Origin of the sequence: Shouchella lonarensis (genome assembly GCF_900096965.1) — a bacterium.
GTDB lineage: Bacteria > Bacillota > Bacilli > Bacillales > Bacillaceae_D > Shouchella > Shouchella lonarensis.
In genome coordinates, this window is sequence record NZ_FMYM01000005.1 from 112,375 (window position 1) to 170,045 (window position 57,671).

Genomic DNA, 57,671 nt, shown 5'->3' on the forward strand with positions numbered 1-57,671 from the left:
CGTTTGATTATTTTTCACATGTTTCACGTTACACACTCACAATCTCATACTTTGCATGTTCCTGTTCATATGCTAAGTATGCATCAGAAAGTTTGATGATCGATTCAATGTTATACCCTTTCGGACCGAGTGCTTGTCTTACAGCAGTTTCACTTCCTGCTTCTATGTATAACGCACGTGTCTTCTCCCGAACGGGTGCTTGAATGGTATCCGGTTGATAATGAACTTTAAAGATCATGCACATTCTCTCCTTTTTAAATCATTCTTTCCTACATTATAGCGGAAAGCATATATTTTTGATACATTGTTTACTGAAAAATTAGCGGAGGACTGATACCTGAACGGTGTCAGCCCTGCGTTTTTACAAGCGTGTTGCCATTATACGCGTAAGTATAACGATTTTGGTAACAATTGCTCAAATCCTTTTAAGAGACGTCGGCGCCATTTTCTTAGCATGAATGTGACCCTCCTTTTTCATCGTTCGTTATCACGTAGTGTGTGTAGTAAACGATGAAAAAAACGAGGATAATACTGGGTAAAACATTAAAGCGCATGACCCGGAAGAGGTTTTTTATGAGGGTCCGTTAAGTCCTCAATTCGATCGTAAAACATAATGCCGTCTAAATGATCCAGCTCATGTTGAAAGACAATCGAAATAAACCCACGCAGGCGTAGCGTGATTTCTTCTCCTTCATGAGTCGTGCCTTTTACTGTGATACGGGCATATCGGGGGACACGTCCTTCAATTTCACGGTCAACGGATAAACAACCTTCTCCTGTTTCAAGTTCTGTTGTTTCAACCGAATGCCGTATCACTTTTGGATTGGCGAGGCCAAAACTGTGTAATTTCCCATTCTCATCCGTCGCATGAACGGCAAATAATCGTTTTGAAATCCCGATTTGTGGTGCAGCTAAGCCGACACCTGGACGCAAGTGATATTGTTTTGCTATGTCTGGATCTTGACTGTTTTTTAGAAACGTTAACATGGATAGAAGGGTTTGTGTATCTTCTGCATTGAGCGGTAGCTCGACTGGACTGGCAACTTTTCTTAAAACAGGGTCTCCTTCACGGACGATGTGTTCCATTGTCAGCATATGTAATCACCTCTTATCTTCTCTTCCATTAGTTTAAGCATATTCATTCTTTTCTGCAAGGGAAAAGGGAGGCTAAAAAAATGCCTCCCTTTATACGAGCTTATTGGCATTTGCAGTCAGAGGATGCCGCAGGGCTGGCTGCGCCTTTTTTATCTCCGAACTGTGAAGCACCGACAATGATAAGCAGGATGAAGAGCACGACGATTAAAGCAAATCCTTTGCCACCGCCGCTGCCGTATCCAGACCCGGCACAAGGATCACAGTACTGATCATATCCATATCCGTACATAACAATTCCTCCTTCTTTTTCTGACCGCTAAAAAATATGCGATTCAATACATACCATATGCAAGTGCCCGGATGGTGTGTGGTCTTTCGCCTATTTTTAAAATAAAAATCCTTTGGGACAAGAGAAATGATTTAAAATGGGTTGCTTGCGAAATGTTCCGTTGTTCGATATCGTAGAAGGGGAATGAATAAGTACTTAAAGGAGATGTCGCATGGCAAAGAGTCGATGGTTTATGTTGGGATTTTGTTTTCTTATACTCTTTCTTAGCGGATGTGGAACGACAAAGGAGAAAGTCCAACGGTATTTAGATGATGCTGCCCGTGAAGAACAAGTTTTTCAAGAACAGCAACAATTGTTAAAAGAAGCGGAGGAGGCAGAGACGAAACTGTATGAACAATTGTTGGCGTTAGAACAACAACAATACGATCAATCGGTTTTTTTGGCGGATCAAGCCGTTCAATCTGTCCAAAAACGCCGTGAGCTAGTTGAAAAAGAAAAAGAAAGTGTAGAAAAAGGTTATGAGGTATTTGAACAAGCAGTGCCGCTGTTTAAGGAATTAAATGAGGAACAACTTGTTGTACAGGCAAAAAAAGTACGTGAAGCAATGGAAAAACGATATGACTTATATATGTCATTGCATGAGACATATGGATCATTTTTAGATTTAACGGAGAAATTATATCATTTGCTTCAAGAAGAAGAGGTATCTCTGGAAATGTTTCAGGTGCAGGTTGAGAAGGTAGCAGGGGCATACGAAGAATTGAGTCAGTTGACTGACCGTTTTAATGAGCAGACGGATACATACAATGAAGAGAAGAAAAATTTGTACAAAATCATGCAGTAGCAGAAAGGTCTTCTGTATTAGTCTGGGATTTTGTTATTGTATAACAGTGATTGGTTAATACATTTGTTTTATTACAGAAAAATTAATTGAAACAAAAGGATTGACGCTAACCTTCCTCATCATGTAGACTTACAAGGAAAGGTGGGTTGTATCATTTTTCGGATGAAGCAAATGGAACAGCAGAGAGGAACGAAAGTAAGCTGTTTTATGTTTTATATTTTGTGTATTCCGGAATGCTAAAATACGGCACGCTTGGACATGCTAAGGAAGATGACAACAAATATCGGCCTGTGTCACTTATTATTGAGGGAAGTGTTTTACGAACTTTGTTGTATTTTTAGAAAGGATTGGTGGATAAATTGAGTATGAAAACAATCGAGCAAGTCGAAGAGCATTTTGAAACCTTCCAGATTTTAAACGAGGAAGGTACTGTCGTGAATGAATCAGCAATGCCTGATTTAAGCGATGAGCAACTACAAGAAATCATGCGCCGGATGGTATACACGCGTATTTGGGATCAACGGGCGATTTCTTTAAATCGTCAAGGACGGCTCGGTTTTTATGCGCCAACTGCAGGTCAAGAAGCCTCTATGCTCGGTTCACAGTTTGCATTAGATAAAGAAGATTGGATTTTGCCTGGTTATCGCGATATTCCACAAGTTGTTTTCCACGGACTCCCGTTGTATCAAGCGTTTCTTTGGTCACGTGGTCATTTCGCTGGAAGTCAGTTCCCAGAAGGCTTAAATATTGCTGTACCTCAAATCATTATTGGGGCGCAAATTGTTCAAGCAGCAGGTGTAGCACTTGGACTGAAGCGAAAAAAGAAAGATAATATTGCGATCACTTATACAGGAGACGGTGGTGCGTCACAAGGTGATTTCTATGAAGGGATGAACTTTGCTGGTGCGTACAATGCGCCTGCCATTTTTGTTGTGCAAAATAACCGGTTTGCCATTTCCGTGCCTGTTGAAAAGCAATCAGCGGCAAAAACGATTGCCCAAAAAGCAGTCGCAGCAGGAATTGAAGGCATTCAAGTGGACGGCATGGATGTGCTTGCTGTTTATAAAGCGACATCAGATGCGCGTGCGCGTGCGTTAGCTGGTGAGGGTCCAACGTTAATCGAGATGCTCACATACCGTTACGGGGCGCATACGATGGCCGGTGATGATCCGACACGTTATCGTACACAACAAGAAGATGATGAATGGGCGAAAAAAGATCCATTGATTCGTTTCCGTAAGTTCCTTGAAGGAAAAGGACTGTGGAGTGAAGAGCGTGAGAATGAGGTCGTTGAAACGGCAAAAGAAGAAATTAAGCAAGCGATTAAAGAGGCGGATAAGACGCCAAAACAAAAGGTGACCGATTTGCTTGGCTTTATGTTTGAAAAGCCGCCGGTAAACATTCGCGAGCAATTAGAAGAGTATACGGCAAAGGAGTCGAAGTAACCGATGGGTAATTGGACAATGGCACAAGCGATTACAGATGCAATGCGTAATGAGCTTAAAAATAATGAAGACGTGCTTGTTTTCGGGGAAGACGTCGGGCAAAACGGCGGGGTATTCCGGGTAACGGAAAACTTGCAAAAAGAATTTGGGGAAGATCGCGTGTTTGATACGCCACTTGCAGAGTCAGGTATCGGTGGTTTAGCGATTGGTCTTGCATTGACGCAGCACCGTCCAGTGATGGAGATCCAGTTTTTTGGTTTTGTGTTTGAAGTGTTTGATTCAATTGCAGGACAAATGTCGCGTTGGCGCTTTCGTTCAGGAAATAAACAAACAATGCCCGTGACGATCCGTTCGCCTTTTGGTGGGGGTGTAAAAACACCAGAAATGCATGCTGATTCATTAGAGGGACTCATGGCACAAACACCAGGTTTGAAAGTCGTCATTCCGTCTAATCCATATGACGCAAAAGGACTACTCATTTCCGCAATCCGTGACAATGATCCAGTTGTTTTCCTTGAGCATATGAAATTATATCGTTCTTTCCGCCAAGAAGTACCAGAGGAAGAATACACGATTGAACTTGGAAAAGCGGATATTAAGCGCGAAGGAAAAGATGTAACAATCGTTGCCTATGGGGCGATGGTACAAGCATCGTTAAAAGCTGCTGAGCAACTAGCAGAAGAGGGAATCGACGCAGAGGTCATTGATTTAATGACGATTAGCCCATTTGATGTGGAAACTGTTGTGAAATCGGTGGAGAAAACGAACCGAGCGATTGTTGTCCAAGAAGCTCAAAAACAAGCAGGTATTGCTGCCAATGTTGTGGCTGAAATTACGGAGCGAGCAATTTTGTCGCTAGAAGCACCGGTATTACGTATTGCTTCTCCAGATACAGTGTATCCATTTGCAGCGGTTGAAGACGACTGGTTGCCAAACCCGGGTATTATCGTTGACAAAGTGAAAGAGGTTGTAAATTTCTAAGTGAGATTCTTTTAGGAGAATCGCTCAGCTTACCCATCCCGATCTTTATTGGGGTGGGTGCAGTATCTAGTCTGGAAAGGTAAGTGAGTTAGCGTTATAATAAAGGAGGCGTCTTAGCTTTGGCATATGAATATAAATTGCCTGAAGTGGGTGAGGGTATCCACGAAGGTGAAATTGTAAAGTGGTTTGTAAAAGCAGGCGATGAAGTAAAAGAGGACGACATTTTACTTGAAGTACAAAATGATAAATCGGTTGTCGAGTTGCCATCCCCTGTTGATGGAAAAGTGCTTGAAGTAAAAGTTCCTGAGGGGACAGTGAGTTATGTTGGTGACGTCATTTTAACGATTGATGATGGCACAGGTGAAGCGGTAGCAGAAGAGACTACGCCTGCGGCAGAGTCAGCGCCGGTAGAAACAAAAGAAACACCTGCGTCTGCACCAACAGAAGCACCTGCTAGTGAGGACGGTGGACGGGCGATTGCGATGCCGTCTGTGCGTAAATATGCCCGTGAAAAAGGTGTGGCATTGTCGGCAGTGACAGGGTCTGGTAAAAACGGTCGCGTGCTAAAAGCAGACGTTGATGCGTACTTGTCTGGCGACCAAGAAAGTACACCAGTTGCATCAGAACAACCGGTCGAAACACAAACCGAACAGCCAGAATCAGGCACCAAAGCTACGATTCCTGCGGGTGAAGGTGCATTACAAGAGGAACGCGTACCGCTGAAAGGGATTCGTAAAGCGATTGCGAAAGCGATGGTCAAATCGAAGCAAACGGCACCTCATGTGACGCACCTAGATGAAGTCGATGTGACGGCGCTTGTTGCTCATCGTAAGCAATATAAACAAATTGGAGCGGACCAAGGGACAAAGCTTACTTACTTACCTTATGTAGTAAAAGCTTTAACATCGGCCATTCGTAAATACCCAGCTTTAAATGCGTCAATTGATGATGAAGCAGGGGAAATTGTTTATAAAAAGTACTTTAACATCGGGATTGCTGCGGATACAGACCAAGGACTTGTTGTGCCGGTCGTCAAAGAAGCAGACCGGAAGTCGATCTTTACACTAGCCGATGACATCAATGCTTTAGCAACAAAAGCACGCGATGGAAAGCTCACTAGTGCAGATATGAGTGGCGGGTCAGCAACGATTTCCAATCTTGGTTCTGCCAGCGGACAATGGTTTACACCAGTCATCAACCATCCAGAAGTGATGATTCTTGGGATTGGCCGGATTGAGGAGAAGCCAGTTGTGCGCGATGGCGAGATTGTTGTTGGCACAATGATGGCCCTTTCACTCAGCTATGATCACCGTCTAATTGATGGTGTGACTGCACAAAATGCGCTCAATCATATTAAGCGTTTGCTAAATGACCCACAATTACTGTTGATGGAGGGGTAAGAAAATGGTTGTTGGAGATTTCGCTCAAGAAGTAGACACGCTCGTCATTGGTGCGGGCCCAGGTGGTTATGTCGCTGCCATTCGTGCAGCACAACTTGGACAAAAAGTAACACTTGTAGAAAAAGGAAATGTCGGTGGCGTATGTTTAAATGTCGGGTGTATCCCGTCAAAAGCATTGATTCAAGCTGGTCACCGTGCTCACCTTGCTAAATCATCAGCGGATATGGGGATTGAGACGTCTGATGTAAAGATTAACTTTGAAAAAGTACAAACTTGGAAAGATTCGATTGTACAGAAGCTTACTGGCGGCGTTAGCGCATTGCTTAAAGGAAACAAAGTTGAAGTTATCCAAGGAGAAGCGTATTTCTCGGGAGAAGACTCCGTAAAAATTATGGATGAGAAAAACTCAAGCACATACAAATTTAAACATTGTATCATTGCGACGGGTTCAACACCGATTGAAATCCCGACGTTTAAGTACAAAGGACGCGTCATTGATTCTACAGGCGCACTTGCACTAAAGGAAATCCCGAAGAAAATGATCGTCATTGGTGGCGGTTATATCGGGATTGAACTGACAGGTGTTTATGCAAATTTAGGTACAGAAGTCGTTGTGTTAGAAGGCTCAAAACAAATTTTGCCAGGTTTTGAGAAACAAATGGCGAAACTTGTCGAGAAGAAACTTAAGAAAAATGGTGTTTCTTTCCATACTGAAGCGATGGCGAAAGGTGTGGAACAGACCGACGAGGGTGTGAAAGTGACCGTCGATGTGAAAGGTGAAACGAAAGAAATTGAGGCTGATTATGTGCTTGTCACGGTCGGTCGTAAACCTAACACAGAAGAGATTGGTCTTGAAGGCATTGGGGTTGAGATGGACGAGCGTGGACTCGTTAAAGTTGATAAGCAATGCCGAACGAGCGTCAAAAATATCTTTGCGATCGGTGACATCGTGGCAGGTCCTGCACTGGCCCATAAAGCTTCTTATGAAGCAAAAGTTGCGGCAGAAGCAATTAGTGGTGAGCCATCTGAAGTCGACTATTTAGCAATCCCAGCTGTCTGCTTCTCGGAGCCAGAAATTGCGACAGTTGGTTACACTGAGAAAGAAGCGAAAGAAGCTGGCTATGATGTGAAAGCAGCGAAGTTTCCATTCGCCGCCAACGGCCGTGCCCTCTCTTTAAATGATGCAGAAGGCTTTATGAAGCTTGTGACACGCAAGTCAGATGGACTCATTGTTGGTGCGCAAATCGTTGGCCCAAGTGCATCTGACATGATTGCTGAATTAGGTCTTGCCATTGAAGCAGGGATGACAGCAGAAGATGTTGCGCTAACCATTCATGCGCATCCATCACTTGGAGAAATTACGATGGAAGCGGCCGAAGTAGCAATGGGTACGCCGATTCATACGATGTAAAAATATCAAGGATCCTCTTTTGCCTGTTGGCAGAAGAGGTTTTTTGCGTTTTCTTGTTTTAAAAGAAGGGAGGAATGCGACCTATCTTGACGAATGTATACATCAGTGTTCACAGTCTGCATAAAAAGTAGGAAGAGCAACCATGTTAAAACAGGGAGAGCGACGGCTATGCGCGATGTGAATACATAGATGTATGTTTATATGTGTCAAATGATATATAAATGTCGAAAAAAATCGAAAGAAACATCTTGTAAATAGCGAAAAATTCTTGACAAGTTTACAACTGTGCATGATATAATAAGAAAAATCGTTTTTAATCCAATATGGAAAAGGAGGGTGAAATGTGACAGCACCATTGCTGAAATTGCAAGATGTAAAAACGTATTTCCATTCAAAAGATCGTATCGCAAAAGCTGTTGACGGGGTTAGTTTTGAAGTAAATGAAGGTGAAGTTGTCGCACTTGTTGGAGAATCAGGAAGCGGGAAAAGTATGACTTCTCTGTCGATTATGGGTTTAGTTGACGCGAAATCAAAAGAGCTTACGGGTTCAATACAACTGAGTGGTGTCGAATTAACAGACCTTTCGGAAAGACAATTATCCAGGATTCGCGGACAGCAGATGGCAATGATATTTCAAGAGCCAATGACTTCTCTGAACCCTGTTTATACCATTGGGAATCAAATTATTGAGACATTGCGCAAACATAAAAAAATATCAAAGATGGAGGCGCGGTCTCGTGCAATGGAGCTCCTCCAATTGGTGGGATTTAGCCGACCGGAAGAGAGTTTAAAATCTTATCCGCATGAATTGTCAGGCGGTATGAGGCAACGTGTGATGATTGCTATTTCCATGTCATGTAATCCGCAATTATTGATTGCTGATGAACCTACAACAGCACTGGATGTGACAATTCAGCAACAAATTTTAGATTTAATGCTTAAAGTGAAAGACGAACTTAATACAGCTATTCTACTTATTACTCATGATTTAGGTGTTGTTGCTGAAACAGCTGAACGGGTGTTGGTTATGTATGGTGGTCAAATTGTCGAAGAAGCACCAGTATACGACTTATTTATAAATCCGCTACATCCGTATACTCAAGGGTTATTAAAAAGCATGCCAAAAATGGAAGAAGATAAAGAACGGCTTGAGGCAATCAAAGGAATGGTGCCAGCTGCCCATAAATTTCCTGCTGGTTGCCGATTTGCCCCACGTTGCCAAATGGCAACAGAAACATGTCATCACACAACGCCCGAGCTTGTACAAGCGTCACCTACACGAGCCGTTCGATGTTTGCTATATAAAAACGCAAGCTTGGAAGCGGATCCTGGTCGATTAAAAGGAGGAGTGGAAGTGTGACGAACAAAGTGTTAGTTGAAGCTAATCAATTAAAGATGTACTTCCCGATAAAAAGTGGGATTATTAAACGAACAGTTGGTCATGTAAAAGCAGTTGATGACGTATCATTAAAAGTATATGAAGGTGAATCTCTGGGTATTGTAGGTGAGTCTGGTTCTGGAAAATCTACACTAGGTCGAATGCTATTAAGATTATTAGAGCCAACCTCGGGTGAAGTGTTTTTTGATGGAGATAATTTATCAGCGCTTCCAAAACGTCAAGTGCGTCCATATCGTCGTGATATGCAAATGGTTTTCCAAGACCCATATGCTTCATTGAATCCAAGAATGAGTATAGGTGATCTTTTAGAAGAGCCGATGCTCGTACATCAAACAGTCCGAGATCGTGGAGAGCGTCGTAGAAAGGCGGAAGAGTTACTGGAAATTGTTGGCTTGCCGATGCAATCATATAATAAGTATCCACATGAATTTTCTGGTGGTCAAAGGCAGCGTGTTGGAATTGCGCGAGCATTAAGCACGAATCCTCGTTTTATTATTGGGGATGAACCTGTTTCGGCGCTAGATGTGTCGATTCAGTCACAAGTGTTGAATTTGATGAAAGACTTACAGAAACAATTCCATCTCACATATGTCTTTATTGCTCATGATTTAAGTGTGGTAAAACATATTAGTGACCGGGTAGCAGTGATGTATCTTGGTCGTGTTGTTGAAATCGCCCGGAAAAAGGACATGTATCATAAACCGCTCCATCCATATTCAGAAGCATTAATTGGTGCAGTGCCGTCCACTGATGTAACGAAAAAAAGGAAAAGAGTTGTTTTAGAAGGAGAGTTGCCAAGTCCGGCAAGTCCACCAAAAGGGTGTGCATTTCGTACACGCTGTCCACATGCACATGCACGTTGTAAAGAAGAGCGCCCAGAGATGGTAGAAGTAAATCCGGAACACTTTGCAGCGTGTCATTTGTATACGAATGAAGATGGTTCGTTAAAAAGGGGAGTTGGTGTTGTCTGACTGGGCATAGACATAAAGGGGGTGGTTCCGGAGGAGTCTATTTGTGTAGGATGATGATATTTTCCAAAATATAGGGGGGTTTTAAGTTGAACAAAAAGCCATTGTATTCATTTTTATTGTCAACAGCCTTTTTGAGCGCAATGTTGGTTGGGTGTTCTTCAGATGATGCAGGTACAAAGCCTAATGAGGGTGATGGAAGTGGTTCTGGTGAACCGGAAGCAGTTGAAGGGGGAAAAGTGACATTAGGGATGCACTCAACGCCCGAGAATCAGTTCAATCCCATTTTTTATACTTCCAGTTATGATGCCAACATCTTGAACTTTACGCATGAATCGCTCATGACTCAAGATGAGGATTTTCAGTACCAGCCCGAGCTAGCAAAAGATTGGGAGTTTAGTGAAGATAAGCGGGAAATTACTTTTTCTCTGCGTGATGATGTGAAATGGCATGATGGTGAACCATTTACAGCCGATGATGTTGTGTTTACGTATGAAATGCTTGCTGATCCAGGATATGTTGGGGCAGGCGGTGTTCGGACAACATTTGTAAACAAGTTACAAGGATATGAGGAGTACGCTGGTGGTGAGGCAGATACTTTTGCTGGAGTAGAGAAGGTAGATGATTTGACAGTGAAATTTGTTTTTGGTGAGCCAAGTGTGAAGGCGTTATCAGAAGTGAATTTCTCAATTATCCCAAAACATGTGTTTGAAGATGTTGCGATTGGGGACATGCCAGAGCACGAGGGCTCAATACGTGCAGGCGAAGTAATCGGAACAGGGCCATTTAAGTTAACAGACATGATTGAAAACGAGCAGTATGTGTTAGAAGCAAACAAGGATTACTGGAAGGGTGCACCAAAGCTGGATTCTGTTGTATGGCGTGTAGTTGACCAATCTGTTGCGGCGGGTATGTTAGAGCAAGGGGAACTAGACTTCTTCCCAGAAATGTTTCCACCAGATGATGCGGAAGACATGGAAGGAAAAGAAGGATTTGAAGTGTTTTCACAGCCTAAATTTGGATATCAGTATTTAGGAATGAAAGTGAATTATGGTCCAGATGAAGATTTGAATGATTTGGCAAATACCGACTTATGGAAACCGAATCCAAAGCTGGAAAATAAAGAATTTCGTCAGGCCATTATGCATGCGATTGACCGCCAGTCTCTAATTGATGGATTTTTGCGAGGCTACGGTTCAATTATTGATGCACCATTTCCGCCGGCTTCGTGGGCATATAATCCTGATGAGATCAATGGATTAGAATATAACCTGGAGAAAGCAAAGTCTTTGTTAGAGAAAAATGGATATGTTGACACCAATGGTGATGGATATGTTGAAGATCCTGATGGTAATGAGCTTACGTTGAATTTGCATTATCCATTAGGAAACAAAGTTCGCGAGCGTTCAGCGCCAGTGATTGTTGAACAGCTAAAAGAAGCTGGTATTCGGATTGAACTAAAAACACCGATGGAGACGGCACCATATTTTACTTGGATATCAGAAAAGAACTCTGATGAAGAGTTGGATTTATTTTTAGCTGGCTGGTCTTTAGGATCAGGTGACCCAGATCCATCAACGATTCATCAAGGAAAAGGAACGATGAATTATTCTCGCTTTTATGATGAGGCGCAAGATAAATTGTTAGAGGAAGCGCTTGATCCTGAAAAGGCTTGGGATAATCTAGAATACCGGACTGAGAAATATACAGCATGGGCGCAAATGTTTAGTGATAATGCATATGCAACTCCTTTGTACATTGACGATGAGATTCATGTGTATACATCACGTTTAAAGGGCATTGTGTTTAAACCATTCTCGTATTCAGCGGATTCACATGAGTGGTATCTAACAAAGCAGTAGGTGTGGAGAAAGGGCGCAAGCGTCTTAAGCGCCCTTTCTTACCAATTTGAACGAAGGATATGATTAAAAAGAGGTGTTGATTTGTGTTTAAGTACATCATACGACGCTTGTTACAATTCATACCATTAGTGCTTATTGTAACAATGATTGTATTTCTATTTGCTTATTTAGCACCAGGTGATGCACTCAGTGGAGAAATGCTAGATCCCAATATAGATCCAGAGGTCTATGAAGAGCAGCGAGCGGCACTAGGACTAAATGACCCTGTGTATGTGCAGTATTGGAATTGGTTAAAACGAGCGGCGGTGGGCGATTTTGGGATGTCTCTTAATTTTAAGGGACGCTCTGTAAGTGACTTAATTATGCAACGGTTTGACAATACACTTTATCTTGCGATGTTTTCTTTGGTCGTGACATTAGTTGTATCTATTCCAATTGGGATGTACTCTGCTAGACATAAAAACTCGTTACTAGATTATAGTGGAACAACATTCGCTTTTCTTGGTTTAGCAACACCGAACTTCTTTGCTGCATTGTTGGGGATCTATGTATTTTCATTTGGATTGGGGTGGCTGCCGACACAAGGTTCTGTTAGTTCTACAGGATTATCGGGTCTGGATGAATTCCTAAGTCGAATTCATCATTTGGTTTTACCGGGGATAACATTAGGTCTTGCAGGAACAGCTTCGTATATGCGTTATATGCGTTCGGAGATGCTAGATGTGCTTGGTAGTGATTATATTCGTACTGCTAGAGCCAAAGGTCTTGGAGAAAAAACAGTGTTGTACAAGCATACGCTACGAAACGCAATTATTCCGATTGTGACATTGCTTGGAATTGAATTTGGTACCTTGTTAGGTGGAGCTGTCATTACAGAGGCAGTTTTTAATTATCCTGGTTTAGGAACCTTATTTCTTTCTTCTGTTCAGAATCGTGATTATCCGGTCTTGATGGCAATTAATTTAATTGCAGCAGTCTCGATTCTAATTGGGAATTTATTGGCAGACATATCTTATGCGGCGATTGATCCGCGCATACGCTTGAATTGAGGTGAATATATAGATGCAACCACAACGTACGGAACAACCTGCTGTACCATTATCTTTTGAAGCCGAAGAAAAAAGTTTAAGTCCAACCCATCTTGCATGGCAACGGTTCCGAAAAAATAAGTTAGCACTTATTGGTGTTTGTTTCCTCGTCTTTATAACAATTGTGGCAGTATTTGCAGATGTAATTGCTACTCATGACCCAACCGCTTCTCAGTTGGCTAAAATAGAGGCAAAGCCTGATAGTGAAAATTTGCTTGGAACAGATAGTTCCGGGCGTGACAATTTTTCAAGGCTCGTGCATGGATCGCGTGTATCTTTGACGATTGGTTTTTTTGCAATGCTATGTACGGTGATTATTGGTGGGGCACTTGGTTCACTTGCTGGATTTTATGGAGGGAAAATTGACGGACTTATTATGAGGTTTGTTGATGTGGTACTTATTTTTCCGTTTTTATTACTGTTTCTGACAATTGTTGCGATCTTACAAGATATTACAATCCCCATTTTCATTATGGTTATTGCATTAACTTCATGGCCAGTTATGTGTCGTGTGTTGCGTGGGAAATTTATGGGTATTCGTGAACAAGAATACATTTTAAGTGCACGTAGCATAGGGTGTTCCGATTGGCGTATTATTCGTAAACACTTTTTACCGAATGCGGTTGGCCCTATTATTGTCGCAGCGACATTATTAATGGCTAGCTTAATTGTGGCAGAATCTGCCTTAAGTTTTATCGGCTTTGGTATTCCTCAACCTACACCAACTTGGGGGAATATGTTGACAGAGGCGCAGAGCATCCGTATTTTAAGAAACAACCCAGAAGCGTGGATGCCGCCAGGATTGTGTATTTTACTAACGGTCTTGTCGATCAACTTTATTGGTGATGGCTTACGTGATGCTTTTGACTCGAAGTCATAATATATGTGACGATTGTCTAAAAAAGTCCTACCTTGTAAGGACTTTTTTGCTGTTTTCCAATGTCTTATTCCCCTCCCTCTCTCAAGCTGGTATAATAGAGATGGATCAGGGTCTGGACTAGCTTCTGACAACTTTTTTTCATCCCCAGCATGAGGTGGCTCATATGAAGACATTTTTTGATGTCCAGCAATTATTAAAACAGTATGGTATTGTCATTTACACAAGAGATAAGCAAACAGATATTGCGCTCATACAAATGGAATTAAGAACTTTATATGAATATGGATTAGTGAACGCTACAGACTATAAGCAAGCGCTTTTCCTTGTAAAGAGGGAGGAAGCAACACATGAGTGAGCAAGGTTTTGTCGGAATTGACATCGGTGGGACGACAGTGAAGCTAGCTTTAATGACGACGACAGGTGAAATGAAAAAAAAGTGGGAAATCCCGACAAATCTCATAGATCATGGTCGTTACATTGTTTCTGAGATCGTGGAAAGTGTACAAGCCGAGCTAAAGAGTTTGGTGTTACGAGGTGCCGGGGTTGGTGCACCAGCGTTTATTGAACTGGAGACCGGTGTGGTGACACAGGCGGTGAATCTTGGTTGGCGTGATTATCCGTTAAAGGAAGTGTTCACAGAAGCATTAAATGTACCTGTATTTGTGGACAATGATGCAAATTTGGCAGCACTTGGAGAGATGTGGCGTGGTGCAGGGGATGGTTCAAATGAGGTATTATTTGTTACACTAGGGACAGGTGTTGGTGGCGGGATTATTACTCGTGGACAAATTTTACATGGTGTGCATGGCTTAGGTGGAGAAATTGGTCACATTACGGTCATTCCAGATAACGGTGCGCCGTGTAATTGTGGTAAGCGTGGCTGCTTAGAGACGGTATCGTCAGCGAAAGGGATGGTACGGTTAGCGACAGAGCAGCTCGAAGCAGGTGTGGACAGTATGTTAGAAAAAGAAGCGATGACGACAAGACATATTTTTGAGGCGGCTGAAGCGGGAGACGCATTGTCGCTAAATGTAGTGAAGCAGAGTACGTATTACCTTGGACTTGCGCTGGCGAATTTGGCGAACAGCTTAAACCCAGAAAAAATCGTTATTGGTGGCGGTGTTTCAAAAGCAAGAGAGCAGTTGCTCGTACCGTTGCGAAAAGTTTTTTCTCAATATGCCATCCCACAAGTTGCCACACATACAGAAATAAAATTAGCCACACTTGGAAATGATGCAGGGATTTATGGCGCTGTTTGGTTGGCGCAGGCCAGTCAGACAAAGCTGGAAGTGGAACGATAAAAGGAGCTTAAAACGTACATGAGTGAATATCGGATTGAACGAGATTTACTAGGTGAAAAACAAGTGCCAAAAGAGGCGTATTATGGCATCCAGTCACTACGGGCGCAAGATAATTTTCCGATTACGGGTTATCCGCCTCACCCAGCGTTGATTCATGCGTTTGGTTATGTGAAGAAAGCGGCGGCCTTAGCAAATCGTGATGTCGGGGTATTGCGTCCGAATATTGCAGATGCAATTGCTCGGGCAAGCGAGGAAGTGATTGCTGGGAAGTTAGATAATCATTTTATCGTCGATGCGATTCAAGGTGGAGCGGGTACATCTTTTAACATGAATGCTAACGAAGTCATTGCGAATCGTGCGATTGAATTACTTGGTGGCGTAAAAGGCGACTATATGCAAGTGAGTCCGAATACGCATGTCAATATGGCGCAATCTACAAATGATGCTTTTCCGACAGCGATTCATATTGCGGCGTTAACCTTAACTGGGATGCTTACAAAAGAGTTAAAGGCACTTATTGAAGCCATTAAGAAAAAAGAAATCGAATTTGATGGCGTGCTGAAGATGGGACGAACCCATTTACAAGATGCGGTACCAATTCGGCTTGGTCAAGAATTTGGTGCGTATCGCCGTGTGCTGTCGCGTGATTTAAACCGAATTGAGCGGGCGTGTGCACATTTGTATGAGATCAATATGGGTGCAACGGCAGTAGGTACAGGCTTAAATGCAGCACCTGCGTATATTGAAAAGGTTGCCACGTATTTAGCAGAACTGACTAGTTTCCCATTAAAAACAGCAGAAGACCTTGTCGATGGGACACAAAATACAGATGCATATACAGAGCTTTCAAGCGCGCTAAAGATTTTAGCAATTAATTTGTCAAAGATCGCCAATGATTTACGTTTAATGAGCTCAGGTCCTTTAACCGGATTGAATGAAATTAATTTACCTCCGCGCCAGCCGGGCTCATCTATTATGCCGGGGAAAGTGAACCCTGTCATGTGTGAAGTGGTCAATCAGCTGGCGTTCCAAGTCATTGGCAATGACCATACGATTAGTTTAGCGTCAGAAGCAGGGCAACTGGAGTTAAATGTGATGGAGCCAGTGCTCGTATTTAACTTATTGCAATCACTATCGGTGCTACAAAACGGGATGCGTGTGTTTAAAGAATATGCGATTTTTGGGATGACTGCAAATGTCGAACGATGCCGTGAACTTGTGGAGCGCAGCATTGGTATCGTGACCGCGATTAATCCGCATGTTGGTTATGAAGTGGCAACGCGGATTGCGATTGAAGCAATGGAAACCGGGCGTTCTGTGCGCGATGTTTGTATTGAGCGTGGGGTGCTGACAGAAGAAGAGTTAAACGTCATTCTCGACCCACAAGAAATGACGGAGCCTGGCATTGCTGGGGCAGATTTTTTATCTTCATAAAGAAAGACTAGGGGAGCCAAGAGAAGCTTGGCTGAGAATAAGAACGTGTTTCTTTTACCCTTATACCTGATCTGGTTCATGCCAGCGTAGGGAAGTCACGTAATACGTTTTTTGACGTGGCTATTTGTGTAGCCACGTCTTTTCTACTTTGAGAGGAGCGTGTAAATATGAGAGATTTTTCATTGTATGCGATTACTGGGGAAGCATTTCATCCAGGCCGTGACATTGCCGAGGTCATGGAAGAAGCGATTTGTGGTGGGGTTGACATGGTTCAATTGCGTGACAAAACGAGTAGTAAGCAGCAAGTGTTGGAAAAGGCATATGCTTTGAAAAAAGTGACAGACGCATATGGTGTGCCGCTCATTATTAATGACCATATTGATGTAGCACTCGCTGTTGATGCGGATGGGGTGCATGTGGGGCAAAATGATTTGCCGCTAGCGGACGTGCGCCGGATTGTTGGTTCAGAAAAGATTATTGGTGTGTCTACACATGCGCTGTCTGAAGCAATTGCGGCAGAAAAAGGAGGCGCAAATTACATTGGTGTCGGACCAATTTTTCCGACGAATAGCAAAGTAGATGTCGTTGCACCGGTGACGACGGCGTACATTCGTGAAGTGGTGCAACATGTGAACATTCCATTTGTTGCGATTGGCGGAATCAACGTTGAAAATGTCGCAGAAGTCATTTCTGCTGGTGCGAAGAGGATTAGTGTCATTAGTGCGATTGCGGGAGCCAAAGATGTGAAAGCAGCAACTAGCGCATTAAAAGCGGCATTAAAAGGAGCGCGTACACCATGAAGCAGATCACTGTAAACGGAAAAGGGTATACACTAGACGTGCCGAGTGTTGCCGCACTTGTGGCTTATTTTTCACTTGTTGCTGAGCATGTCGTTGCGGAAGTAGATGGTGCAATTGTTGCGCGGGAGTCATGGGATGATACAACAATTGAAGACGGCATGCGTATTGAACTTGTTCATTTTGTTGGAGGGGGATAAATATGAAACAGAAGCAGTTGGTCATTGGTGGGGTAGCGTTATCTTCACGGTTTTTTATTGGGACAGGTCGTTATCCGAATCCATTTGTACAGCGTGAGGCAATAAAAGCAGCTGGATCAGATGTGCTGACCTTTGCAATCCGACGTATTCAATTAGATGAGCCGGATGATGATGCGATTTTACAGCATTTAGAAGGAGGATCATTCCAATATCTGCCCAACACGTCAGGCGCAACGAACGCTGAGGAGGCGATTCGGATTGCGCGGTTAGCGAGAGCAGCAGGTCTCAGTGATTGGATCAAAGTAGAAATTAGTGCGTCAACCCGAACATTACTTCCAGATCCAATCGAGACATTAAAAGCAACGGAAGCGCTTGTGAAAGAAGGTTTTACCGTTCTTCCGTATACCTCGGATGATCCGGTGACATGTAAAAGACTTGCAGAAATAGGTGCGGCCGCGGTAATGCCGGGTGCTTCTCCAATTGGAACGGGGCTTGGGATTTTAAATCCATACCATTTAGGAATCATCGTCGAGGAAGCAACCGTTCCAATCATTGTTGATGCGGGGATTGGATCAGCCAGTGATGTTGTGTATGCGATGGAGCTTGGGGTTGATGGTATCCTTGCGAATACAGCTGTGGCAAAAGCGAAAGACCCAGTGAAAATGGCACGTGCGTTTGCGGCGGCAGTAGAGGTCGGGCGTCTGTCTTATGAAGCAGGGAGAATCGCGAAAAAGCGTTATGCAACTGCAAGCAGCCCTATCGGAGAGGCGGAACGATTGTGAACGTGATCGTCTTAGGGGGAGGTGTCATTGGTTTAGCAAGTGCTTTAGCACTTGCAGAGGCGGGGATGAAAGTGACATTGCTTGAAAAAGCGCAATGTGGGGGACAAGCATCCGGCGCGGCAGCAGGCATGTTGGCGCCTTATTCAGAGATTGGTGAAGATCCAGATGACTTTTTTCATCTCTGTCAGGCGAGCTTACGTTTATTTCCGCAATGGCAAGCGTATGTGAAGGAATGCACCGGACGTGATTTTGCTTATACGCGCTCGGGCAGTTTATACTTGGTGTATCATGAAGCTGATTTGTTGGCATTATCAACGCGTCAAGCATGGCAATCAATGTTCGGTGTCAAAAGCACGGTGCTTACACAAGCAGAAGTGTGCGAGCGCGTGCCATCAATTGCTCCTGATGTAGTTGGCGCGCTGTATTATCCAGAGGAAGCACATATATATGCGCCAGATTATGTGTTGGCACTGGAGGGAGCTTGTCGAAAAAAAGGGGTTATTATTCGAGAAGAACTCGGTTTCATCGCTTTACACGATGTGCGTGAAAGTGGTGTGTCTGTTAAAATAGGTGCTCGGGAAGTATTACACGCCGATCGGATCGTTGTCGCAACGGGTGCTTGGACGGAATGTTTCGCTGAAAAGCTCAATCTATCGTTGCCGATTTACCCGATCCGAGGACAAATTTGTGCTTATCATGCAAACCCTTTACCAACTGAACATATGTTATACACAAGTCAAGGTTACCTCGTACCTAAAATGAATGGGACGATGGTGAGTGGCGCATCAGAAGATATTGCTGGATTCAACACGGAGATAACAGAAAAAGGTATTACTCGTTTAAAAAGATGGAATAAGAAAATTCTCCCGTATTTAGCCGCAGAAGAGCCGTTTCATACGTGGGCAGGATTGCGACCAGCGACACAAGATGGCTATCCGTTTATCGGACCGCTTGAAAATTATCCATCGATTTATATGGCGTGTGGTCATTATCGCAATGGGATTCTACTTAGTGCAATTACAGCGAAAGTGATAACGGAACAGATGCAGCAAAAAAAGCCTACTATTAAGTTGGATGCTTTTTGTCTGGAGCGCTTTTCATACGTTTAGAGAGTGAGGATGAGGTGTATGCAGAAGGTTTTAACGATTGCAGGATCAGATTCAGGTGGGGGAGCCGGCATCCAAGCGGATATAAAAACATGTCAAGCATTAGGGGTGTACAGTGCCTCAGTGATTACAGCTTTGACAGCACAAAATACGCGTGAGATTACTGCCGTGGCACCGGTCGAACGTGCGATGATACGGGCGCAATTAGACGCGGTTTTTAATGATATTCATATTGATGTCGTAAAAACGGGTATGCTTGCTAATAAGGGAACGATCCAGCTTGTAGTGAATCGGTTACGTGCGTATGAAGTAGAGAATCTAGTCGTTGATCCAGTGATTACTTCTACAAGTGGCACCGTCTTGTTGACGGAAGAAGGGCTAGATTGTTTGCGGACAGAATTACTGCCACTAGCCTCTGTGTTAACACCAAACATAGACGAGGCTGCGCTTTTACTAGGAGAAAGTCCAACGTTTGATATAAAATGGATGAAACAAGCAGCGAAACGGCTCCAGCGATTTGGTCCTCAAATTGTTGTTGTGAAAGGGGGTCATTTAGAAGGCTCTGAGGCAGTGGATGTTGTTTATGATGGAACAACATTTACAATGTTACAATCATCACGTATTCACACATCTTCGACACATGGAACAGGATGTACGTTTGCGGCTGCGGTTGCAGCATCACTTGCAAAAGGTATGGTCTACAAAGAAGCATTGCAAACAGCAAAAACATTCACGCATACAGCGATAGCACATGCTTTCCCAATTGGCACTGGCAAGGGGCCACTCAATCATTATGCGCATATGCAAACAGACAACAAGGGAGTTCGTTAAGGTGAGAAAACATTTTATTGTATTGATTTTGCCAGTGATCTTAATGCTTATCATTGCCGTTAGTGGCTTGTATTACTTGAAACAAGAAAAGGTTTTTTCTAATGAATTGTTACAAAGAGAAATTGAGATTACAGCTGAAGTGAGAGGGGATGAGCTTACTTTGTCATGGCGCTGGCCACAGATGCCGAGCGATGGGATGTATGGGACAGATTATATAGGCATTGCTTTTGACAAAGCTGCTGAGGTATTAGTAGGAGAAGTGATACTCCCACTGGAAGACGAACAAGTCTTCACTGGCACACGAATCGAGAATGGCGTCGTTTTTAGTTATCCTACAGAGATGATCGAGCATGAAAGTGTTGGGGCCAGAGGACAACTACGGCAAGTGTTACCAGCCAATGTAGACTTAGATGAAGTGCATGTGACAATGTTACATACGTGGACCAATCATGAAGACTTACGTATAGAGGACGCATTATTTGAAGAGCCTCGTTTTGGTGAGGCGAAGGCGGTGCAACATTGGGTAAAGACAATGACTTTAAGTGAGTTAATTGCTGAGAAAAAGTCTTGATGAAAAGCAGGCGGCAGGGTGATTTAATCTCCCTGCCGCCTGTAGTTTGTCATCCTTCTAGTAAGAATGTTTCATATACGGTCCACGAACCGTTCTCTAATTGATATAGCAACTGCATGCGATCAATCTCTTCACGATGTGAGACCTCTGTCATTGTGAGTTGTCCAATGATGTCTGCATGTTCCGCTTTTGAAAGTCCCTGTGCAATGGTGACATGGGGGACAAAGACAGAGTGCTCTTTTTCAGTAGGAAAAGGTTCTGTGTACAATGCGTCGTTCAAAGACTGTAGTGTTTCATTTTCTTTGATCTTGTAAAATATGGTTGTTGACTGAGGATAAAATGTGTCAACTTTATATATATCAATGACCACAGGTGGGTGCTTTTTCGCAATCGTTCGCAGTGCCCGTGTGATGAGAGGTAAGTTTTCTTCATCAAAGTTAAAGCTTTCTTTCAGCGTAACATGTGGTGGAATGTTTGCATAGTGCGCATCATAGCGACGACGATACGCATTGGCTGTGTCTTGAAATTTCTTTGATGGAAATAATACAATACCATAGTTCATAAACATTGACCTCCTTGAGTAGTCAGGTGGATAAAACGTTTTTTAAAGCATGAGGTAAATCCTTTTGCCAATGTGTCCATGTATGGTCACCTGAAAATTCTTTGTACGTATAAGAAAAGGGAGTGCGTGTTAGCAGTTGGTGAAGTACACGGTTTGGGGTAAGGAAATCTGCTTTTTCTCCAGTTGTTAATGTTACATTTGTTTCTTCTGTGCCTATCGCATGATAAATGGTTAGCGGGACAGTCTTGTTATATGCCTCTACAGCATTCAACAGTGGTTGATTCACATAAGGCGAATGCAGGATGACACGTCCGAATAAGGATGGGTAGGCTAATGCACATTGCAATGAGGCGGTTGCTGCAAGTGAGTCACCAGCAAGTGTTCGCGCATGAGCCATGATCTCTGTTGAAAATGTTTGTTCAATAAATGGTAACAATTCGCATGCAAGGAATCGGCTATAATGAGTGGAAATGGGACTTTCTGGATGATACCATGCTCTGCGTGTCGCAATATCTGGATAGGGCACGCCGACAATAATCGTCTCTTCTATCTCCATATCCTCCATTAATTCTTCTGCTTGCCTTGCAATCCGCCCTAAGCGAAAGTAGTCATGACCATCTTGACAAATGAGCAATCCATAGCTCTTCAAAGGTGTATAGTTTGCTGGTCTGTACACAGGGAGGGACAGGACATGATTTAAATATATACTCTCTATTGTAAGTTGTAGAAGGGTACCTTGTAAACTACTCATTGATGATTTCCTCTCTTTTTAACAAATAATCAGTTGGAGCGTCATGAAAATGGATATGAATACCATAAATTGGGCATGAAATACTTATGTAAATAGTGTAACATGGTTTGTGAACAAGATGTAAGGGGAAGAGGTCGATTTTTATGTAAATCATAAAAATCGACAGGACAACCTTTGTTTTTTTAACGTTTTGATCATATAATATGACAATGATGGGCAAGATACAAGGAGAGATTTCTTTATGAAATCTTTATCTGCGAACAGGAGGAGAAGGTGAATGGGACGCCGGAAACCGCGCTGGGTATATTATAAAGGCGTGTTTCGATCACAGTTTCAAGCTGGCTGTATGAAGGCAAGGCTAGAAGATAATTGGCAGCAAGGATATGAACCCGGTCCATTTATTGAAGTACGAAAACTTCGTACGGATAAGTATGTTATTCGTTATACGTATGATGAAATGATGTGATTGCTTGTTTTAACGGTACTTCCGGTAAAGATTCAATGCATCTTGAAGAAATTGTTGTTCTTTTTCCGATAGTGTCGTTGGAGGAAAAAGCATTTCAGTCTGTTCGTCTGTACGTCCGAGGAGAAAATCGCAACTAACATTGTAAAAATCAGCTAAGCGGTGTAAGTTGTCAAGGTCAGGTTTTCGAGAACCATTTTCATATCCAGAAATGGTTGATTGCGCCATATTTAATGTTTGTCCTACTTCCTTCATTGTCAGACGTGCTTTTAAACGGCATTCTTTTAGTCGTTGTGGAAACATAGTTGTCTTCGTCCTTTCTCTGTTCTAAAGATGTTTGTCGTGTCTATGGTGAATCTCTTGCCTTTCCTTATTATACTTTCCAAAGTGTAAATTTGGAAGGGGTATGCAAAATGAATTGAATTGAACGCTATATGCGTTGTAAAATGGTAAGAGCACGATGAGATTTCAATATTTAAGGAGGAAATGTTGATGTTAGGGAAACTTCGCTTGTTGCGATTAGAGCATGGAATGAGTTTAGGGGAAGTAGCAGAAAAGATTGGTATTTCGGCTGGATACATGTCGCAAATAGAATCAGGAAAGCGTCATATGAGTGCAGAAGTAGCAAATCAAATTGCTGAGTTATACAATACGGATCGTGATGAATTGTTTGAAGCAACGCGCTACAAAACCATTGATGTAAGTAGATAGGTGAAATGAGGGGCCAGATCATCCTTCTATACAATATAAACATATAAACTTAAACATAATTATTGTTGATCGCTTTTTGTCGGCAAGGACTGTACAGCGTTGGAGAGCACAAACAGTCCTTTGTCAAAGCGATGACTATGTATGTACATAGAAGAAACAGCACGAAGGCGAAGCCTTTTGTGCTGTTTTATGCTATTACATTGTGACTTCAGTTAGTGTGGCTTCAATACGCGGAATATAGATGCTTGTTTTTCCAGTAAAGCTAGAGTCAGTACCAACAAATAACCAAAGTTCTCCGTTGTCATTTGTTTCGGCAACAAATGAATGTGGTGCTGTATGAAAATGCTTTTTTTCGTATTCTGCAACAGAAGTGTTTTTAGCCAAGTTCCCAACAGTCAATGCATCTTGTCCACTGAGTGCTCCGTGACCTTTATCGGCACTCATGCGCCAGTAATTGCCATGTTCCCCGATGTAAGCCATAGGCTCATACGGGCTTGCTCCTGCTTTCACATATACATCTTCTCCTGCAGAGAGATCAGGTTGACCTGTTGTGAGATCCGAAACAATATCAAAATCAAATTGAATATCGTACGCTGTGTTTGGTTTTAAATGGAGGTTTTGACTCAGTTTCTTTTTGACAAACATAAACAAATCTCCATGGTCATTTTGACCGCTCAAAAAAAGCGCTTTCTTTTCATCGTCCAGCTGTTTCGGAAGTGTGCGATGATCGAATAATAACTCAGAAAGATGTTCCTCTCCTACAAAATATTCCGCAAAGCCGCCAGCCCAGTCATCTGTTCCATCCGAGAAGTTTGACGTGATCACAATATTCTCCTGCTTTAAAACCTGTGCATTTGTTTGGGATTGTGAAAAGTTTTGTGTTGCTGCAGTTGCTGGGTCTTCACCGAAAGTAGTCAATGAGACAGCTCCGACGATAACAGCTGCAAATGTGGACACCATTGTTTTGTTCACTTTACATGCCTCCTAGTAGATTAATAGAGTAAATATATATAAATAATAAACCATATAAATGTTTAAATCAACCCAATTATGAGTAGGACTGACCAATTTCTTCTCGCTCGTAAAAAAACACTCAAAAACATTTGTAACAATATTTTTGAGTGTGGGGTTCTTTTATTTAGATGCAATCATATTTTTTGGGACAACGTATTGATCAAATTGTTCTTCAGTCAATAGCCCGCTAGCAATTGCTGCTGCTTTTAATGTTGTTTTTTCGGCATGTGCTTTTTTAGCAATGTGTGCGGCATTCTCATAACCGATATGTGGGTTGAGTGCAGTAACGAGCATGAGTGAGTCGCCTAAATATTGATTCATCTTCTCTTCATCCGCTTCAAGACCGATTAAGCATTTGTCATGGAAATTATTTAGGCCATCTGCGAGTAAGCGCATCGATTGTAAGACGTTATAGATAATGACCGGTTTAAACACGTTCAGTTGGAAATGTCCTTGGCTTGCGGCAAATCCAATCGTTGCATCGTTACCGAGTACTTGAGCTGCGACCATCGTGAGCGCTTCGCTTTGCGTTGGATTCACTTTTCCTGGCATGATCGAGCTTCCAGGCTCGTTTGCAGGAATTGTGACTTCTCCAATCCCGCAGCGTGGGCCACTTGCAAGGAGGCGAATGTCATTTGCGATCTTAAAGACGTCAGCAGCAAGGGCTTTTAGGGCACCATGGAAATGAGTGAGTTCATCGTGGCTCGTTAAACCATGAAAATAGTTTTCCGACGGCTGAAAAGTGACCCCTGTTTGTTTGCTTAATTGTTCACATACCGCCGCGCCAAATCCGATTGGTGCATTGAGACCAGTGCCAACAGCTGTGCCGCCAATCGTAAGCGCACGTACGTAGTGCAGTGATTCACGTACCATTTTTGTGCATGTTGCCAGCATATGGCGGAAGCCACTAAGTTCTTGGCCAAACGTCAGTGGGGTTGCGTCTTGCAAGTGTGTACGTCCAATTTTCACGACGTCCTTGAAGTCAGCTTCTTTCTTGGCAAGTGTCGCCTCAAATTGCTGTAGTGCCGGGAGCAAGTCATGTTCGGCGTAGACAACGGTTGCGATGTGCATCGCTGTTGGGAATGTATCATTGGAGCTTTGTGAAGCATTAACGTCGTCATTCGGGTGTACACGCACGTCTTCATGTCCTTGTTCATCCAAGTAGTCATTAGCGATGTATGCAAGCACTTCATTCATATTCATATTTGATTGCGTGCCACTACCTGTTTGCCAGACAACAAGTGGGAAGTGATCATCGAGTTTGCCAGCAATCACTTGATCAGCAGCATAGGTAATTGCAGTAACTTTGCGTGCATCCATGTCCTTTAATTGTCCGTTGGCAATGGCGGTGGCCTTTTTTAACTCTGCAAAAGCACGAACGACAGCAATCGGCATCTTCTCAGTACCAATTTTAAAATTCTCTAGGCTACGTTGTGTTTGCGCGCCCCAAAAGCGGTCAGCTGGGACTTCGATTGGACCGATTGTATCTGTTTCTGTACGCGTTTTCATTTTTTCATCATCCTTTATAAACATAATCATTCAAGCTATATCATACCAGAAGTCGTGCGGTGTTTTAAAGAGAAAAATACAAGTTTATCTTTGGTCCTCGCTATTTGTAAACAACTGTTGATATGCTGCATAGCCTTCTTTTTCTAAGTCTGTTTTAGGAATAAAACGTAAAGCAGCCGAGTTAATGCAGTAGCGTGTTCCTGCTTCACCTGGACCGTCCGGAAAAACGTGGCCGAGGTGGGCATCACTATCTTTGCTTCTCACTTCTGTCCGAATGCGCGCAAGGCTACGATCTTCGTGTTCGGTAAGATCATGAGCATCAATAGGTTTTGTAAAGCTTGGCCAGCCGCAACCGGCATCGTATTTATCACGTGAAGAAAAGAGCGCTTTACCAGTAATGATGTCAACATAAATGCCATCTGCTTCTAAATCAAAATACTCATTTTGAAAAGGCGGCTCTGTGCCATTCTCTTGTGTAACGTGATACTGCATAGGTGAAAGTTGCTTCTTCAATGATTCTTTGTTATGCTTCATCGTTTTTCCCTCCCCAATGTTGATCAATAAATGCTTTCCGCCCCGAACCTCGATAATATGCCGTGTAATGTTCAGGATTTGTTTTGTAATAATCTTGGTGTTCCTCTTCAGCTGGATAAAACGTCGTTGCTTTCTCAATAGGAGTGACGATGGGTTTTTGAAACTTGCCACTTTCCTCAAGTGCTCGTTTTGAAGCGATCGCAGCTTCACGTTGGTGTTCGTCATGGTAAAAAATTGCTGTTCGATAAGACAGGCCGCGGTCATAAAATTGTCCACCAGCATCAGTCGGATCAATCTGTTGCCAAAAAATATCTAACAGTTGTGTGTACGGGAATTTTTCGGCATCGTACGTAATTTGGACAGCTTCGACATGCCCAGTTGTGTCGCTGCATACCTCTTTATATGTGGGGTTCTTCGTATGTCCACCTGTATAACCAGCTTTAATATCAATGATTCCGTCATAAGAGGTGAAGGGTTTGACCATACACCAAAAGCAGCCACCAGCAAATGTCGCTTTTTTTACAGCCATGAGTAGATACACACTCCTTTCGAATCTTTTTTTGCAGTTTTATTATAACACGATTTATTTATGGGGAAGATAATATTGCTTATACAATTGAATCTTTCCATTTCCAACCGATCATGTTAGTATTATTTTGGTGTGATGACACTGGGTGGGTGAGGGAAGAAATAAAGAGAGTGGAGAATGTTGAAACAATGGTTGACGAAATTTGAATTAAAGCAGCATGGTACAAGTGTAAAGCAAGAATTTGCAGCTGGAATGGTCGGCTTTTTAACGTGCGCATATATTGTTGCCATTAATAGTACCATCTTAGCGGATGCAGGCATTCCGCTTGCTGGAGCAGCCCTTGCGACAATCTTGACTTCCGCGATCGGCTGTATTGTGATGGGATTATGGAGCAATATGCCTATCATGCTCATCCCAGGAATGGGTATTAATGCAATGTTCACATTTACATTTGTTCAAAGTGCCGGCTTGTCTTGGCAAGAGGCACTGGCAGTTGTATTTGTTTCAGGTCTTTTATTCATGGTTGTGGCGTTTACACAGCTTGCCGATTTGCTTAATGAAACGATTCCAGATGCCTTAAAGCATGCAATCACTGCCGGCATTGGGTTATTTCTCGCATTTATTGGCTTACAAAAAGGTGGCTTACTCGTTGCGCATCCGGAGACATTTTTACAACTTGCTCCGTTAAGTGAAGCGATGCCACTCGCAACGTTATGTACGCTCGGCGTGGCAATGGCCTTGTATGCGCGTCAGATCCCAGGTCATTTTTTATGGACAATTGTCATTGGCATTGGGATTGGATTATTGGTAGGTGTCGAAACGAGTGGATCTGTCATTAATTTATCACAAACAAATTACAGTGAGGTTTTTGGCCAATTTTCGTTTCAAATGGTTGGCACGGTGACGTTTTGGACATCGGTTTTCGCATTGACGATGGTGTTGACGTTTGAAAACATTGGCCTGATCTCCGGCTATACATCTGTATTGAAGCGACCTGATAAGTCGAAGCGGGCATTGCAAGCCAATGCGGTTTCTGCAATGAGTGCCGGTGTATTTGGCACAAGTCCGACCGTCTCAACAGCTGAGACAGCAGCGGCACTATCTGCAGGTGGAAAAACAGGACTAACAGCAGTTGTCACGGGAGGTTTATTTGCGTTAACGGTATTAATTTTACCGTTTTTAGCCTATATTCCAGATAGTGCCATTGCTCCGGTACTCATTATTGTAGGCGGATTAATGATGACACAGTTGCGTTTCGTTTCTTTTGACGATTTTCTGTCATGGTTTCCTGCTTATATGGTAGTGGTGCTCATTCCATTAACGCATTCTATTGCGGATGGAATTGCGTTTGGCTTTGTATTGTATCCTTTGATCCATATATTGGCCGGAAAGATGAGAGGTGTTTCTGTAACAATGTATATCATTGGATTGTTATTTTTTATTCATTTATTATTTTCGGCGCTGTCGCTGTGAATGCTAAAATAATAATAAGAAAAGAGGCAGGATCATTTTGTCCTGCTTCTTTTCTGTTCGTCATCGTTCTGTGACAAATGGTGAAGTTTTTAAATTCGTATTGTTATACATAAGAGCGGTGTCGAGCGGCATTTATTTCTGTCGTAATTTCAAGAACGAAAATAATCGCGGAGAAGGAGGATTCATTTTCAGGTTTGCCGAATAGGTTAACAATGTAAGGGAATTTGTCATTCGGAAGTGTGCATGTTCGCTATGTACGATTAATAAGTAACAATTCATCAGGAAAAGTTCCTTTTCGTGGTTAAAAATGTTTCATTTTGACATTAACAAAGGGGGGGTATGCCAATAGCCAGTGAGTAGGCTGGCGCGTGTGGCTGTAAAAATGAAATCGATCATTGCAGACTTACTCAATCGTAGCACGAAAGCACAAATTATTGTGCTTGCAGACAAAACCATTGTGTACCGAAATACGTTGTTTAATGACATCATGCATGTTCCAGGACACTGTCATCCAGAGGAAGAGATTGCTCAGTATGTGCTTGATGATTTAGGTGATAAATGGAAGATGAAGAAGGTGAGCGGAGAGGTTTGTATTTGTGTTGTAGAAAAAGTCACGTATGAAGATGGCTACACCCTTGTGACGCTTGAAGAGGAGACCGCCGATGTAGGAGAGTGTTTAGCTGATGACGCTCATGAACATCCTGTGTGGATTGCAGATAAAGAAGGAAAGATCAATTCCTGTAATCAAGCGGCAAAGCAATTCCATAATGCCACATCCTTGTTTGAAATTGTGCCTTGGGCGCTTGTTGACTGCAATAAAAAGGAACAGTCTATATATTGTCAGAACGACACGCATCGTTATGAACTGCAATTAGTTAGTGGGAAAGCATGTTATGTTGTCGAGTTAGTCTCATGTCACAAGGTATTTCCAAGTGAAAACGATATTCAACGTATGTTGCAGTTGTCTGAGGAGTGTTATGCGATTCATGATATGGAACATGTGTATTTTGCCAATCAAGCAATGCATGATCTGTTGCAGCTGCCAGCAGGGCAATTAAATGGTGAGCAATTGCACGAGTATGTGACAGAGGCAGATTTGATGATTTTAAAGCAAGCACAGGAAGAAGAAAGCCGCACATGGTATCGAGCTGTTCGCATTAAAACAGCTGAAGGCTTATCTCAAGACGTGACATGTGCCATTTTGCCGATCCGACTGGCGGGGAAAGCTGTATTTGTGTCGATGTTAAAAAAACCTATTACGCCCTATAGACGAGAAGAAGCAATGGATGTCGTTTCTCGCTTGGCAGCAAGTATGGCGCATGAAATTCGTAATCCACTCACGTCTATTAAAGGGTTTATGCAATTTTTCTCAGAAAAAGATTTGTTGCCACAATCGTTTTTTCATGTGACAAAACAAGAATTGGAGCGGATAGAACAAATTGTAAGTGAATATGCTTTTTTGGCACGCACCCAAGATCGTGAAGAAGTAACGGAAATTTGTATAAAGGCTTTTTTTCAGTCGTTACTAAAAACAGAGCGCATGAAGGCTGTTGCGGTGACACACCCCATTGAATGGGTGAGTAAAGCGCCTGTTTTTATTACAGGTTGTAAGAAGGATCTACTATTTATGTTTGAACATTTAATTCAAAACGCCGCAGATGCAAGTGAGCCAGGGACACCAATTGTATTAGAAACGGATATAGGCGAGCATGATATTCGTGTGTGCGTCGTTGACAAAGGTGTAGGCATACCGGAAGAAAGACTTCATGTGATTGGTCAGCCATTTTATTCCACAAAAGAAAAAGGGACCGGTCTTGGTTTGATGATTTGCTACACAATTGCTGAGATGCACGGAGGTGCTGTAGATGTACAAAGTGAGATTGGCATAGGCACAAGGGTATCGGTTTTTTTGCCAAGAACGGTGTATCATAAACCATCCTCCTCGCACTTTACTGTGAAAGAACCAGTTGCAGCAATAGGTGAATAAAGTGTGCCGCAAAATAAAAGAGCATAAGACCTGCAAGAATGTTGACGATGGAAAGTAATTGCCCGCGTAACCACATTGAACCGAAGTGGGCTAAGACAGCAAGATTTACATTCCATAAAAGAATCCCGACAAACAAAAAGAAAATATGAATGTAAAATTCAGTTGATGTTGTGCGATGAATCATTTCTGAAAACAATGATCCGTAAATACCAAACCAAAAAAGGAAGTTAATCGGGTTGAATAAGGCGATGCCGAAGCCAACCCGATATGACTGCCATAAATATGCAGGAGCATATGATGCTCTTTTTTGATGAGAAGAAAGGGAATGGCGATTAGCAATGGATTGACTTCCTAAATAGAGCAGAAATAACGCGCCAATGAAATACAAACCCAATTGCACATGCATTTGCGAAATAAAATGGGAAAGTCCTAAAGAAATTAGTAACATGAAGAGCGCGTCTGCAGTCATACCACCGAGAGCAACAACGATAGCAGCAGCAAAGCCATAAGAGAGACCGCGCTTTAACACTTCTAAACAGATTGGACCTACAGGGGCAGCGAGAGACACACCTAGAATCATTGCAGATGCTGCTTCATACATAAGATATCTCCTTCCCGTTTGCTATGGAGGAATAAATGACAACCCCTTCCTTACTATTTCATGCGCTTGTCCTCAAAAGTAGAAGCACAAGATTGGTTTAGTCTAACACGACCCTTTCGTTCATAACATACTAAGAAAACAGTTTCTCAGCATGAAACAGTAAGATGTGTCTGAGGGGAATGAAAGGGAGAGGACAGCTTTGAATCAGTCTCAGTTGTATACAAAAGAACAAATGAGTTTAATGAATATGCCAAACTGGGTAAAAAAAACATATGCACAGTATAAAAGGGTTGTAGAGGAACCAGGGTTTCCTTGTTTTTTTGGACAAAAGGAAGAAAGAAGAGGCAATGTGCATTATTCGTACTTATGTCATAATGATTGGGTACATTTGCCGACAACATTGCAGGAATTCATTTCGTTTACAAAGACAACTGGGAATGAGCGAAGTGTTTTTTTGTTGTTTGTGGAGCCAGAGTCAAAAGTGCAACCGTTTGCATATTATCGTCGTTATTTTTGGGATGTGTTAACATATTTGAATCGTAAAGACAAAGAAGAATGGCCCGTAGACATTCCAACTGATCCAGACCATCACTTATGGTCTTTTTGCTTTGCGTCATGCCCGATGTTTGTGTTTGGAAATGCGCCTGCTTATCAGAAGAGACGTGCGCGTAATTTAGGGAAAAGTTTGGTATTAGGTTTCCAGCCGCGTAATATTTTTAAAGGGTTAGAGGGGACGTTACAACAAGGACGAGAAGCGCGAGACAAAATACGTAAGAAAGCAGAGAAGTGGGATGGGATTGCTACCCACCCAGATGTAGGCTATTATGGTGACCCGACCCACCATGAGTGGAAACAGTTTTTTATTAGTGATGATTGCGAGCCGATTCAAGGGAAGTGTCCTTTCCAGGTGTCAGAGATGAGGGACGGGAAGTAAGAGCGCAAAGAAAATGGATAAAAGGGATGAGGGGAGTAAAAGATAAAATATAATTTAAAAAAGGGGCGACGGTTTAGTGAAAGGAATGAGCTTGTTTTTTACACTGCTTTTATTAGGAACGCAACCGTCTACTTTCATTGAATGGGAAATGCCTCAAGCAAGTGTTATAGTCAATGTACACACGCACACACTCGCGCTCATTGAGTCACGTCATGTGGAAGAAATTCATTCAGTCGCCACGGGTAAAAAGGGGGATGAAACCCCTCTTGGAAAGTTTACGGTTCGGGTAAAAGCGAAAAACCCTTATTATAGAAAGAAAAACATTGCTGGTGGTGCGCCGAATAACCCACTTGGTAGTAGATGGATTGGGTTTGATGCCCTTGGCACAGAAGGACGTACGTATGGTCTGCACGGAACCAATCGTCCAGGCTCGATTGGTTACCGTGTATCCGCTGGCTGTATAAGACTCGCCAATGAGAGTGTGGAGCGTTTATATGAGCGCTTGGAAGTAGGTAGTACCATTGTCATTGTAGATGAAAAAGCATCATTTGAGGCAATCGGTAAGAAATATGGTCTACTTTAGACGATTAAATAAAAAAAGCAGGTAGACCATTTCTCCCCGCTGTGATTGATGCTTCTTAAAAAATACCTAGTCCGGCAGCACCAGTGAAAATGCCGCCTAGAATGAGGGTTCCAATCATAATGTAAACAATGACCCGCTGGAATTTGCGTGGCATACGAACGCCTCCTTACATAATAACGATTCATACAGTAGTGTATCTAAAAAAACGAAAACAAGCAAGAGGTGAATAAGGTGCAGTGTACAAATTAGATCATGTGGCATACGCAGTTCCAGCGTTGGCATCGTACATACCATGGTTTGAAGAGATTTTTAGGGTACGAGCGTCGAAGATAGAAGTATTAAGAGAGCATAATGTAAACATTGTGTTTTTGGAAGCAGGTTTATTTAAAATTGAACTTATCGAGCCATTACCAGGAAACCAATCCTTAAATTTATTCTTAAAAGAAAAGGGTCCTGGATTTCATCATGTTGCGTTTTCTGTCCGAAAGTTACACGAAGTTTATTTGTCTTTGCGGCAAGCGGGCTGTCGTTTTACATCGGACACTTTGTTAAAGGGGAGTTGTAATCGGAACGTGATTTTTATACACCCACATGTCGCCCAAGGGCTGCTTATTGAACTTTGCGAGGAATCGTGATATGAATAGAGAGTGGTAAAAATGAATGAGCGTTATTGGAATGGGGAGATGTGTATGGATACAAATCGATTGGTTCAAGAATTTGTAACACTTGTACAAACGAGCTCTGAAACAGGTTATGAGGGAGAAATGAGTGAGCTATTGAAGGCGAAGTTTAAGGCGTTAGGTTTGAGGGTGGAGGAAGATCATGCAAAAGAAGTGACTGGTCACGGCGCTGGAAATTTAATTTGCACACTTGAGGCAACGCAAGAAGGCATTGACGCAATCTATTTTACGTCACATATGGATACTGTAGTGCCAGGGAAAGAAATTAAGCCGGTCATAGAGGGTGATATGATTAAAACGGATGGGACGACGATTCTTGGTGCGGATGACAAGGCAGGAATTGCTGCAATGTTAGAAGCCATCCGGATGATTCAAGAACAAGATATTCCGCATGGACAAGTCCAATTTATTATTACAGTTGGTGAAGAGTCTGGTCTAGTTGGTGCAAAAGTACTTCCACCTGAGAAAATTGATGCTGTCTATGGATACGCACTTGACAGTGATGGGGAAGTAGGTGAAATGGTGACCGCTGCGCCTTCTCAGGCGAAAATAAAAGCGTATGTGCGTGGGAGAACAGCTCATGCTGGTGTCGAACCTGAAAAAGGCATTTCAGCCATCACTGTTGCAGCAAAAGCTGTTGCAAAAATGCCACTTGGACGCATTGATGAGGAAACGACGGCAAACATTGGTCGCTTTGCTGGAGGAACAGACCAGACGAACATCGTTTGTGATTCAGTGGAAATTACTGCTGAAGCACGTTCGTTAGACAGCATAAAATTAGAAAAACAAATTACAGCAATGAAAACAGCATTTGAAACAGCTGCCATCGAGATGGGAACGACCTGTGAAGTAGAAGTGACATATGCGTATCCGGGCTACAAAGAAAACGACGATGCGCAAGTTGTACAAACAGCAAAAGCAGCAATTGAGCGGTGCGGTTTTACCGCCCGTACGTTGGCAAGTGGAGGCGGGAGCGATGCAAATGTCATTGCAAGCTTCGGTATTCCAACCATTAATTTGGCAATTGGCTATGAATTTATTCATACGACAAAAGAGCAAATATCGATTACATCGTTGCAAAAGACAACAACGCTCGTTGTGGCAATTATTGAACAGATGGTCGTGAATGGTGGCACTAAATAAGATGAAAAAAAGTAGGTCTGACAGAAATGAACAGACCTACTTTTTTTAATGCTGATGTAAGTACTTACTAATAAGTCCCAGAATGGATCGGCGTGTCAAAATCCCGATAAAAGAGCGATGTTGATCGACGACGCATAGGAACGGGTGGTTAATGGAGAGTGATAATGCTTTCGAAAATGTTGCATCTGGCAAGATGCGTGGGACATCTTCATTCATTGCATCGCGGACACTTTGTTCAGCCAGACGATCCATTTCAAAGTTTTCTACACCGAGAAGGGAATCGAGAATGAGTGACTTACTAATTAGGCCACTTAGGCGAAAGGATTCGTCTAAGACAGGGATGGCCGTATAGCCAGATTTAATTAAAACAAGCAGTGCATGTTCGAGCGGATTACCAACTTGGACATGGGCTACTTTGTCAGCAGGGATAATCAATGTTTTGATGTCTGCGTCAGAAAGCAGCCGGTCTTTTAATGCATTTAACAAAGGAATCACTTCTTTTAGTTAGAGTTTTATTGTTCATGCGCCAGGTAAAAGACATTAAGAAAAAGCCCTTGCTACTTCATGGTACTCTTTTGACATATATAACGTCAAGGCATGAGTTGGAAATAAACCACTAGGAAATTGTTCATACTAGAAGAAAAAGGTGGGTTCTCATGCACTCAAAGCAAACGGTAAAATATATATGTGAACAGTTTACAAATGGGCATACATATTACTACAAGCAGGAGTATATTACACATGATTGTTGGATGAATTTAACGTCCGTTGCGTGGTCATCCCCGCGCCCAATATCGAAAAAAACATTTTTAAAAAGAGAATCAGAAGGCTATACATGTCAGTATATTCAACGGGAGCCTGCCATCATTCTCCCATTTAAAAAAGAGGCACGTCCTTAAGTGAAGGATGTGCCTTTCTTTCACAGGGTTAATCTTGAATGGAACGGAGCGTTTCTTTTACGTTAATTTCCCCAAATCCGTAATACATATCGTGTGCACTACGTCCAGAGGAATCGGCCATTTTCATAATGAGTTCGCCTACTTCTGCGTTTGTTAATGTTGGCTGAGCAGATCGCACTAATGCGGCAAGACCAGCGACGTGCGGCGCAGCCATGGATGTTCCAGATAAAACGACATATTGTTGATCAAGGTACGTACTAGCAATATGTTCTCCCGGGGCAGCAACGTCAACATGCGTCCCATAGTTAGAGAAAAAAGCCCGATTGCGATTCTCGTCCACTGCAGCAACTGTAATGACTTCAGGATAAGCAGCTGGATACATGAGGGCATCGTCATTGTCGTTTCCTGAAGCACTAATTAAAACAATATCATTTGCATAAGCGTACTGTATTGCTTCGTATAAAATATTGGCTTGTTCATAGTCGCCAAGGCTTAAGTTAATGATATCTGCCCCGTGATCAACCGCCCAGTAAATTGCACGGGCAACGGAGTAAGAAGAGCCCTCCCCATCGGCGTCAAGTGCTTTGATTGGCATTATTTTGCTTTCCCATGATACGCCAGCGATCCCTTCAACATTATTTGTCATTGCTGCAGCAATACCGGCGACGTGTGTACCATGTCCATTTTCATCATGAAAGTCACTGTTATCATGGATCGCGTTGTAGCCATCAACCAATTTCCCGCGTAAGTCAGGGTGCCTTGGGTCAACACCTGTGTCTATAATGGCGATGGTGGTATTTTTGCCATTGGAAAAAGCCCAGCCTTCTTCGCTTTCAATTTGAGGTAAATTCCATTGGTGTGGCTTAAAAAATTCATCATTAGGACGAATATTTTCTGGCTGTGTAAGCACTTGATTAACAAAAGCGTAGTTTGGTTCAGCAAAAGAAATATCTTGTTGCTGCCGGAGATCTTCAATTATTCGAGTGACCTCTTTTCCATCTTGCTGTAAAACAAAATAAGGGTCATTGGCAGAAATAAGTTTGTACTGAGAATGGTCCGCAAGCCAAGTTGTGATTTCTATTCCACGTGCGAGTTTTACGACAGCTTGTGAAGGATGAAAGGGTGATTCTTTTGTTTCTTCTTTTGATTGCACATAAATATTCCAACCAAGCCCGGGAACTGTCTCTCCTTTTAAACCATCTGGAACATCTTTCATTGTGTCAAACTGAACGTCTGGATCTTCACCTGCAATAAAAAAGGTGCCATTGCTGTCGGCAATGGAAGCAACATCTGTTAAGTAAGACTGAATAAAAGAGAGGTTTACTTCTCCTATCAAGAGGCGTCCATCTTCACAATCTTTGGCAAGTAGGAGACGTTTTTCACCGTTCACGTCGTAAGGATCAGAGTAGTGTTGACCTTGATTGTGGTGGGTCAGCTTAGCTTTATCTATCGTTGATAGTGATCCCGCTGTAATACGTGGTGTTTCGTCTTGATTGAGCATGGCAAAACCTTCAATGTAAGGATGTCGGGTTAATTCAAGCTGAAAATCACCTTTTAAAGTGAGATCCTTCGTCTCTCCCCATCGCTCTAACTGTTGTGAAAGAGAAGAGACAAAAAGGGTCGTTGTCCGCGCCAAGTCTTGCGCCATCAACCGGTTTTTTGCTGCTAAAGGTACGTAACTTTTTCGTTTTTCTGCAGTCATTGACAAGGCACCTTTTTGTTCAATCGGTCCTGTTTGGGGTGCACACGCTTGTACAAAAAACAAAATTACAAGTACAGTCAAACATCCTTTCAATCTCATGGTCGGGCTCCTTTTTTAGTGATACGATATAAGTCAGTGTCAAATTTAGGTGTGAGCCATTCCGATGGATAGACAAGCTCAATCCCTTGTTTCTTTAGGTTAGGTAAAGCTTGTGTGATTCCTGCATATGTTTCTTCGCCTTTCACGCCAACATGTCCAATGGCAATGGCCGTGTGTTCTTTTTGAGCAATCTGAATAAACTGTTGCATTTTTTGATAAACATGATGACGATTGGCAAGTGTGTCGTCCAAAAAGATATTACGGACGAGAAATGGGACACCTTCCTCTGTTGCAACAGTTGGGAGAACTGAGCGAGCGGTTGTGCCACTGTCAATGAGGTATAAATGATGGTCTTTAGCAAAACTGACAACACATCGAACAATGCGCTCGTCTTCCATTGCTTTGGAACCCATGTGATTGTTTAAGCCCCTCGCATGCGGAACACGCTCAAGCGCTTCTTCGAGCAAATGCATAATTTCTGAGTTGGATAAGTCCGTCGTAATCGCTTTTGGTCCAAGCCAAGAACGTTTTCCCTTCTTTGGTTCCATGGGCATATGAATAATTACTTCTAGACCTGCATCAAAGGCTTGCTTGTCTTGGGCAATTGAGTAATCTTGAAACGGCATAATGGCAGCCGTAACAGGGAATGTTGCGTTTAAAAACTGCTCCACACCGCCTACATCTCCACCGAAATCATCAATGATAATGGCTGCTTTGTGCGCAGTAGCCACGTTTGAGAAGCTTAAGGAGAACCATAAGAATACTGAAACAACAATGAGACTTTTTTTGTATGAGGATCTGCACATGTCATCATCTCCTTTCCTTACAATAGTGTGAGCCGGTAAAAGATGATCCATGTGTATATGAGAAAGGAAACTGTTTACAAATGGCGTGCGAGAAAAATGTTATAAAAATGTCATGAGGCAAGGTCTTGCTTCGTTGCAATAAATATGGGTACACTAATGAGGTGATGTTTTTATGTGGAGGGAGTATAAAAGTGAAGCGATATCGTTGGTTGATTGGTGTAGCTGCAAGTATTGTCATTATTATCATGGGATTTATTATTCAAGTAGAGCATGGACCAGATGAAGATGCACGTGTCATTGTTGACTTTACACTCAAGCGATATAGTGCCCCGGATTGTTTTGATGATGCTGGGTTTACAAACAATATTGGCGAGACGACATACAAGGATGCCGTAGCGAAAGATTTCAAAGAAGAGTCAGTGTGCACGTCGTTGGCTTTTAAAAAGACTAGTGGTCCATTGTGGTTTTCGTGGTTTATAAGTGAATGAAGCAAAAAAAGTCAGCGGCGTGCGCCTCTGACTTCTACTTGTCATAATTAGGATGATTTCTTTTGTTCGGCGAGCAACCTTCTTAGTTCAGTGAGTTGTTCTTTCAATGCTTGCACATCACGCTTACTTGCAGGATGATCTCCTTCTTCTAACTCTTCTGCATTGGCCTTTTCAACATTGCCAACGATGACACCGATAAATAAGTTAAAGATAATAAACGTGCCGAGTAGCACAAAGGAAACAAAGTAAAACCATGCCCACGGGCTGTCCGCCATAACTGGACGCATGACGCCGCTTGCCCAAGATTCTAGCGTGACGACTTGAAACAAGGTTAATGCTGAACGCTGTAAATTACCGAAATATTCAGGAGAAATATCACTAAAAGAAAATGTGCCAATGACTGAAAAGATATAAAAGAGCAATCCCATTAAAACGAAGATGTTTGCGAGTGAGGGAATGGTCATAATTAAGGCATCAACAAGCTTGCGTAGTGAAGGAATGACAGATACAGTACGCAATACACGTAAAACCCGTAAAATACGTAGTACAGTAATAAAATGACCGCCCGTAAACAAATGTCCTGCCAACACGATGATCGTATCAAACCAGTTCCAACCACTTTTCAAAAAGGAAAGGGGTTTACTTGAAAGTAATCGCATAAAGATTTCAATTGTAAATAACCAGAGTAACACGCGATCTGCATAATAAAAGAATAATTTATGGTCCGCATAGACGCGATCGTACGTTTCAATGCCGACTAAAATGGCATTAAAAAGAATGAGAATAATAACTGTGCTTTGGAACCATCGATGACTGACAATTTCAGCTAATTTAGATCTAAACACTCACTGTCTCTCCTTTAATTTCAATCTGTTGCTAACTTATCGTATCAGGAAATGTGCTTGATGGAAAGGAAAACGATTGAAAAAAAGTCACTTTTAGATTTTCTGTGAATAACATAATGCAGAGATCATCGTATTGGCTTTAATCGTGGTATTTGGGAAAGGTGGGTGGAAAAGGTGTGTGGCATTACAGGATGGATTGATTGGAGAACAAATTTACGGTCAGAACAAGAACAAGTAAAGCAAATGGCCGCGACATTAAATCGACGCGGTCCGGATGCGCTAAATGTATGGACATCAGACCATGCTGCGTTTGGGCACGCACGTTTAGTCGTAGTAGATCCGGTCGGTGGGGCACAACCTATGACAAGTGTTGTTTATGAAAAAGAATATACGATTGTTTATAACGGTGAGCTATATAATACAGAAGAACTACGGGAGCAATTACACACATATGGACACACATTTTCGGGTCATTCAGACACTGAAGTATTACTAAAAGCGTATATTGAGTGGGGATATCAATGCTTAGAAAAATTAAATGGGATTTTCTCTTTTGCGGTTTGGAATGACACAAATGAGAGTTTATTTCTTGCGCGCGACCGTTTAGGTGTCAAGCCACTGTTTTATACGATCCGCCACGGTTGTTTTATGTTCGCATCTGAGTTAAAGGCGCTTCTTGCTCATCGCGAAGTGCACGCTGTTTTGGATCGGAATGGTTTAGCAGATGTGATGGGGTTGGCACCATCGCGTACACCGGGACATGGCATCTTTAAAGGAATTTCTGAATTGCGACCGGGACATTACGCTGTTTATGACCGAAATGGTGCAACCATTAGTAAGTATTGGCACTTGCGTAGCAAACCGCACATACACACAACGGCCGAAACGGCAGCGCACATCCGCGAATTATTAGAAGACATTGTGGAACGACAATTGTTTGCAGATGTACCAGTAGGGATGTTTCTTTCTGGGGGAATTGATTCTAGTGCGTTAACGGCAATTGCTGCAAATGTGTATCAAAAACAAGGGAGAGGACCTATTCATAGTTATTCCATTGATTACGAAGGAAATGAAAAGTATTTCAAGGTAAATGCGTTTCAGCCGAATGCAGATTCAGCGTGGGTTGACAAAGTTGTTGCGCATTGTCGCACGAACCATCGTCATTGTATAATGGATAACGCAAAATTGGCTCATATGTTGGAAGAGGCAGTGCATATGCGTGATCTTCCTGGTATGGCTGATGTAGATGCGTCACTTTTATGGTTTTGTAAAGAAATTAAGCAAGAAGTTACCGTGGGACTATCTGGCGAATGTGCGGACGAAATCTTTGGTGGCTACCCTTGGTTCCATCAAAAAGATTTATTGTATGCCGATGGTTTCCCTTGGATGCGTTCAATTGATGAACGCATTGATTTATTAAACAATGATTGGAAAAAAAGGCTTGATTTAAAGACGTATGTATATGATCGGTACAAGGAAACGGTGCAAGACACACCTCGTTTCAAAGGTGATTCAAAAGAGGAAGCACGGCGAAGAGAAGTTTCTTATTTAAATATGATGTGGTTTATGACAAATCTATTGGATCGTAAAGACAGAATGAGTATGGGTGCTTCATTGGAAGTACGTGTGCCCTTCTCAGATCATCGGCTTGTCGAATATGTTTGGAACATTCCCTGGGAAATGAAAACACTTGACAAACGAGAAAAAGGGATTTTGCGAGAGGCGTTGGAAGGGTTGTTGCCAAAAGAAGTGCTTTACCGTAAGAAAAGCCCGTACCCTAAAACGTATCATCCTGCATACACAAAGGCAGTGAAGGACGGATTAAATAAAGTACTAGCGCAAAAAGATGCACCGCTGTTTACGTTTATTGATAGAGAAAAGCTTAGGAAGCTCGCAAAAAAAGGGGGATTTGATACAGGAAACCCTTATTTTGGTCAATTAATGGCAGGACCGCAGTTACTGGCACACTTTGTACAGATGGATTATTGGTTAAAAGCATATAACATCAAAATTGAAAGCACATAGTAACATACAACGCCACTGAAAGATCTTTCAGTGGCGTTGTATGTTTTTAAGAATGACGGATTGTAATATTAAGTGCAACACCTAAAAACGTGGCTAAAATAAAACAGCCCATAACAGCTTCGTGTAAAATGTAGGTAACCAAACAAACACACACACGGAGGATGCTATGAGCTACCAACATCTTACCACATTTGAAAGAGCACGTATAGAAACGTTTTATAGCCAGGGGCAGTCTATTCGTGCGATTGCTAAAAAGCTTAACCGCTCACCTTCTACCATTTCTAGAGAACTGAAACGGAACTCGGAAGAGAAGTTCTATCAGCCTGAAAGTGCTCAAGAGAACTATCACAAGCGTAGATTACGTTGCGGACGTATTGGTAAATGGTCCTGTGAATTAGCTGAGATCATAAATGAGAAGTTGAAACAAACTTGGTCGCCCGAACAAATTGTAGGACGATTATTTCAAGGGACCATCAGCTTTAAAACCATCTATCGTTGGATTTATCAAGGTCTGTTAGTGAATCAAGATTTATCCTTTCTTCGCCACAAGGGAAAACGGCAAAAACCACTAGAAAAAAGAGGGCGCTTTAATATTGGAACATCTATTTCACAACGACCTAAAGAAATTAGAAAGCGGGAGACTTTTGGTCATTGGGAACTGGATAGTGTTGTTTCCAGTCGTGGGAAAAGTAAAGCGTGTCTTGCTACATTTGTTGAACGTAAAACTAGATGGTACATTGCCTTTAAAATTTCGGATCGCACCTCCTCATCCATGGAAAAAGCGATTCGAACATTAAACGAACAGTTGCCTGCTGGCGCTTTTCAAACCGCAACGGTTGACAGAGGGAAAGAATTTGCCTGTTATAGCTCCATTGAACAAGATACGGATATTCAGCTGTACTTTGCTGATCCTTACTCTTCGTGGCAACGTGGCAGTAATGAAAATGCCAATGGGTTATTAAGAGAGTTTTTCCCTAAGAAAACGGATTTCGCTACTGTTTCTGGTGAAGAACTAGAATTTGCACTGTCGCTAATCAATCATAGACCAAGAAAATGTTTAAAATGGAAAACTACACACGAAGTGTTTCAGGAGGAAGTGTTGCACTTAATTTGACAAACCCTCGAATGAAAAACGCACATTACGCCTTTTCACCATGAGACAAAAAGCGTTTCCATGCAGTAAAGGAGCCATATACAATAAGCAAAAATACCCCGTAAAATAAAGCGACGATGAACAATCCAGCTGGATTTTGCACAATGGTATTGCCGACTGTGGCAAAAAGAATCATTGCTGGTATTTTGCCAAGTGACGAAGCGATGATATAAACAGGTCCAGATACGCGGCTTAGTGCAGCATAAGCATTAACAAGAATAGAAGGAACAATTGGGATGAGGCGGGTAATAAAAATGGTCATAAAAGCATTTTTCTCAAATAGTGCCGTCACTTTTGCTGTCATTTGATAACGATGAAGCAAACGTTCTCCCCAGTCTTGGTAGGCGTAACGGATAAATGTAAACATGATGATGGACGCGAGTGAAGAGCCAATCCATGTAAGTAAGCTACCAATGATTGGGCCAAAAACTGCGCCAATGACCCCACCAATAATTGGGTAAGGAATGATCGGAAACAGTGCAAGTAAAGTAGCGAATGTGGTTGTAAGGATGTAAGACTGTGATCCGCCTTGTCTAAGCCACCCGACCATGTTCTCCCCTTGAGTGAACACAATGAAGGCTAAGCTCATAAAGACGAGGAGGACAAGCCCTTTTTTTATCATAGTAAGGCCCCCACGTGTCAATGGTTGATATAATTTCTGTGACAATATAACATATCTTCTCCCATAAGGAAAGGAAAATTGTTTAGGTACACCCTTAAACAGATGAGTGAGGATTATGTCGAAAAAGAAAGTGAAAGAACGAACGCCCTGTAAAAACGTTTACAAACCTACGCTTAGGACGATATAACCTAAAATATGTCTCAATTGCCGACTTTGGATTGTGACTTCTTTGCTTTATAATGGAAACATCATGCTGGAGGTGGACAATCAGTGTTAACATTTAAAGAAGTAACAAAGGGATACGGTGGTGGGAAGACAGCTGTTTCATCACTTTCTCTGAACGTGAAAAAAGGAGAATTTGTTTGTATTATCGGTCCGAGCGGTTGTGGGAAGACGACAACGATGAAAATGGTTAATCGTTTGCACGAACCGACAGCTGGAACCATTCTTGTGGACGGAAAAGATGTCATGGCGCAAGACCCAGTCACACTACGTCGTAAAATTGGCTATGTCATTCAACAAATTGGGTTATTCCCGCATATGACGATTGAAGAAAATATTGTTGTGGTGCCAAAGCTACTTGGGTGGCCAGAACAGAAGAAGAAAGCACGAGCTCGTGAATTGTTGCAACTTGTCGATATGGATGAAAGTTTCTTGACGCGTTATCCAAATGAACTAAGTGGGGGACAGCAGCAACGTATTGGTGTGCTTCGGGCACTCGCAGCTGATCCACCACTTATTTTAATGGATGAGCCATTTGGGGCGCTCGATCCAATTACCCGTGATACGCTTCAAGAAGAATTTAAGCGTTTGCAGCAATCGCTAGATAAAACAATTATTTTTGTTACGCATGATATGGATGAGGCAATTAAGTTGGCAGATCGGATTGCCATTATGAAAGATGGAAAACTCGTCCAATTTGATACACCAGAAAATATTTTACGTGCACCAGCTAACGAATTTGTTCAAGAATTCATTGGAAAAGATCGACTACTACAAGCACAGCCAAATGTGCAAACGGTTCGCCAAATCATGAGCCGTGAACCGGTTCATATTGCGCTTGGAAGTACGTTACAAGCGGCCATGACACGAATGAAAGAAAGACGTGTAGATTCGCTACTAATTGTGGACGACCATCAACAATTAAAAGGGTATATTGATGTTGAAATGATTGATAGGCATCGTCACCATGCAGCGTGCGTTGATGACGTGATGATGACAGACTTTTATAGTGTAGAGGAAAGCGCGTTGTTGCGGGACACGATTCATAAAATCTTGAAGCGTGGTTTAAAATACGCACCTGTTGTCAATCAATCGCAGCAATTAGTCGGGATTGTGACACGTGCGTCTCTTGTGGATATGGTATACGATGCCATCTGGGGGCAAGAGGACATGGCTGAAAACCTTGTTGCAGCAACGAGGGAGGTGTAGAGCGTGGGTGATCTTCGAGATTTTTTTGTTGAACATGGTATGAACTTACTCGATGCAACGTGGGAACACTTATATATTTTCCTGGCGGCATTGGCGCTTGGCATCATTGTGGCCGTCCCTCTCGCAGTAATTTTAACGAGAGTGCCAAAAGTTGCAAATCTCGTCATTGGATTTGCAAGCATATTGCAAACAGTTCCTAGTTTAGCAATTCTCGCTATATTCATTCCGATTTTTGGGGCAGGGAAAGGGGCCGCAATTGTTGCATTATTCTTGTACTCGTTATTGCCAATCTTACGTAACACGTATACAGGGGTAAGAGATGTAGATGCAAACCTGATTGAGTCTGGGAAAGGAATGGGCATGACCGGTTGGCAGCGTATTCGGAAGATCGAACTTCCACTAGCCGTACCAGTGATGATGGCCGGTGTGCGTGTTTGTGCTGTATATTTAATTGGTTGGACAACCCTTGCTGCATTTGTTGGCGGCGGTGGTTTAGGGGAATTTGTGTTCAGTGGGTTAAATTTATATCGAATGGATTTAATATTGGCGGGTGCAATTCCGATAACAGTGCTTGCTGTGTTGATTGATTATGTGTTAGGAAAATTGGAGCGTCGTGTGACACCAAAAGGCATTCGCCAAGAAAGAACAACTTAGGGGGAGAAGCGTCATGAAAAAAAGATTATGTACGTTGGTATTTGCAACAGCACTGCTAAGTGGCTGCACGCTCCCTGGCTTAAGTGGTACAGGCGAGGACGGTGTACGTATCGGTTCGGTAATAAGTACAGAAGCAATGATCTTATCACATATGAATCGCTTAATGATTGAAGAATATACAGATATCCCGGTTTCAATTATGAATAATCTTGGGACCTCAGTGGTTGCACATCAAGCGATGGTCAGTGGTGACATTAATATCTCATCAATGCGTTATACAGGTACAGATATCGCGAGTGTTTTAGGGATGGACGCAATTATGGACCCAGAAGAAGCACTTCGTGTTGTGCAAGAAGAGCTAGATAAGCGCTACAACCATCAATGGTTTGACTCATATGGTTTTGCAAACACGTATGCTTTTGCTGTTCGTGAAGATTTTGGGGAAGAACACGGACTGGAGACGATTTCAGATTTAAAAAAGGTTGCAGATGACATTACAGTTGGTGTGGACACATCATGGCTAGATAGAGATGGCGATGGTTACGGAGGTTTCCAAGAAGTGTATGGTTTTTCTTTTAATGATAGCAATGTTAGTCCAATGCAAATTGGTCTTGTATATGATGCGGTTGCAAGTGGGAGAAGAGATGCGGTGTTAGCGTATTCCACGGATGGCAGAATTGCTGCATATGATTTACGCATTTTAGAAGACGACAAGCAATTCTTTCCCCCTTATGATGCATCAACGGTAGTCGACAAAGAATTGTTAGCGCAATATCCAGAGTTGGAAGATGTGCTTGGTCGTTTGTCTGGGAAGATTTCCGTTGCCGAAATGCAACAAATGAACTATGAGGCGGACGCAAATTTGAAAGAACCCGCGACTGTCGCCGAAGAATTTTTACAGGCACATAATTATTTCCGTGACGAGGAAGGGGGAGAATCGTAATGTGGCAAGAGCTGGTAACGAAGTGGCAAGAGCTAATCGCGTATTATGGACAGAATTATGATTATATATGGTCGCAATTTGTGCAGCATTTTTTAATGGCTGGTTATGGTGTGTTGTTTGCAGCAATTGTTGCGATTCCTTTAGGGGTTTACATGGCTCGGAAAAAAGTGCTTAGTTCAATTGTGTTTTCGATCACGAATGTCATCCAAACGATTCCTGCACTGGCATTGTTGTCTGTACTGCTCCTTTTTTTCGGTCTCGGGGCGAATACAGTTGTCATTGCGTTGTTCTTATATTCGTTGTTACCGATCTTACGTAATACGTATACAGGGATAAAAAATGTCGATGAAGTGCTGTTAGAAAATGGGACAGCGATGGGCATGACGAAGCGTCAAGTATTATGGATGGTACAATTACCACTGTCATTTTCTGTTATTTTGGCAGGGTTGCGAACGGCGCTTGTGGTCGCGATTGGTATCACTGCAATTGGCACATTTATTGGTGCGGGTGGCTTAGGTGACATTATTGTTCGTGGTACAAATGCAAGTGACGGGATGTCAATTGTTTTAGCAGGAGCAATTCCAACAGCATTGATGGCGGTCATGGCTGATATTGTTTTAGGAGGATTAGAACGTAAATTCTCACCTGTGAAACGTTTGCAAGCAGGTCAAGCCGGGCGCTAAAAAAGAAAAGGTGAATGTAGAAATGTTTATTGTCCAAAGTGGTTACGTATTGTAGCCCCTTTGGACAATTTTGTTGACGAGTAGGCACAAAATAAACGCAACAACGACTAAACATTTGCGAGAAAAATATGATATGATGTTGTTATAAATGAAACTAAACTCGTCTGCATAAAAAGCATAATTTAAGGAACTTTTTTGTTGGACAACCTGTTTAGTTACTGTTCGCTAAAGAATCACTTTTAGCATACGTGCCGATCACTGGTCGTGTTGAATTGGATACGGTGTAACAATGCAAGGAATACTAATGATGAATCATTACATTGTTCATGAGGAAGTGGCTTTTTTACATATTCACCTACAACTTAGCATATAGGCGAGAGAAAACATAATGAAATGGGCATTAAAAAGGGCGAAAGCCACACGGAAAAAAGGGCTAACATGATGAACCATCTTGCGCCTTGCTACATACCGTATCGTATGAAATGCATTCTGAATAGACCTGATGACACCAGGCATTGTGTGCATGTGATGAGAAAGTCAATGCCAATGATTGGTACACCCAAGAGAAGGAGGGGAAGGCATGCGATTAGAGCGCTTGGCAAATGACAAGTTCAAGGTTTTTTTAACCTATGATGATATGAATGAACGAGGAATTACAAAGGAGGACTTATGGCAAGATGTCCCTAAAGTACATGACTTGTTTCGTGATATGATGATGGAAGCTGATGATGAGCTCGGATTTAAAATTGATGGTCCAATCGCTGTTGAAGTATTTGCAATGCCAGCCCAAGGAATGGTATTTATTATTTCAAAAGAAGGTTATTCCGATGAGTTTATGTTTGACGATGCGGATGACTTTGACAGTGGCTATATTGAAATGCAAGTGACAGTGGATGAAACAGATGAAATTTTTTATGAGTTCTCTTCAATGGAAGATGTGATTGGATTGGCGGCACGCTTAACAGCAATTGGTATGACAGGTGGACGATTATATACATTTAACAATCGATTTTTTTTAAAATTTGTTACTGAAGCGATGAATGAAACGATCGAAGCGGCGTTGATTGCGATGTTAGCCGAATTCGGTGATCCTTCCACAATATCTTTTCACCGCGTCGAGGAATATGGCAAAATTTTAATGGAGGAACGTGCAATGGCACAAGTGTACCATTACTTTCACGGAAAGAAATAGTACACGAGCGAACATCTTTTAATGCTTGTAATTACATTCGAAAATATATCTTAAAAACATCGTTGTTTAGTGGGGGATACGTATGTCAGTTTTACTTATTGAAGATGATTCGGCTATTGCAGGAATTATACAAGAGTATTTACGACGAGAAGGACTATCTGTTATTTGGTGTGATGATGGATTAAAAGGTTATCACACTTTCTTAGATGAGTGTGTGCAACTTGTCATCGTTGATTTGATGTTGCCATACATGGATGGTTTTACGTTATGTAGCCGTTTTCGCGCACATTCAAATGTCCCAATTATTGTTGTGAGCGCAAAGCAAGGTGATTTTGACAAGTTGCATAGTTTTGATCTTGGGGTAGACGATTATGTTACAAAACCATTTAGTCCATTAGAGTTGCTTGCACGTGTGAAAGCGCAATTGCGTCGTCATCATCATTCTTCTAATACAAGTATGCCCAATTTTAAAAATGAGGCACCACTTTCTTTTGCAGATATAACAATTGATCGCAGGGGTTGTCGTGTTTTAGTTAATGGACAACCTTTGTCTTTCACATTAAAGGAATACGAGTTGTTTTTGTATTTGGCTGAAAATCCAGGGAAGACATTTACAAAAGAAGCGTTGTATCAACATATTTGGCATGAAGACAGCGTGGACATACGAACGGTGACGGTACATATTAAAAACATTCGTCATAAAGTGAGCGATGGGAAAAGGCGTCCAAAGTATATTGAGACTGTGTGGGGAGTAGGGTACAAATTTATAGGACATGAGAAAAAATGAAGTTACGTGGGCAGCTAAATATGTTGCTATTACTTATGGCAGTCATTCCTTTCTTCGCCACATTTTTATTTTCGTTGCAAGTAGAAAAATTGATTGATGATCAGTCGGACACATTGATGTCCTCCATGATTACTGCTAAGAGTGTAGGGAAAGCGTTAAGCCGCTTTCCAAGTGTGTTCTTGGATAAAGAAAAAAGCATGTCTTTTATTCATGATAAAAAAAAGGAAGACATGGATATTGCATTATATAGCAAAGACCGTACGTTAATTTATGACTCTGACACGTCACAAAAACAGCAACGACATTTTACCCCGCAACGTATGATGCGTGATTTATACAAGTTCCATTCAGACAACACAACACAAGTGTATAAAGAACCTATTTTTCATGAGGATGAAATTGTTGGGTTCTTCGAGCTCCGCTTCCATCAACAGAGTATTAAAAAGGATACATTGGAAGTATACCTTATCTCTGCAGCCTTTTTCTTATTAGTTGTGGCAGCGACGTTATTTTTTGTTCAATATTGGTTTAAAAGAAATATGTTGCGTCCTTTTGCACTGATGCAACAGGAGATGGAGGAAATTGGATTCCGGAAGCAAAAGGTCATATCTAAGCCAAAACGTCGTCGTACACGCACAGAAGTAGCGCAACTCATGCACGATTTTACCACGATGAGCGCGAGGTTAAAGATCGCTTCTGAGCAACAAAAAAAGGCTGAAGAAAATCAGCGTCGATTTATTGGTGCCATCTCACATGATTTACGTACCCCATTAACATCGATACGCGCTTATGCAGAAGGGATGCTCGTTCACGACGAACAACGTGAAGCTTATGCAGATGTCATTTTAGCTAAGACGACACATATGCAGCGACTTGTTGATGATTTACTCGTTTATTCACAAATTAAATCCACAAGCTTTTCTCTTTCCGAAAAGCTCGTCGATGGGGAAGAACTGGCGGAAGTATTGTTTGATGGTTACAAAGAGCAGTGGGCAGAATTTAGATTTGAAATAAGTTTTTTCATTACGCCATGTGAATTGTATGCAGATGTTGATCGTTTAGTTCAAGTCATTGATAATTTAGTAACAAATGCGGTGCGCTATTCCTCGAGAGGTGGGGTAATTAAACTTTGTGCGACAAATCAACGTGAAGCGTTGCCTACATATCTTTCGGAGAAAAAAGAAGGGTTGTATTTTTTTGTGGAAGATGAAGGAAAAGGCATCCCACTTGATGCGCAAAAACACTTATTTGATTCATTTTATCAAGTAGAAACAGCACGCCAGCAAACGCCTGGAACGGGTATTGGACTAGGTCTTGCAATATGTAAAGAACTTGTCGAACAACATGGCGGTGAGATTGGTGTGAAATCTACAGTAGCAGGTGGAAGTACGTTTTATTTTATGTTACCGTGTACCATTTTAAGGGAGGATTTTGTATGAGGAAAATGTGGGTGTCTGTTATTAGTTTAATGATTGGAACGTTATTAGCGGGGTGTGAGGCTGCACTTGTAAAACCAGAAGACATTATACGTGAAGCGTTGGAGGGAGAAGAGCAGCCAGTTGCATACGAGGCGGAAACGTTTCACGACGAAGGTTTCACGGAAAAGATACTTGTGAATACGAACGGGGATATGCGTCAGGATTTTTATATGGGAAGTATTCCTACACAAAGCCATATTTATCGTGGCGATACAATGTATGAACTTGATTATGAGGGAAAAACGATCATTGAAAAAGAAAGTGATGGTAGTAATACAAAACACTTGCCACTAAAAAGGTTGACAACGACGATAGATCAATTAGCGGATACACATACGATGGAAGTAACAAACGGTGAAAAATATTTAGAACGCGATGTCCATCACCTTATTTTTGAACCAAAAGAAGAAGGGGATATGCGAGCTGAATATTGGGTAGATAAAGAAACATTCATTATTTTACGTGAAGTCATTGAAAATGAGTTTGAGGCATATGAAATGACTACCAAGTTTCTACGCTTAGATGTGAATGTTACTGATAGTGATTTTGAGTTAGGTGACACCAGTGGATTAGAACAATTGGTCGCAAAAGAATATATTCCTTTGGAAGAAATTCCAGATTTTTTTGATCAGCCAGTTTGGTTACCGGACCATGAATTAAATAATTGGGAGATAGTCGGCACTTTTATTAAATACAAAGGAGTAGGTTCAGAAGACTCCGTTGTTGTCAATTATGTTGATGATGGGGATAGGGAGTTCGTTTTCGAAGTAGACCGGAATTTACACAGGGTTCAATGGGAACCTGAGATTTACTCGGAAGAAACAGCACGTGATGTAATGATTAGAATGAGTTGGGAACCATCAGCTCATCAAGCAGTTTGGATAGAAAATGATTTGCGTTATGATTTGTTTACACAACAAGATTGGGCTCGAGACGATGCGATTCGCGTAATTGAATCAATGACGGTGCTTGAGGTGGAGTCAGACTAGAAATTTGTCGATTTCCTAAAAAAATAGTGGCAAATTTGATCATCTTTCTTTATGATAGAGATGATAATAAAACTTTGCCGCAAAAAAAGCGACGGAGACACTTTCAGAGGTGAAAAAGAACATGGATGAAGACAAAAGTAAAGTCGACAAACTCGACGTGCTTTCTTCGACACAATCAATCATACATAAGGCGCTGAGTAAGTTAGGTTACCCAGAAGAAATGTATGAACTATTAAAAGAACCGATTCGGATGATGACCGTACGTATCCCGGTGCGTATGGATGATGGCTCAACGAAAATCTTTACAGGTTACCGGGCGCAACATAATGATGCTGTTGGACCGACGAAAGGTGGCGTTCGCTTCCATCCTCAAGTGACAGAAAAAGAAGTGAAGGCGCTGTCAATTTGGATGAGCTTGAAAGCAGGCATTGTCAATCTGCCATATGGTGGTGGGAAAGGCGGGATTGTATGTGATCCGCGTCATATGTCTTTTCGTGAAGTAGAGCGTTTAAGTCGCGGTTACGTACGCGCGATCAGTCAAATTGTTGGACCGACAAAAGACATTCCTGCGCCGGATGTACTCACAAATTCACAAATTATGGCTTGGATGTTAGATGAGTATAGCCGCATTCGTGAATTTGACTCACCGAACTTTATTACAGGAAAACCACTTGTTTTAGGGGGATCTCATGGTCGTGAGTCGGCGACGGCAAAAGGTGTAACGATTTGCATGATGGAAGCTGCGAAGAAAAAAGGCATTGACATGACCGGAGCAAAGGTCATTATTCAAGGTTTTGGCAACGCGGGTAGTTTCTTGGCAAAATTTATGGCAGATGCTGGCACGCGTGTTGTAGGTATTTCTGATGCTTATGGGGCTTTGTATGATGAGGATGGCTTAGATATAGATTATTTACTTGATCGACGAGATAGCTTTGGAACAGTGACAAAATTGTTCAAGGATACCATCACGAATGAAGAACTACTTGAAAAAGAATGTGACATTCTCGTCCCAGCGGCAATTGAAAATCAAATTACGTCGCGTAATGCAGCAAATATTAAGGCATCCATTGTGGTTGAAGCTGCAAACGGGCCAACGACGCTGGAGGCAACGAAAATCTTATCTGAACGTGGCGTGCTGCTTGTCCCTGATGTACTGGCAAGTGCGGGGGGTGTGACGGTCTCATATTTTGAATGGGTTCAAAACAACCAAGGATATTATTGGACAGATGAAGAAGTAGAAGGCAAGTTGCGCACGGTACTTGTGGAAGCGTTTGAAAATATTTATGATTTGTCTGTACGCCGGAAAGTGGACATGAGGTTAGCTGCGTACATGATTGGTGTCAGGCGAATGGCGGAGGCTTCTCGTTTCCGGGGATGGGTGTGAAGTCGGAGATTAGAATCCGGAGTTCGGACTGAAAGCTTATTCCATAGAAAAGGCTTTTTAAAATACGATCGGTCTTGCCTATGACAGAGAAATGCTATATTCTGGATTGGAAAGCCCTTGTCCAAGTGGTTGACTTGGGCAGGGGCTTCACGGTTCCAGAGGTCGGAAACAAGTGTGAAGGCATATTCGCAGTTTTGAGTGGTTACGGTTCTGACTTCTGGTGACGGATCTCTGTATTCTGGAACAGGAGGTGACTGTATGTATGACGTAGAAGTCGTTGTGATTGGTGGCGGGCCATGTGGATTAGCAGCAGCGATTGCTTGTCAAGAACAAGGTTTATCTGTTATCGTCATTGAAAAAGGAAATGTGGCAAATGCGATTTACCATTATCCAACCCATCAAACATTTTTTAGTACAAGTGAACGGTTGGAGATTGGTGATGTCCCGTTTATTATTGAACAACGAAAACCACGGCGGAATCAAGCGCTTGTTTATTATCGACAAGTGGTTGCTCGGAAAGGGCTATGTGTGCACACATATGAACAAGTGCAAGCTGTCTCCAAATTATCGGCTCACAAATTTCAAGTGACAACATCAAAAGCATCATACGTCACAAAATACGTGATTGTAGCCACGGGTTATTATGACCGTCCGAATTTAATGGAGATCCCAGGAGAAGACAGTCCACATGTATTTCATTATTTTAAAGAGGCGCATCCTTATTTCCGTCAAGATGTGGTTGTGATTGGTGGCAAAAACTCTGCTGTTGATGCAGTATTAGAGTTGGAAAAGGCAGGGGCTCGAGTGACAATGCTTTACCGTGGAGAAGATTATTCAGCTAGCATTAAGCCTTGGATCTTACCTGAGCTTGAAGCGCTAGTAAGAAATGGACAAGTGACAGTGGTGTTTCAAGCCACTGTTAATAAAATCACATCTGATAAGGTATATTACGAGGTGAACGGGGAGAAAGAAAGTGTTTCTGCTAATTTTGTTTTTGCGATGACAGGTTATCGCCCTGATCATATGTTTTTGCGTACCCTTGGTGTAGAAGTAGACGAAGCAACGGGACGACCATTGTTTGATCCGGAAACGATGGAAACGAATGTGGATAATATTTACATTGCTGGCGTTATTGCTGCAGGAAACAATGCAAACGAGATTTTTATTGAAAATGGGCGGTTACACGGTCATTTGATTGCAGCTGCAATCCATGAATTGGAATCTGGAAACCGGAAAACAGAGTGAAATTAGATTTAAGGAAGAAAATATGCAGTTCAGTCGCCGTTTTGACCTCCGGCAATTGAACGTTACATCTGAATGGAGTGACTGTCCGTGCGGAGAGTGGTGTTATTTACGACTGGTGGAACGATAGCTAGTACGATGAATGAAGGTGGCAAACTCGTTGCAGGTGAGTTGACCGGAGAACAGTTGACGGCTATTTGTCAACTGCCTGAAGATATTCACGTGACAGTTCGGTCCATATTACAGAAGCCAAGTGTACATATAACAGTTGAGGATTGGCTGTTGTTAAAAAAAGAAATCGCGTGTGTGTTTCAGGACGAGACAGTTGATGGTGTCGTTGTAACACATGGAACAGATACACTGGAGGAAACAGCCTATTTTCTTGACTTGACAAATCGAGATGAGCGTCCAATTATTGTGACTGGTTCACAACGGGGACCGGAACAAGTCGGGACCGATGCTGTTTTGAATTTGCGACATGCGATTTATGCAGCGTCCGAACATGATTTGCGCGGCATAGGTGCAGCGGTCGTCTTTAACGAACGCATCTTTGCGGCTCGTTATGTGAAGAAGGAGCATGCCTCTAATATTCAAGGTTTTAACGCATTTGGTTTTGGATACCTAGGTATTATTGATAACGATGTCATTTTCACGTATCAAAAACCGATCAAGCGGGCATATTTTTCTTTGAAGGCAAATTGTCTGCCGGAAATTGGCATTGCAAAAGTATACTTAGGCATGCGCACACACACATTGCAAGCGATGTTGCAAACAGTAGATGGTCTTGTATTAGAAGGAGTCGGTCGAGGTCAAGTACCACCAGCACTCGTAGCACCAATTGAAGAAGCAATCGCAGCAGGCAAACCTGTCGTAATGACAACTTCATCTGAAGAAGGAAAAGTTTATCCAACATATGAGTACGAAGGAAGCGCACACCATTTAGCAAAAATAGGGGTTGTGCTTGGAGGGGATTATGATAGTAAAAAGGCACGAATTAAGATGATGGTATTGCTTGCCGCACATATGTCTGTAGCAAAAGGATTCCATATGTAAGAGTGCAAAGGTGTTATTGCTTGCGCCCATTCCTATATGCATCGTATACTATACAAGTCATTATGAAAAATGGTGTGTAATGATGAATTGTCTTCGGGCGTATGTGATTTACAGAATGTTTCATAAGTGGTATCACATCTCTCGTACATAGAGAGCGGGGAAGCCTCCTATGCTTGCTTTTATGACGACAGTAATGGCACCAGTCGTTTCGTTATGGTGTTATATGTATTTACGGGATGTTACGTATAATATGTTTCCGGTTATTCGTATTTTTGTCATTGGTGCTTTGTTGGTATTCCCGGTCGCTGTTTTACAATATGCTTTTGAAGTAGAAAACGTTTTTACTGGCATACTCTCCAAGAGCTTTTTTCTTTACGGTTTCATTGAAGAAGGGTTAAAATGGCTGATGTTATTTATTTTTGGTTATCAGCAAAGTTATTTAAAACACCCGCGTGACGGTATCTTGTTAAGTGTATCTCTAGCTTTAGGTTTTGCGACGGTTGAAAATGGACTATATTTGATAGCAAGTGGTCCTGAGTTAGTGTTGCCGAGAATGTTCTTTCCGGTGGCGTCTCATACAATTTACGGCATTATTATGGGTTATTATATGGTCAATGCAATCGGTCAGAAGAAAAAGTTTTTTTACTTTCAATGGGCGCTATTCATTCCGGTGTTTCTCCACGGGATGTATGATTTTATTTTAATGGCATTTGAGGAATATTTCTTATTTGTCATAGGTCCGTTTATGATCTTACTTCTTTTTTTAGCATATTCGAAGCTAAAAAAGACGCATCATTTACAAATATAGCGAGGTTTGTTGGATAAAGTGAGCGGTGGGGCAGCTAGATCATTGTTTTGCCTTACCAGAGAATGGCTCAAAAGGGGGATTTTAGTGACAACGTCAAATCGATATCGTGTGATCATTCGTTGCCCAGCTTGTGGAGAAAAGTATATTTTACGTGGCAAACGCAATGAAGAAGGCGAGTATGAGACTGGATTTAAACAGTGTATCTGTGGGAATGAAGAGCAATTGAACATTGAAGTGTCACCAGAATAAACAACAGTGCCGTTTTGCTCTAGGGAGTGGAACGGCACTGTTTGTAAGGGATAGATGGGAGAGGATATAGAATGAGAATAAGGCACGTGACTTTAGCGCCCGGTGAAAAAAATATTTGTGTGTCTTTAATGAGCGAGACATGGGCGTTACTGCTAGAAGAAATACGGTCATTACCGTTGAAGAAAATAGATATATTAGAGTGGCGTGTCGATCAATATCGTGATAAGGATGATATGGAAGCGATAACGGAAACATTGAGGTTGTTGCGTCAAGAAATAAAAGAAATACCGCTCATTTTTACATATCGTGAACAAACAAGGGAACATGAGGACGCGTGTTTTCATTTATATGAACATGTGTTGCAGGAAGATGGAATTGATTTCATTGATCTTGAACAGTCCTATCCTGTAGAGAAAATAAGAGAATTAGTTACACAAGCACATCAGAAAGGTGTATTTGTCATTGTGTCGCATCATGATTTTGTGGGTACGCCTGATAGGGAGTGGATAGGTCATTATGTCAAACGCGCAGTCGACTTAGGGGCTGATGTAGTGAAATTGGCGGTGACAGCGACAACACCAGAAGAGGTCCTTCGATTGTGGGAAACGACATATTTGTTGTCGCGTGCGAATGATGTTCCTTTGATGACGATGGCGATGGGACATTTAGGACGTTTTAGCCGGATAGGGGGGCACGTTTTTGGCTCTTGTGCAACATTTGCGTCCGGACAACGTTGTTCTGCCCCTGGACAGTTACCGGTTGCAGATGTTTATCGTCTATATCAAATGTTAGCGGATGAATAAGCTCTTCAATTGTACTTGTACGCAGTGATGCGATGTTTCTATGCATAAAAATGATGAGTGAATAACAAACTACTGATGAAAATAAAGTTTGCATCATTTTTGTTTGCGGAATGAAGGAGGAAGAGCATGGCGCGTACACGTTTTCTTTGTTTCATTGCTTGTATGTATCTGATGTTTGTCCCTAATGAGTCAGCTGAAGCTTTTAGTGAACAAATCATCCAACGAGGAGCAACAGGTGACGACGTAGTTGAACTCCAAGCTCGTCTGCAATATATTGGTTTTTACAATGGCAATATTGATGGTGTATTTGGTTGGACGACATATTGGGCTGTGCGAAATTACCAAGAAGATTACGGATTAGAAGTGGATGGGCTTGTAGGTGCGCAAATGAAAGATCGTCTTGTCTCGTCGACAAACTATGACCGCGATTTTGTCATGCAAGCATTAAATGAGGGACAATCGTTTACGCATTATGGTGGTACACCTAAGGAAATCCAAAAGAAAGACGGTACACAGTCGCAAGGTGGGGGACAAAAAGATACGACGATCGCCAAAGCACAACCTGTTCCAGCAGGTTATTCAGAAAATGATATTCAGTTAATGGCGCAGGCTGTTTATGGTGAGGCGCGTGGAGAGCCTTATGAGGGGCAAGTAGCGGTGGCGGCTGTGATCATTAACCGTGTGAACTCGGCGACATTCCCGAATACCGTAGCGGGTGTAATTTATGAGGAACGTGCATTTACAGCAGTGGCGGATGGACAAATTAATTTACAACCGGACGAGACAGCGCGCAGGGCGGTATTGGATGCAATCAATGGGCAAGACCCATCAAATAATGCACTTTATTATTTTAACCCTGATACCGCAACATCAGGTTGGATTTGGACACGTCCACAAATTAAACGTATCGGTAAGCACATTTTTTGTTCCTAGAAGGAGTTGGACAGATGTTTCGTAATATTGCCATCTCTTTGTTGGTGGTTATGGTCGTTTGTATCGGTTATTGGGGTTATCTACAAAAAGTTGATAAAGATCGATTAGCAATTGCGCATGAAAATACGTATCAGCGTGCCATGCATGACCTTGCTTATCACATTGACCAAATTGAAGATGAGCTTGGTAGTGTATTAGCGATGAATAGTGAGCGGCAGTTATCTCCTACCCTTGCGGATGTTTGG

At 42.2% G+C, this 57,671-nt stretch carries 64 protein-coding genes, 1 pseudogene and 1 riboswitch (2 of these 66 only partly in view); of the genes and pseudogenes, 47 read left to right on the forward strand and 18 right to left on the reverse strand.

The window, feature by feature from the left end; all coding sequences use genetic code 11:
• The 4 genes and pseudogenes from rnjA to BLT29_RS06515 all read right to left on the reverse strand — a co-directional run.
• Positions 1–27 (reverse strand): annotated as a pseudogene (rnjA, locus tag BLT29_RS06500) (ribonuclease J1); it reaches 1,640 nt to the left of the window's first position.
• A 1-nt stretch (position 28) separates the two neighbouring features.
• Positions 29–238 (reverse strand): DNA-dependent RNA polymerase subunit epsilon, encoded by a 210-nt coding sequence (locus tag BLT29_RS06505; protein WP_090775506.1) that lies wholly within the window; start codon positions 236–238, stop codon positions 29–31.
• A gap of 305 nt (positions 239–543) precedes the next feature.
• Positions 544–1,095: a peptide deformylase gene (gene def, locus BLT29_RS06510; RefSeq protein WP_090775507.1), complete on the reverse strand. Its 552-nt coding sequence runs from the start codon at positions 1,093–1,095 to the stop codon at positions 544–546.
• Between the two features lie 100 nt (positions 1,096–1,195).
• The gene (locus tag BLT29_RS06515) at positions 1,196–1,384 is read right to left on the reverse strand and encodes a YjcZ family sporulation protein (RefSeq protein WP_090775508.1); all 189 of its coding nucleotides are present in this window, start codon (positions 1,382–1,384) and stop codon (positions 1,196–1,198) included.
• A 211-nt stretch (positions 1,385–1,595) separates the two neighbouring features.
• Between BLT29_RS06515 and BLT29_RS06520 the strand changes: the two genes are divergently transcribed.
• From BLT29_RS06520 to BLT29_RS06615, 19 genes are all read left to right on the forward strand, one after another.
• Positions 1,596–2,228: a YkyA family protein gene (locus tag BLT29_RS06520; RefSeq protein WP_090775509.1), complete on the forward strand. Its 633-nt coding sequence runs from the start codon at positions 1,596–1,598 to the stop codon at positions 2,226–2,228.
• A gap of 365 nt (positions 2,229–2,593) precedes the next feature.
• Positions 2,594–3,673 (forward strand): pyruvate dehydrogenase (acetyl-transferring) E1 component subunit alpha, encoded by a 1,080-nt coding sequence (gene pdhA, locus BLT29_RS06530; RefSeq protein ID WP_090775511.1) that lies wholly within the window; start codon positions 2,594–2,596, stop codon positions 3,671–3,673.
• Between the two features lie 3 nt (positions 3,674–3,676).
• Entirely contained in the window at positions 3,677–4,654 is a 978-nt protein-coding gene (locus BLT29_RS06535) for an alpha-ketoacid dehydrogenase subunit beta (RefSeq protein ID WP_090775512.1), read from the forward strand.
• A gap of 119 nt (positions 4,655–4,773) precedes the next feature.
• Positions 4,774–6,054 (forward strand): dihydrolipoamide acetyltransferase family protein, encoded by a 1,281-nt coding sequence (locus tag BLT29_RS06540; protein ID WP_090775513.1) that lies wholly within the window; start codon positions 4,774–4,776, stop codon positions 6,052–6,054.
• A gap of 4 nt (positions 6,055–6,058) precedes the next feature.
• A complete protein-coding gene (gene lpdA / locus BLT29_RS06545) occupies positions 6,059–7,465 on the forward strand; it encodes a dihydrolipoyl dehydrogenase (RefSeq protein WP_090775514.1) in 1,407 nt (468 codons plus the stop codon).
• A gap of 343 nt (positions 7,466–7,808) precedes the next feature.
• Entirely contained in the window at positions 7,809–8,825 is a 1,017-nt protein-coding gene (locus tag BLT29_RS06550; RefSeq protein ID WP_090775515.1) for an ABC transporter ATP-binding protein, read from the forward strand.
• A 35-nt stretch (positions 8,826–8,860) separates the two neighbouring features.
• Complete coding sequence (locus BLT29_RS06555) at positions 8,861–9,835, forward strand: ABC transporter ATP-binding protein (RefSeq protein ID WP_090775622.1); 975 nt, start codon at positions 8,861–8,863, stop codon at positions 9,833–9,835.
• 86 nt (positions 9,836–9,921) lie between these two features.
• Complete coding sequence (locus tag BLT29_RS06560) at positions 9,922–11,694, forward strand: peptide-binding protein (protein WP_090775516.1); 1,773 nt, start codon at positions 9,922–9,924, stop codon at positions 11,692–11,694.
• Between the two features lie 83 nt (positions 11,695–11,777).
• Positions 11,778–12,743 carry an ABC transporter permease gene (locus BLT29_RS06565; protein ID WP_090775517.1) on the forward strand — a complete coding sequence of 322 codons (966 nt, stop codon included), beginning with the start codon at positions 11,778–11,780 and terminating at the stop codon, positions 12,741–12,743.
• Between the two features lie 13 nt (positions 12,744–12,756).
• Positions 12,757–13,662 (forward strand): oligopeptide ABC transporter permease, encoded by a 906-nt coding sequence (opp4C, locus tag BLT29_RS06570; RefSeq protein WP_090775518.1) that lies wholly within the window; start codon positions 12,757–12,759, stop codon positions 13,660–13,662.
• 163 nt (positions 13,663–13,825) lie between these two features.
• On the forward strand, positions 13,826–14,017 hold the full coding sequence (locus BLT29_RS06575; protein ID WP_090775519.1) for a YqgQ family protein: 192 nt from the start codon (positions 13,826–13,828) through the stop codon (positions 14,015–14,017).
• Complete coding sequence (locus BLT29_RS06580) at positions 14,010–14,963, forward strand: ROK family glucokinase (RefSeq protein WP_090775520.1); 954 nt, start codon at positions 14,010–14,012, stop codon at positions 14,961–14,963. Before BLT29_RS06575 ends, BLT29_RS06580 begins: the two co-directional genes overlap by 8 nt.
• 18 nt (positions 14,964–14,981) lie before the next feature.
• A complete protein-coding gene (locus BLT29_RS06585; RefSeq protein WP_090775521.1) occupies positions 14,982–16,397 on the forward strand; it encodes an aspartate ammonia-lyase in 1,416 nt (471 codons plus the stop codon).
• A riboswitch (TPP riboswitch) is annotated at positions 16,397–16,507 on the forward strand. (Overlaps the previous gene by 1 nt.)
• 57 nt (positions 16,508–16,564) lie before the next feature.
• Entirely contained in the window at positions 16,565–17,197 is a 633-nt protein-coding gene (gene thiE, locus BLT29_RS06590; RefSeq protein ID WP_090775522.1) for a thiamine phosphate synthase, read from the forward strand.
• Entirely contained in the window at positions 17,194–17,394 is a 201-nt protein-coding gene (gene thiS / locus BLT29_RS06595; protein ID WP_090775523.1) for a sulfur carrier protein ThiS, read from the forward strand. The genes thiE and thiS overlap by 4 nt, the downstream gene beginning before the upstream one ends.
• Positions 17,395–17,396: 2 nt before the next feature.
• The gene (locus tag BLT29_RS06600) at positions 17,397–18,176 is read left to right on the forward strand and encodes a thiazole synthase (RefSeq protein WP_090775524.1); all 780 of its coding nucleotides are present in this window, start codon (positions 17,397–17,399) and stop codon (positions 18,174–18,176) included.
• Positions 18,173–19,285, forward strand: a complete 1,113-nt coding sequence (gene thiO / locus BLT29_RS06605) for a glycine oxidase ThiO (protein WP_367576285.1) — start codon at positions 18,173–18,175, stop codon at positions 19,283–19,285. Before BLT29_RS06600 ends, thiO begins: the two co-directional genes overlap by 4 nt.
• Before the next feature lie 18 nt (positions 19,286–19,303).
• Complete coding sequence (gene thiD / locus BLT29_RS06610; RefSeq protein ID WP_090775526.1) at positions 19,304–20,113, forward strand: bifunctional hydroxymethylpyrimidine kinase/phosphomethylpyrimidine kinase; 810 nt, start codon at positions 19,304–19,306, stop codon at positions 20,111–20,113.
• A 1-nt stretch (position 20,114) separates the two neighbouring features.
• On the forward strand, positions 20,115–20,684 hold the full coding sequence (locus BLT29_RS06615) for a hypothetical protein (protein ID WP_090775527.1): 570 nt from the start codon (positions 20,115–20,117) through the stop codon (positions 20,682–20,684).
• A 49-nt stretch (positions 20,685–20,733) separates the two neighbouring features.
• Here the strand turns inward: BLT29_RS06615 and BLT29_RS06620 are convergent, their stop codons facing one another.
• Both BLT29_RS06620 and BLT29_RS06625 read right to left on the reverse strand, forming a co-directional pair.
• Positions 20,734–21,246: a YjcG family protein gene (locus tag BLT29_RS06620; protein WP_090775528.1), complete on the reverse strand. Its 513-nt coding sequence runs from the start codon at positions 21,244–21,246 to the stop codon at positions 20,734–20,736.
• Positions 21,247–21,268: 22 nt separating this feature from the next.
• Complete coding sequence (locus BLT29_RS06625; protein ID WP_090775529.1) at positions 21,269–21,997, reverse strand: alpha/beta hydrolase; 729 nt, start codon at positions 21,995–21,997, stop codon at positions 21,269–21,271.
• Positions 21,998–22,274: 277 nt separating this feature from the next.
• Between BLT29_RS06625 and BLT29_RS06630 the strand changes: the two genes are divergently transcribed.
• The gene (locus BLT29_RS06630; RefSeq protein WP_090775530.1) at positions 22,275–22,463 is read left to right on the forward strand and encodes a hypothetical protein; all 189 of its coding nucleotides are present in this window, start codon (positions 22,275–22,277) and stop codon (positions 22,461–22,463) included.
• Positions 22,464–22,472: 9 nt separating this feature from the next.
• Here BLT29_RS06630 and BLT29_RS06635 read toward each other — a convergent pair whose 3' ends face one another.
• Positions 22,473–22,763, reverse strand: coding sequence for a helix-turn-helix domain-containing protein (locus tag BLT29_RS06635; protein ID WP_090775531.1), 291 nt, complete (start codon positions 22,761–22,763; stop codon positions 22,473–22,475).
• 189 nt (positions 22,764–22,952) lie between these two features.
• Between BLT29_RS06635 and BLT29_RS06640 the strand changes: the two genes are divergently transcribed.
• Positions 22,953–23,171 (forward strand): helix-turn-helix domain-containing protein, encoded by a 219-nt coding sequence (locus BLT29_RS06640; protein ID WP_090775532.1) that lies wholly within the window; start codon positions 22,953–22,955, stop codon positions 23,169–23,171.
• A gap of 195 nt (positions 23,172–23,366) precedes the next feature.
• On the opposite strand, the gene BLT29_RS06645 is transcribed toward BLT29_RS06640, so the two are convergent.
• The 4 genes from BLT29_RS06645 to msrA form a co-directional block, all read right to left on the reverse strand.
• The gene (locus BLT29_RS06645; protein ID WP_090775533.1) at positions 23,367–24,143 is read right to left on the reverse strand and encodes a hypothetical protein; all 777 of its coding nucleotides are present in this window, start codon (positions 24,141–24,143) and stop codon (positions 23,367–23,369) included.
• Positions 24,144–24,305: 162 nt separating this feature from the next.
• Positions 24,306–25,694 (reverse strand): class II fumarate hydratase, encoded by a 1,389-nt coding sequence (gene fumC / locus BLT29_RS06650; protein WP_090775534.1) that lies wholly within the window; start codon positions 25,692–25,694, stop codon positions 24,306–24,308.
• Positions 25,695–25,778: 84 nt separating this feature from the next.
• A complete protein-coding gene (gene msrB / locus BLT29_RS06655) occupies positions 25,779–26,228 on the reverse strand; it encodes a peptide-methionine (R)-S-oxide reductase MsrB (protein WP_090775535.1) in 450 nt (149 codons plus the stop codon).
• Entirely contained in the window at positions 26,218–26,757 is a 540-nt protein-coding gene (msrA, locus tag BLT29_RS06660; RefSeq protein ID WP_090775536.1) for a peptide-methionine (S)-S-oxide reductase MsrA, read from the reverse strand. The genes msrB and msrA overlap by 11 nt, the downstream gene beginning before the upstream one ends.
• 177 nt (positions 26,758–26,934) lie before the next feature.
• On the opposite strand from msrA, the gene BLT29_RS06665 reads away from it, so the two are divergent.
• Both BLT29_RS06665 and BLT29_RS06670 read left to right on the forward strand, forming a co-directional pair.
• Positions 26,935–28,230 carry an NCS2 family permease gene (locus BLT29_RS06665; protein WP_437182628.1) on the forward strand — a complete coding sequence of 432 codons (1,296 nt, stop codon included), beginning with the start codon at positions 26,935–26,937 and terminating at the stop codon, positions 28,228–28,230.
• 352 nt (positions 28,231–28,582) lie between these two features.
• On the forward strand, positions 28,583–30,217 hold the full coding sequence (locus BLT29_RS06670) for an ATP-binding protein (RefSeq protein ID WP_090775537.1): 1,635 nt from the start codon (positions 28,583–28,585) through the stop codon (positions 30,215–30,217).
• Here the strand turns inward: BLT29_RS06670 and BLT29_RS06675 are convergent.
• Entirely contained in the window at positions 30,180–30,818 is a 639-nt protein-coding gene (locus tag BLT29_RS06675) for a LysE family transporter (RefSeq protein ID WP_090775538.1), read from the reverse strand. The genes BLT29_RS06670 and BLT29_RS06675 overlap by 38 nt on opposite strands.
• 199 nt (positions 30,819–31,017) lie before the next feature.
• Here BLT29_RS06675 and BLT29_RS06680 point away from each other — a divergent pair, with 199 nt between their 5' ends.
• On the forward strand, positions 31,018–31,752 hold the full coding sequence (locus BLT29_RS06680; protein WP_245701130.1) for a YqcI/YcgG family protein: 735 nt from the start codon (positions 31,018–31,020) through the stop codon (positions 31,750–31,752).
• Between the two features lie 85 nt (positions 31,753–31,837).
• A complete protein-coding gene (locus tag BLT29_RS06685) occupies positions 31,838–32,335 on the forward strand; it encodes a L,D-transpeptidase (protein WP_090775625.1) in 498 nt (165 codons plus the stop codon).
• A gap of 55 nt (positions 32,336–32,390) precedes the next feature.
• On the opposite strand, the gene prli42 is transcribed toward BLT29_RS06685, so the two are convergent.
• The gene (gene prli42, locus BLT29_RS13330; RefSeq protein ID WP_176763841.1) at positions 32,391–32,489 is read right to left on the reverse strand and encodes a stressosome-associated protein Prli42; all 99 of its coding nucleotides are present in this window, start codon (positions 32,487–32,489) and stop codon (positions 32,391–32,393) included.
• 82 nt (positions 32,490–32,571) lie between these two features.
• Here prli42 and BLT29_RS06690 point away from each other — a divergent pair, with 82 nt between their 5' ends.
• Entirely contained in the window at positions 32,572–32,970 is a 399-nt protein-coding gene (locus BLT29_RS06690) for a VOC family protein (protein ID WP_090775539.1), read from the forward strand.
• 48 nt (positions 32,971–33,018) lie between these two features.
• The gene (locus tag BLT29_RS06695; RefSeq protein WP_090775626.1) at positions 33,019–34,158 is read left to right on the forward strand and encodes a M20/M25/M40 family metallo-hydrolase; all 1,140 of its coding nucleotides are present in this window, start codon (positions 33,019–33,021) and stop codon (positions 34,156–34,158) included.
• 45 nt (positions 34,159–34,203) lie between these two features.
• Here BLT29_RS06695 and cbpB read toward each other — a convergent pair whose 3' ends face one another.
• Entirely contained in the window at positions 34,204–34,644 is a 441-nt protein-coding gene (cbpB, locus tag BLT29_RS06700; RefSeq protein WP_090775540.1) for a cyclic-di-AMP-binding protein CbpB, read from the reverse strand.
• Between the two features lie 170 nt (positions 34,645–34,814).
• Between cbpB and BLT29_RS06705 the strand changes: the two genes are divergently transcribed.
• Positions 34,815–35,057 (forward strand): hypothetical protein, encoded by a 243-nt coding sequence (locus BLT29_RS06705; RefSeq protein WP_090775541.1) that lies wholly within the window; start codon positions 34,815–34,817, stop codon positions 35,055–35,057.
• Between the two features lie 28 nt (positions 35,058–35,085).
• On the opposite strand, the gene BLT29_RS06710 is transcribed toward BLT29_RS06705, so the two are convergent.
• Both BLT29_RS06710 and BLT29_RS06715 read right to left on the reverse strand, forming a co-directional pair.
• Positions 35,086–36,858: a S8 family peptidase gene (locus tag BLT29_RS06710; RefSeq protein WP_090775542.1), complete on the reverse strand. Its 1,773-nt coding sequence runs from the start codon at positions 36,856–36,858 to the stop codon at positions 35,086–35,088.
• Positions 36,855–37,664, reverse strand: a complete 810-nt coding sequence (locus BLT29_RS06715; RefSeq protein ID WP_090775543.1) for a divergent polysaccharide deacetylase family protein — start codon at positions 37,662–37,664, stop codon at positions 36,855–36,857. Before BLT29_RS06715 ends, BLT29_RS06710 begins: the two co-directional genes overlap by 4 nt.
• 191 nt (positions 37,665–37,855) lie before the next feature.
• Here BLT29_RS06715 and BLT29_RS06720 point away from each other — a divergent pair, with 191 nt between their 5' ends.
• Positions 37,856–38,152, forward strand: coding sequence for a hypothetical protein (locus BLT29_RS06720; RefSeq protein ID WP_090775544.1), 297 nt, complete (start codon positions 37,856–37,858; stop codon positions 38,150–38,152).
• Between the two features lie 47 nt (positions 38,153–38,199).
• Here the strand turns inward: BLT29_RS06720 and BLT29_RS06725 are convergent, their stop codons facing one another.
• Positions 38,200–38,997, reverse strand: a complete 798-nt coding sequence (locus BLT29_RS06725; protein WP_090775545.1) for an ion transporter — start codon at positions 38,995–38,997, stop codon at positions 38,200–38,202.
• A gap of 174 nt (positions 38,998–39,171) precedes the next feature.
• Between BLT29_RS06725 and asnB the strand changes: the two genes are divergently transcribed.
• Together asnB and BLT29_RS06735 are read left to right on the forward strand one after the other, a co-directional pair.
• On the forward strand, positions 39,172–41,022 hold the full coding sequence (asnB, locus tag BLT29_RS06730; protein WP_090775546.1) for an asparagine synthase (glutamine-hydrolyzing): 1,851 nt from the start codon (positions 39,172–39,174) through the stop codon (positions 41,020–41,022).
• A 166-nt stretch (positions 41,023–41,188) separates the two neighbouring features.
• A complete protein-coding gene (locus BLT29_RS06735; protein ID WP_090775547.1) occupies positions 41,189–42,136 on the forward strand; it encodes an IS30 family transposase in 948 nt (315 codons plus the stop codon).
• A gap of 25 nt (positions 42,137–42,161) precedes the next feature.
• On the opposite strand, the gene BLT29_RS06740 is transcribed toward BLT29_RS06735, so the two are convergent.
• The gene (locus BLT29_RS06740; RefSeq protein ID WP_090775548.1) at positions 42,162–42,797 is read right to left on the reverse strand and encodes a TVP38/TMEM64 family protein; all 636 of its coding nucleotides are present in this window, start codon (positions 42,795–42,797) and stop codon (positions 42,162–42,164) included.
• 270 nt (positions 42,798–43,067) lie between these two features.
• On the opposite strand from BLT29_RS06740, the gene BLT29_RS06745 reads away from it, so the two are divergent.
• The 16 genes from BLT29_RS06745 to ypeB all read left to right on the forward strand — a co-directional run.
• Positions 43,068–44,228 carry a betaine/proline/choline family ABC transporter ATP-binding protein gene (locus BLT29_RS06745; protein WP_090775549.1) on the forward strand — a complete coding sequence of 387 codons (1,161 nt, stop codon included), beginning with the start codon at positions 43,068–43,070 and terminating at the stop codon, positions 44,226–44,228.
• Positions 44,229–44,267: 39 nt separating this feature from the next.
• Entirely contained in the window at positions 44,268–44,882 is a 615-nt protein-coding gene (locus BLT29_RS06750) for an ABC transporter permease (RefSeq protein WP_090775627.1), read from the forward strand.
• A 13-nt stretch (positions 44,883–44,895) separates the two neighbouring features.
• The gene (locus BLT29_RS06755; RefSeq protein ID WP_090775550.1) at positions 44,896–45,825 is read left to right on the forward strand and encodes an osmoprotectant ABC transporter substrate-binding protein; all 930 of its coding nucleotides are present in this window, start codon (positions 44,896–44,898) and stop codon (positions 45,823–45,825) included.
• Positions 45,825–46,508: an ABC transporter permease gene (locus BLT29_RS06760; RefSeq protein ID WP_090775551.1), complete on the forward strand. Its 684-nt coding sequence runs from the start codon at positions 45,825–45,827 to the stop codon at positions 46,506–46,508. Before BLT29_RS06755 ends, BLT29_RS06760 begins: the two co-directional genes overlap by 1 nt.
• A 580-nt stretch (positions 46,509–47,088) precedes the next feature.
• A complete protein-coding gene (locus BLT29_RS06765) occupies positions 47,089–47,700 on the forward strand; it encodes a genetic competence negative regulator (protein WP_090775552.1) in 612 nt (203 codons plus the stop codon).
• 82 nt (positions 47,701–47,782) lie between these two features.
• Entirely contained in the window at positions 47,783–48,487 is a 705-nt protein-coding gene (locus BLT29_RS06770; RefSeq protein WP_090775553.1) for a response regulator transcription factor, read from the forward strand.
• Complete coding sequence (locus BLT29_RS06775) at positions 48,484–49,926, forward strand: sensor histidine kinase (RefSeq protein ID WP_090775554.1); 1,443 nt, start codon at positions 48,484–48,486, stop codon at positions 49,924–49,926. Before BLT29_RS06770 ends, BLT29_RS06775 begins: the two co-directional genes overlap by 4 nt.
• Positions 49,923–50,954, forward strand: coding sequence for a LolA family protein (locus BLT29_RS06780; protein ID WP_090775555.1), 1,032 nt, complete (start codon positions 49,923–49,925; stop codon positions 50,952–50,954). The genes BLT29_RS06775 and BLT29_RS06780 overlap by 4 nt, the downstream gene beginning before the upstream one ends.
• A 121-nt stretch (positions 50,955–51,075) precedes the next feature.
• Positions 51,076–52,338: a Glu/Leu/Phe/Val family dehydrogenase gene (locus BLT29_RS06785; RefSeq protein ID WP_090775556.1), complete on the forward strand. Its 1,263-nt coding sequence runs from the start codon at positions 51,076–51,078 to the stop codon at positions 52,336–52,338.
• Positions 52,339–52,596: 258 nt separating this feature from the next.
• Positions 52,597–53,583 carry a YpdA family putative bacillithiol disulfide reductase gene (locus BLT29_RS06790; protein WP_090775557.1) on the forward strand — a complete coding sequence of 329 codons (987 nt, stop codon included), beginning with the start codon at positions 52,597–52,599 and terminating at the stop codon, positions 53,581–53,583.
• An 87-nt stretch (positions 53,584–53,670) separates the two neighbouring features.
• Positions 53,671–54,633, forward strand: a complete 963-nt coding sequence (locus BLT29_RS06795) for an asparaginase (protein ID WP_176763842.1) — start codon at positions 53,671–53,673, stop codon at positions 54,631–54,633.
• Positions 54,634–54,802: 169 nt separating this feature from the next.
• Positions 54,803–55,441: a PrsW family glutamic-type intramembrane protease gene (locus BLT29_RS06800; protein WP_090775559.1), complete on the forward strand. Its 639-nt coding sequence runs from the start codon at positions 54,803–54,805 to the stop codon at positions 55,439–55,441.
• Between the two features lie 84 nt (positions 55,442–55,525).
• Positions 55,526–55,690, forward strand: a complete 165-nt coding sequence (locus tag BLT29_RS13335; protein WP_176763843.1) for a hypothetical protein — start codon at positions 55,526–55,528, stop codon at positions 55,688–55,690.
• A 71-nt stretch (positions 55,691–55,761) separates the two neighbouring features.
• Positions 55,762–56,493, forward strand: a complete 732-nt coding sequence (aroD, locus tag BLT29_RS06805; protein WP_090775560.1) for a type I 3-dehydroquinate dehydratase — start codon at positions 55,762–55,764, stop codon at positions 56,491–56,493.
• Positions 56,494–56,619: 126 nt separating this feature from the next.
• Positions 56,620–57,426 carry a spore cortex-lytic enzyme gene (sleB, locus tag BLT29_RS06810; RefSeq protein ID WP_090775561.1) on the forward strand — a complete coding sequence of 269 codons (807 nt, stop codon included), beginning with the start codon at positions 56,620–56,622 and terminating at the stop codon, positions 57,424–57,426.
• A gap of 14 nt (positions 57,427–57,440) precedes the next feature.
• Positions 57,441–57,671, forward strand: partial view of a germination protein YpeB gene (ypeB, locus tag BLT29_RS06815; RefSeq protein ID WP_090775562.1) — the beginning only. 1,146 nt of this gene lie beyond the right edge of the window; only the first 231 of its 1,377 coding nucleotides appear in the window; it begins with the start codon at positions 57,441–57,443; the stop codon falls past the right edge of the window.

Bases quoted from the DNA above. Each gene is read 5' to 3' on its own strand.
- msrA (WP_090775536.1), bottom strand. From the start codon at position 26,757: ATGGCTGTAAAAAAAGCGACATTTGCTGGTGGCTGCTTTTGGTGTATG.
- BLT29_RS06775 (WP_090775554.1), top strand. From the start codon at position 48,484: ATGAAGTTACGTGGGCAGCTAAATATGTTGCTATTACTTATGGCAGTC.
- BLT29_RS06765 (WP_090775552.1), top strand. From the start codon at position 47,089: ATGCGATTAGAGCGCTTGGCAAATGACAAGTTCAAGGTTTTTTTAACC.
- thiS (WP_090775523.1), top strand. From the start codon at position 17,194: ATGAAGCAGATCACTGTAAACGGAAAAGGGTATACACTAGACGTGCCG.
- prli42 (WP_176763841.1), bottom strand. From the start codon at position 32,489: ATGCCACGCAAATTCCAGCGGGTCATTGTTTACATTATGATTGGAACC.
- BLT29_RS06620 (WP_090775528.1), bottom strand. From the start codon at position 21,246: ATGAACTATGGTATTGTATTATTTCCATCAAAGAAATTTCAAGACACA.
- BLT29_RS06800 (WP_090775559.1), top strand. From the start codon at position 54,803: ATGCTTGCTTTTATGACGACAGTAATGGCACCAGTCGTTTCGTTATGG.
- BLT29_RS06585 (WP_090775521.1), top strand. From the start codon at position 14,982: ATGAGTGAATATCGGATTGAACGAGATTTACTAGGTGAAAAACAAGTG.
- BLT29_RS06635 (WP_090775531.1), bottom strand. From the start codon at position 22,763: ATGTTTCCACAACGACTAAAAGAATGCCGTTTAAAAGCACGTCTGACA.
- aroD (WP_090775560.1), top strand. From the start codon at position 55,762: ATGAGAATAAGGCACGTGACTTTAGCGCCCGGTGAAAAAAATATTTGT.
- thiE (WP_090775522.1), top strand. From the start codon at position 16,565: ATGAGAGATTTTTCATTGTATGCGATTACTGGGGAAGCATTTCATCCA.
- BLT29_RS06770 (WP_090775553.1), top strand. From the start codon at position 47,783: ATGTCAGTTTTACTTATTGAAGATGATTCGGCTATTGCAGGAATTATA.
- BLT29_RS06695 (WP_090775626.1), top strand. From the start codon at position 33,019: ATGTGTATGGATACAAATCGATTGGTTCAAGAATTTGTAACACTTGTA.
- fumC (WP_090775534.1), bottom strand. From the start codon at position 25,694: ATGAAAACGCGTACAGAAACAGATACAATCGGTCCAATCGAAGTCCCA.
- lpdA (WP_090775514.1), top strand. From the start codon at position 6,059: ATGGTTGTTGGAGATTTCGCTCAAGAAGTAGACACGCTCGTCATTGGT.
- BLT29_RS06630 (WP_090775530.1), top strand. From the start codon at position 22,275: ATGGGACGCCGGAAACCGCGCTGGGTATATTATAAAGGCGTGTTTCGA.
- BLT29_RS06740 (WP_090775548.1), bottom strand. From the start codon at position 42,797: ATGATAAAAAAAGGGCTTGTCCTCCTCGTCTTTATGAGCTTAGCCTTC.
- sleB (WP_090775561.1), top strand. From the start codon at position 56,620: ATGGCGCGTACACGTTTTCTTTGTTTCATTGCTTGTATGTATCTGATG.
- BLT29_RS06750 (WP_090775627.1), top strand. From the start codon at position 44,268: ATGAACTTACTCGATGCAACGTGGGAACACTTATATATTTTCCTGGCG.
- msrB (WP_090775535.1), bottom strand. From the start codon at position 26,228: ATGAAGCATAACAAAGAATCATTGAAGAAGCAACTTTCACCTATGCAG.
- BLT29_RS06515 (WP_090775508.1), bottom strand. From the start codon at position 1,384: ATGTACGGATATGGATATGATCAGTACTGTGATCCTTGTGCCGGGTCT.
- BLT29_RS06780 (WP_090775555.1), top strand. From the start codon at position 49,923: ATGAGGAAAATGTGGGTGTCTGTTATTAGTTTAATGATTGGAACGTTA.
- BLT29_RS06555 (WP_090775622.1), top strand. From the start codon at position 8,861: ATGTACTTCCCGATAAAAAGTGGGATTATTAAACGAACAGTTGGTCAT.
- BLT29_RS06575 (WP_090775519.1), top strand. From the start codon at position 13,826: ATGAAGACATTTTTTGATGTCCAGCAATTATTAAAACAGTATGGTATT.
- BLT29_RS06675 (WP_090775538.1), bottom strand. From the start codon at position 30,818: ATGTATGAAGCAGCATCTGCAATGATTCTAGGTGTGTCTCTCGCTGCC.
- BLT29_RS06580 (WP_090775520.1), top strand. From the start codon at position 14,010: ATGAGTGAGCAAGGTTTTGTCGGAATTGACATCGGTGGGACGACAGTG.
- BLT29_RS06785 (WP_090775556.1), top strand. From the start codon at position 51,076: ATGGATGAAGACAAAAGTAAAGTCGACAAACTCGACGTGCTTTCTTCG.
- BLT29_RS06520 (WP_090775509.1), top strand. From the start codon at position 1,596: ATGGCAAAGAGTCGATGGTTTATGTTGGGATTTTGTTTTCTTATACTC.
- BLT29_RS06535 (WP_090775512.1), top strand. From the start codon at position 3,677: ATGGGTAATTGGACAATGGCACAAGCGATTACAGATGCAATGCGTAAT.
- BLT29_RS06685 (WP_090775625.1), top strand. From the start codon at position 31,838: ATGAGCTTGTTTTTTACACTGCTTTTATTAGGAACGCAACCGTCTACT.
- BLT29_RS06715 (WP_090775543.1), bottom strand. From the start codon at position 37,664: ATGTGCAGATCCTCATACAAAAAAAGTCTCATTGTTGTTTCAGTATTC.
- def (WP_090775507.1), bottom strand. From the start codon at position 1,095: ATGCTGACAATGGAACACATCGTCCGTGAAGGAGACCCTGTTTTAAGA.
- BLT29_RS06505 (WP_090775506.1), bottom strand. From the start codon at position 238: ATGATCTTTAAAGTTCATTATCAACCGGATACCATTCAAGCACCCGTT.
- pdhA (WP_090775511.1), top strand. From the start codon at position 2,594: ATGAAAACAATCGAGCAAGTCGAAGAGCATTTTGAAACCTTCCAGATT.
- BLT29_RS06665 (WP_437182628.1), top strand. From the start codon at position 26,935: ATGTTGAAACAATGGTTGACGAAATTTGAATTAAAGCAGCATGGTACA.
- BLT29_RS06640 (WP_090775532.1), top strand. From the start codon at position 22,953: ATGTTAGGGAAACTTCGCTTGTTGCGATTAGAGCATGGAATGAGTTTA.
- opp4C (WP_090775518.1), top strand. From the start codon at position 12,757: ATGCAACCACAACGTACGGAACAACCTGCTGTACCATTATCTTTTGAA.
- BLT29_RS06710 (WP_090775542.1), bottom strand. From the start codon at position 36,858: ATGAGATTGAAAGGATGTTTGACTGTACTTGTAATTTTGTTTTTTGTA.
- BLT29_RS06705 (WP_090775541.1), top strand. From the start codon at position 34,815: ATGCACTCAAAGCAAACGGTAAAATATATATGTGAACAGTTTACAAAT.
- BLT29_RS06600 (WP_090775524.1), top strand. From the start codon at position 17,397: ATGAAACAGAAGCAGTTGGTCATTGGTGGGGTAGCGTTATCTTCACGG.
- BLT29_RS06760 (WP_090775551.1), top strand. From the start codon at position 45,825: ATGTGGCAAGAGCTGGTAACGAAGTGGCAAGAGCTAATCGCGTATTAT.
- thiD (WP_090775526.1), top strand. From the start codon at position 19,304: ATGCAGAAGGTTTTAACGATTGCAGGATCAGATTCAGGTGGGGGAGCC.
- BLT29_RS06790 (WP_090775557.1), top strand. From the start codon at position 52,597: ATGTATGACGTAGAAGTCGTTGTGATTGGTGGCGGGCCATGTGGATTA.
- BLT29_RS06625 (WP_090775529.1), bottom strand. From the start codon at position 21,997: ATGAGTAGTTTACAAGGTACCCTTCTACAACTTACAATAGAGAGTATA.
- BLT29_RS06735 (WP_090775547.1), top strand. From the start codon at position 41,189: ATGAGCTACCAACATCTTACCACATTTGAAAGAGCACGTATAGAAACG.
- BLT29_RS06755 (WP_090775550.1), top strand. From the start codon at position 44,896: ATGAAAAAAAGATTATGTACGTTGGTATTTGCAACAGCACTGCTAAGT.